Origin of the sequence: Bradyrhizobium centrosematis (assembly GCF_045571495.1) — a bacterium.
In the GTDB taxonomy this organism is placed as follows: Bacteria; Pseudomonadota; Alphaproteobacteria; order Rhizobiales; family Xanthobacteraceae; genus Bradyrhizobium; species Bradyrhizobium centrosematis.
This window is the reverse complement of record NZ_CP120703.1, coordinates 1,613,958-1,670,427: the sequence shown is the minus strand read 5'-3', so window position 1 is coordinate 1,670,427 and position 56,470 is coordinate 1,613,958. Positions and strand designations below refer to the sequence as shown.

General features: G+C 62.6%; 52 protein-coding genes and 4 pseudogenes (2 of these 56 only partly in view). 26 read left to right on the top strand and 30 right to left on the bottom strand.

Features of this window, described 5'->3' with window-relative positions; translation table 11 throughout:
* From P6U31_RS07980 to P6U31_RS07970, 3 genes are all read right to left on the bottom strand, one after another.
* On the bottom strand, positions 1 to 45 hold the start of the coding sequence (locus P6U31_RS07980) for a hypothetical protein (RefSeq protein WP_407187671.1). 78 nt of this gene lie to the left of the window's left edge; only the first 45 of its 123 coding nucleotides appear in the window; the start codon lies at positions 43 to 45; its stop codon lies beyond the left edge, outside the window.
* Between the two features lie 5 nt (positions 46 to 50).
* On the bottom strand, positions 51 to 260 hold the full coding sequence (locus tag P6U31_RS07975) for a hypothetical protein (RefSeq protein WP_407187670.1): 210 nt from the start codon (positions 258 to 260) through the stop codon (positions 51 to 53).
* Between the two features lie 100 nt (positions 261 to 360).
* Entirely contained in the window at positions 361 to 768 is a 408-nt protein-coding gene (locus P6U31_RS07970; RefSeq protein ID WP_407187669.1) for a hypothetical protein, read from the bottom strand.
* 479 nt (positions 769 to 1,247) lie between these two features.
* On the opposite strand from P6U31_RS07970, the gene P6U31_RS07965 reads away from it, so the two are divergent.
* Entirely contained in the window at positions 1,248 to 1,667 is a 420-nt protein-coding gene (locus P6U31_RS07965) for a hypothetical protein (RefSeq protein WP_407187668.1), read from the top strand.
* 76 nt (positions 1,668 to 1,743) lie between these two features.
* Here P6U31_RS07965 and P6U31_RS07960 read toward each other — a convergent pair whose 3' ends face one another.
* From P6U31_RS07960 to P6U31_RS07945, 4 genes are all read right to left on the bottom strand, one after another.
* Entirely contained in the window at positions 1,744 to 2,124 is a 381-nt protein-coding gene (locus P6U31_RS07960) for a hypothetical protein (RefSeq protein WP_407187667.1), read from the bottom strand.
* Positions 2,125 to 2,247: 123 nt separating this feature from the next.
* Positions 2,248 to 2,586, bottom strand: a complete 339-nt coding sequence (locus P6U31_RS07955; protein WP_407187666.1) for a DUF1236 domain-containing protein — start codon at positions 2,584 to 2,586, stop codon at positions 2,248 to 2,250.
* Positions 2,587 to 2,705: 119 nt separating this feature from the next.
* A complete protein-coding gene (mdoH, locus tag P6U31_RS07950; RefSeq protein WP_407187665.1) occupies positions 2,706 to 4,826 on the bottom strand; it encodes a glucans biosynthesis glucosyltransferase MdoH in 2,121 nt (706 codons plus the stop codon).
* Complete coding sequence (locus tag P6U31_RS07945) at positions 4,814 to 6,316, bottom strand: glucan biosynthesis protein G (RefSeq protein WP_407187664.1); 1,503 nt, start codon at positions 6,314 to 6,316, stop codon at positions 4,814 to 4,816. Before P6U31_RS07945 ends, mdoH begins: the two co-directional genes overlap by 13 nt.
* A gap of 339 nt (positions 6,317 to 6,655) precedes the next feature.
* Here P6U31_RS07945 and P6U31_RS07940 point away from each other — a divergent pair.
* Positions 6,656 to 7,072: pseudogene (locus tag P6U31_RS07940) on the top strand (DNA ligase); the annotation flags it as partial.
* A gap of 28 nt (positions 7,073 to 7,100) precedes the next feature.
* On the opposite strand, the pseudogene P6U31_RS07935 reads toward P6U31_RS07940, so the two are convergent.
* A pseudogene (locus P6U31_RS07935) lies at positions 7,101 to 7,355 on the bottom strand (ribonuclease HII); the annotation flags it as partial.
* Positions 7,356 to 7,399: 44 nt separating this feature from the next.
* Here P6U31_RS07935 and P6U31_RS07930 point away from each other — a divergent pair.
* From P6U31_RS07930 to P6U31_RS07920, 3 genes and pseudogenes are all read left to right on the top strand, one after another.
* A protein-coding gene (locus P6U31_RS07930; RefSeq protein WP_407187663.1) for an IS3 family transposase occupies positions 7,400 to 8,585 on the top strand; the annotation gives its coding sequence in 2 pieces (ribosomal slippage) (positions 7,400 to 7,653 and positions 7,652 to 8,585; 1,188 coding nt in all).
* Positions 8,586 to 8,984: 399 nt separating this feature from the next.
* Positions 8,985 to 10,809 (top strand): annotated as a pseudogene (locus tag P6U31_RS07925) (ATP-dependent nuclease).
* Positions 10,810 to 10,853: 44 nt separating this feature from the next.
* A complete protein-coding gene (locus P6U31_RS07920) occupies positions 10,854 to 12,671 on the top strand; it encodes a UvrD-helicase domain-containing protein (protein ID WP_407187662.1) in 1,818 nt (605 codons plus the stop codon).
* A gap of 93 nt (positions 12,672 to 12,764) precedes the next feature.
* On the opposite strand, the gene P6U31_RS07915 is transcribed toward P6U31_RS07920, so the two are convergent.
* Complete coding sequence (locus P6U31_RS07915) at positions 12,765 to 13,223, bottom strand: DUF3833 family protein (RefSeq protein ID WP_407187661.1); 459 nt, start codon at positions 13,221 to 13,223, stop codon at positions 12,765 to 12,767.
* Positions 13,224 to 13,787: 564 nt separating this feature from the next.
* Here P6U31_RS07915 and P6U31_RS07910 point away from each other — a divergent pair.
* Positions 13,788 to 14,483, top strand: coding sequence for a papain-like cysteine protease family protein (locus tag P6U31_RS07910; protein ID WP_407187660.1), 696 nt, complete (start codon positions 13,788 to 13,790; stop codon positions 14,481 to 14,483).
* A gap of 69 nt (positions 14,484 to 14,552) precedes the next feature.
* Here P6U31_RS07910 and P6U31_RS07905 read toward each other — a convergent pair whose 3' ends face one another.
* Positions 14,553 to 15,296 carry a methyltransferase gene (locus P6U31_RS07905; protein ID WP_407187659.1) on the bottom strand — a complete coding sequence of 248 codons (744 nt, stop codon included), beginning with the start codon at positions 15,294 to 15,296 and terminating at the stop codon, positions 14,553 to 14,555.
* Between the two features lie 192 nt (positions 15,297 to 15,488).
* Between P6U31_RS07905 and P6U31_RS07900 the strand changes: the two genes are divergently transcribed.
* Positions 15,489 to 17,297 (top strand): caspase family protein, encoded by a 1,809-nt coding sequence (locus tag P6U31_RS07900; protein WP_407187658.1) that lies wholly within the window; start codon positions 15,489 to 15,491, stop codon positions 17,295 to 17,297.
* A gap of 234 nt (positions 17,298 to 17,531) precedes the next feature.
* The gene (locus P6U31_RS07895; protein WP_407187657.1) at positions 17,532 to 17,801 is read left to right on the top strand and encodes a hypothetical protein; all 270 of its coding nucleotides are present in this window, start codon (positions 17,532 to 17,534) and stop codon (positions 17,799 to 17,801) included.
* Between the two features lie 161 nt (positions 17,802 to 17,962).
* Here P6U31_RS07895 and P6U31_RS07890 read toward each other — a convergent pair whose 3' ends face one another.
* Both P6U31_RS07890 and P6U31_RS07885 read right to left on the bottom strand, forming a co-directional pair.
* Complete coding sequence (locus tag P6U31_RS07890) at positions 17,963 to 18,259, bottom strand: hypothetical protein (protein ID WP_407187656.1); 297 nt, start codon at positions 18,257 to 18,259, stop codon at positions 17,963 to 17,965.
* A 118-nt stretch (positions 18,260 to 18,377) separates the two neighbouring features.
* Entirely contained in the window at positions 18,378 to 19,322 is a 945-nt protein-coding gene (locus P6U31_RS07885; protein WP_407187655.1) for a Ku protein, read from the bottom strand.
* Positions 19,323 to 19,597: 275 nt separating this feature from the next.
* Here P6U31_RS07885 and P6U31_RS07880 point away from each other — a divergent pair, with 275 nt between their 5' ends.
* Entirely contained in the window at positions 19,598 to 19,963 is a 366-nt protein-coding gene (locus P6U31_RS07880; RefSeq protein ID WP_407187654.1) for a hypothetical protein, read from the top strand.
* Between the two features lie 306 nt (positions 19,964 to 20,269).
* On the opposite strand, the pseudogene P6U31_RS07875 reads toward P6U31_RS07880, so the two are convergent.
* Together P6U31_RS07875 and P6U31_RS07870 are read right to left on the bottom strand one after the other, a co-directional pair.
* Positions 20,270 to 20,353 (bottom strand): annotated as a pseudogene (locus tag P6U31_RS07875) (hypothetical protein); the annotation flags it as partial.
* Positions 20,340 to 20,933: a hypothetical protein gene (locus tag P6U31_RS07870; RefSeq protein WP_407187653.1), complete on the bottom strand. Its 594-nt coding sequence runs from the start codon at positions 20,931 to 20,933 to the stop codon at positions 20,340 to 20,342. The pseudogene P6U31_RS07875 and the gene P6U31_RS07870, both read right to left, overlap by 14 nt.
* A 165-nt stretch (positions 20,934 to 21,098) precedes the next feature.
* On the opposite strand from P6U31_RS07870, the gene P6U31_RS07865 reads away from it, so the two are divergent.
* The gene (locus tag P6U31_RS07865; protein ID WP_407187652.1) at positions 21,099 to 23,918 is read left to right on the top strand and encodes a tetratricopeptide repeat protein; all 2,820 of its coding nucleotides are present in this window, start codon (positions 21,099 to 21,101) and stop codon (positions 23,916 to 23,918) included.
* A gap of 192 nt (positions 23,919 to 24,110) precedes the next feature.
* Here P6U31_RS07865 and P6U31_RS07860 read toward each other — a convergent pair whose 3' ends face one another.
* From P6U31_RS07860 to P6U31_RS07815, 10 genes are read right to left on the bottom strand one after another with little or no spacing between them, the layout of a single operon-like run.
* A complete protein-coding gene (locus P6U31_RS07860) occupies positions 24,111 to 25,424 on the bottom strand; it encodes an amidase family protein (RefSeq protein ID WP_407189785.1) in 1,314 nt (437 codons plus the stop codon).
* Positions 25,425 to 25,446: 22 nt separating this feature from the next.
* A complete protein-coding gene (locus P6U31_RS07855) occupies positions 25,447 to 26,130 on the bottom strand; it encodes a DUF2848 domain-containing protein (RefSeq protein ID WP_407187651.1) in 684 nt (227 codons plus the stop codon).
* Positions 26,114 to 26,806 (bottom strand): ABC transporter ATP-binding protein, encoded by a 693-nt coding sequence (locus P6U31_RS07850; protein ID WP_407187650.1) that lies wholly within the window; start codon positions 26,804 to 26,806, stop codon positions 26,114 to 26,116. Before P6U31_RS07850 ends, P6U31_RS07855 begins: the two co-directional genes overlap by 17 nt.
* Entirely contained in the window at positions 26,806 to 27,552 is a 747-nt protein-coding gene (locus tag P6U31_RS07845; protein WP_407187649.1) for an ABC transporter ATP-binding protein, read from the bottom strand. The genes P6U31_RS07850 and P6U31_RS07845 overlap by 1 nt, the downstream gene beginning before the upstream one ends.
* Entirely contained in the window at positions 27,549 to 28,472 is a 924-nt protein-coding gene (locus tag P6U31_RS07840) for a branched-chain amino acid ABC transporter permease (RefSeq protein ID WP_407187648.1), read from the bottom strand. The genes P6U31_RS07845 and P6U31_RS07840 overlap by 4 nt, the downstream gene beginning before the upstream one ends.
* Positions 28,472 to 29,371 carry a branched-chain amino acid ABC transporter permease gene (locus P6U31_RS07835; protein WP_407187647.1) on the bottom strand — a complete coding sequence of 300 codons (900 nt, stop codon included), beginning with the start codon at positions 29,369 to 29,371 and terminating at the stop codon, positions 28,472 to 28,474. Before P6U31_RS07835 ends, P6U31_RS07840 begins: the two co-directional genes overlap by 1 nt.
* Positions 29,372 to 29,417: 46 nt before the next feature.
* The gene (locus P6U31_RS07830; RefSeq protein ID WP_407187646.1) at positions 29,418 to 30,806 is read right to left on the bottom strand and encodes an ABC transporter substrate-binding protein; all 1,389 of its coding nucleotides are present in this window, start codon (positions 30,804 to 30,806) and stop codon (positions 29,418 to 29,420) included.
* A gap of 52 nt (positions 30,807 to 30,858) precedes the next feature.
* On the bottom strand, positions 30,859 to 31,239 hold the full coding sequence (locus P6U31_RS07825) for a cupin (protein WP_235540142.1): 381 nt from the start codon (positions 31,237 to 31,239) through the stop codon (positions 30,859 to 30,861).
* A gap of 16 nt (positions 31,240 to 31,255) precedes the next feature.
* Positions 31,256 to 32,725: a 4-hydroxyphenylacetate 3-hydroxylase family protein gene (locus tag P6U31_RS07820; RefSeq protein ID WP_407187645.1), complete on the bottom strand. Its 1,470-nt coding sequence runs from the start codon at positions 32,723 to 32,725 to the stop codon at positions 31,256 to 31,258.
* A 21-nt stretch (positions 32,726 to 32,746) separates the two neighbouring features.
* Positions 32,747 to 33,265 carry a flavin reductase family protein gene (locus P6U31_RS07815; protein ID WP_407187644.1) on the bottom strand — a complete coding sequence of 173 codons (519 nt, stop codon included), beginning with the start codon at positions 33,263 to 33,265 and terminating at the stop codon, positions 32,747 to 32,749.
* A 155-nt stretch (positions 33,266 to 33,420) separates the two neighbouring features.
* On the opposite strand from P6U31_RS07815, the gene P6U31_RS07810 reads away from it, so the two are divergent.
* The 7 genes from P6U31_RS07810 (at position 33,421) to P6U31_RS07780 (ending at position 38,263) form a co-directional block, all read left to right on the top strand.
* The gene (locus P6U31_RS07810) at positions 33,421 to 34,026 is read left to right on the top strand and encodes a MarR family winged helix-turn-helix transcriptional regulator (RefSeq protein ID WP_407187643.1); all 606 of its coding nucleotides are present in this window, start codon (positions 33,421 to 33,423) and stop codon (positions 34,024 to 34,026) included.
* Positions 34,027 to 34,135: 109 nt separating this feature from the next.
* Positions 34,136 to 34,504 (top strand): rhodanese-like domain-containing protein, encoded by a 369-nt coding sequence (locus P6U31_RS07805; protein ID WP_407187642.1) that lies wholly within the window; start codon positions 34,136 to 34,138, stop codon positions 34,502 to 34,504.
* A gap of 373 nt (positions 34,505 to 34,877) precedes the next feature.
* Positions 34,878 to 36,500, top strand: a complete 1,623-nt coding sequence (gene groL / locus P6U31_RS07800) for a chaperonin GroEL (RefSeq protein ID WP_407187641.1) — start codon at positions 34,878 to 34,880, stop codon at positions 36,498 to 36,500.
* An 86-nt stretch (positions 36,501 to 36,586) separates the two neighbouring features.
* Entirely contained in the window at positions 36,587 to 36,805 is a 219-nt protein-coding gene (locus P6U31_RS07795; protein ID WP_407187640.1) for a ChaB family protein, read from the top strand.
* Positions 36,806 to 36,997: 192 nt separating this feature from the next.
* Positions 36,998 to 37,519, top strand: a complete 522-nt coding sequence (locus tag P6U31_RS07790; RefSeq protein ID WP_407189784.1) for an Hsp20/alpha crystallin family protein — start codon at positions 36,998 to 37,000, stop codon at positions 37,517 to 37,519.
* Between the two features lie 348 nt (positions 37,520 to 37,867).
* Positions 37,868 to 38,068 (top strand): hypothetical protein, encoded by a 201-nt coding sequence (locus P6U31_RS07785; protein ID WP_407187639.1) that lies wholly within the window; start codon positions 37,868 to 37,870, stop codon positions 38,066 to 38,068.
* Between the two features lie 30 nt (positions 38,069 to 38,098).
* On the top strand, positions 38,099 to 38,263 hold the full coding sequence (locus tag P6U31_RS07780) for a hypothetical protein (RefSeq protein ID WP_407187638.1): 165 nt from the start codon (positions 38,099 to 38,101) through the stop codon (positions 38,261 to 38,263).
* A gap of 50 nt (positions 38,264 to 38,313) precedes the next feature.
* Here P6U31_RS07780 and P6U31_RS07775 read toward each other — a convergent pair whose 3' ends face one another.
* Positions 38,314 to 39,072, bottom strand: coding sequence for a CBS domain-containing protein (locus P6U31_RS07775; protein WP_407187637.1), 759 nt, complete (start codon positions 39,070 to 39,072; stop codon positions 38,314 to 38,316).
* 115 nt (positions 39,073 to 39,187) lie between these two features.
* Here P6U31_RS07775 and P6U31_RS07770 point away from each other — a divergent pair, with 115 nt between their 5' ends.
* The 3 genes from P6U31_RS07770 to P6U31_RS07760 all read left to right on the top strand — a co-directional run bounded on the left by P6U31_RS07770 (position 39,188) and on the right by P6U31_RS07760 (position 42,515).
* A complete protein-coding gene (locus P6U31_RS07770; protein ID WP_407187636.1) occupies positions 39,188 to 39,907 on the top strand; it encodes a c-type cytochrome in 720 nt (239 codons plus the stop codon).
* Between the two features lie 225 nt (positions 39,908 to 40,132).
* Positions 40,133 to 41,569: a GH1 family beta-glucosidase gene (locus tag P6U31_RS07765; protein ID WP_407187635.1), complete on the top strand. Its 1,437-nt coding sequence runs from the start codon at positions 40,133 to 40,135 to the stop codon at positions 41,567 to 41,569.
* 4 nt (positions 41,570 to 41,573) lie between these two features.
* On the top strand, positions 41,574 to 42,515 hold the full coding sequence (locus P6U31_RS07760; protein WP_407187634.1) for a 1-phosphofructokinase family hexose kinase: 942 nt from the start codon (positions 41,574 to 41,576) through the stop codon (positions 42,513 to 42,515).
* Here the strand turns inward: P6U31_RS07760 and P6U31_RS07755 are convergent.
* The gene (locus P6U31_RS07755; RefSeq protein ID WP_407189783.1) at positions 42,502 to 43,632 is read right to left on the bottom strand and encodes an SbmA/BacA-like family transporter; all 1,131 of its coding nucleotides are present in this window, start codon (positions 43,630 to 43,632) and stop codon (positions 42,502 to 42,504) included. The genes P6U31_RS07760 and P6U31_RS07755 overlap by 14 nt on opposite strands.
* Before the next feature lie 114 nt (positions 43,633 to 43,746).
* Here P6U31_RS07755 and ppsA point away from each other — a divergent pair, with 114 nt between their 5' ends.
* On the top strand, positions 43,747 to 46,173 hold the full coding sequence (ppsA, locus tag P6U31_RS07750; RefSeq protein WP_407187633.1) for a phosphoenolpyruvate synthase: 2,427 nt from the start codon (positions 43,747 to 43,749) through the stop codon (positions 46,171 to 46,173).
* Between the two features lie 85 nt (positions 46,174 to 46,258).
* Here the strand turns inward: ppsA and P6U31_RS07745 are convergent, their stop codons facing one another.
* Positions 46,259 to 46,450, bottom strand: a complete 192-nt coding sequence (locus P6U31_RS07745) for a hypothetical protein (RefSeq protein ID WP_407187632.1) — start codon at positions 46,448 to 46,450, stop codon at positions 46,259 to 46,261.
* A gap of 25 nt (positions 46,451 to 46,475) precedes the next feature.
* Complete coding sequence (locus P6U31_RS07740) at positions 46,476 to 47,297, bottom strand: universal stress protein (RefSeq protein WP_407187631.1); 822 nt, start codon at positions 47,295 to 47,297, stop codon at positions 46,476 to 46,478.
* A gap of 266 nt (positions 47,298 to 47,563) precedes the next feature.
* Here P6U31_RS07740 and P6U31_RS07735 point away from each other — a divergent pair, with 266 nt between their 5' ends.
* On the top strand, positions 47,564 to 48,250 hold the full coding sequence (locus P6U31_RS07735; RefSeq protein WP_407187630.1) for a CBS domain-containing protein: 687 nt from the start codon (positions 47,564 to 47,566) through the stop codon (positions 48,248 to 48,250).
* A 116-nt stretch (positions 48,251 to 48,366) separates the two neighbouring features.
* Here the strand turns inward: P6U31_RS07735 and P6U31_RS07730 are convergent, their stop codons facing one another.
* Both P6U31_RS07730 and P6U31_RS07725 read right to left on the bottom strand, forming a co-directional pair.
* Positions 48,367 to 49,947 carry a beta-(1-6) glucans synthase gene (locus tag P6U31_RS07730; RefSeq protein ID WP_407189782.1) on the bottom strand — a complete coding sequence of 527 codons (1,581 nt, stop codon included), beginning with the start codon at positions 49,945 to 49,947 and terminating at the stop codon, positions 48,367 to 48,369.
* A 408-nt stretch (positions 49,948 to 50,355) separates the two neighbouring features.
* Positions 50,356 to 51,318 (bottom strand): helix-turn-helix domain-containing protein, encoded by a 963-nt coding sequence (locus tag P6U31_RS07725; protein ID WP_407187629.1) that lies wholly within the window; start codon positions 51,316 to 51,318, stop codon positions 50,356 to 50,358.
* A 245-nt stretch (positions 51,319 to 51,563) separates the two neighbouring features.
* Here P6U31_RS07725 and P6U31_RS07720 point away from each other — a divergent pair, with 245 nt between their 5' ends.
* The 4 genes from P6U31_RS07720 to P6U31_RS07705 all read left to right on the top strand — a co-directional run.
* The gene (locus tag P6U31_RS07720) at positions 51,564 to 52,535 is read left to right on the top strand and encodes an ABC transporter permease (RefSeq protein WP_407187628.1); all 972 of its coding nucleotides are present in this window, start codon (positions 51,564 to 51,566) and stop codon (positions 52,533 to 52,535) included.
* A gap of 41 nt (positions 52,536 to 52,576) precedes the next feature.
* Entirely contained in the window at positions 52,577 to 53,593 is a 1,017-nt protein-coding gene (locus P6U31_RS07715; protein ID WP_128923868.1) for a sugar ABC transporter substrate-binding protein, read from the top strand.
* A gap of 75 nt (positions 53,594 to 53,668) precedes the next feature.
* A complete protein-coding gene (locus P6U31_RS07710; protein WP_407187627.1) occupies positions 53,669 to 55,786 on the top strand; it encodes an ABC transporter permease in 2,118 nt (705 codons plus the stop codon).
* On the top strand, positions 55,783 to 56,470 hold the 5' portion of the coding sequence (locus tag P6U31_RS07705; RefSeq protein ID WP_407187626.1) for a hypothetical protein. The gene runs 431 nt beyond the window's last position; the window shows 688 of its 1,119 coding nt (coding positions 1-688); its start codon is at positions 55,783 to 55,785; the stop codon falls past the right edge of the window. Before P6U31_RS07710 ends, P6U31_RS07705 begins: the two co-directional genes overlap by 4 nt.

The following is a 56,470-nucleotide window of genomic DNA, read 5'->3' as shown; positions in this document are numbered from 1 at the left end:
CGGCCTTGTGCTTCCGAGGGCTGCGCGTGCGACGAGCATTTTCATGCACGTCAACATTCGTCTCTGGGAAGCCGATGCAGGTAGGCTAAACCGAAGGTCGCGAGTTCTTCGGCATCGCTCTGTCGCTCTTTCCACCTCCGATGCAGGTGGCGCTCCATGAGACAGCGTCGGCCATCATGCGCGTCGACATCGGGATGTCGCGCCCGATACACAGTCCAGGCGGTCTCCGTGGCGTTCTTCAAGACGACGTTGCCGGCCATGCTCACTCTCCGGAGACGAACCCAGTCGCTGCCAACTCAAGGCGCTTCGGAAAGTTTCCAGTTTTTCCCGGTAAGCCGCGTCAACCGGACAATCGCGCGTTCAGCACGCTTTTGCGCGGGCTCGCTCGCGTGCCGCACGTCGGCGCTGCAGGCGCTGGCTTCGGCCAGAGCGCCTGGCCGCGAGAGGTGGGGTCGCCGCTGGACTTGAAGTCGGCGGATCAACGGCGGGCGCCGCGCTCTGCGTCCTCGGCTCGGCAGGCTTGGCTTCCATGAGCTCGAGCACGGATCGACCCTTCTCCGTGATCCGCCATCCGCCGTTCAGCCGCTCGACTAGTCCTTGCGAGAAGATGTCGAGCTCCGGCACGCGTGCGGCGAGACGCTTGGTCCGCTCGGCCCAGTCGCGCCCGCTCGTCGCCAGGATCGCCATGTCGCGCTTGAGATCGGCCATGACGGCGAACCCGTCGGGATAGCTCACCAGGATCTTGAGCACGGTGACCTGGAAGTTCACACCAGCCTTCCTCTGCCCTATCGCCACATGGTCGGAGCGTCGTGGAGGGCCGCGCGTCCGACCTGCTTCAGCCTCTCCGGCGAGCTGCCGCCGTTCGTCGCGCTTCCAGAAGCCTCGAGGCAACATGGGTGCGTGCCGCGGTTTCGTGGCGCGAGACGTCTTCGCAGACCTCGTCGAAGACGGCGCGCAAGAGCGCGGTCGTGGCCGGATCGAACATGGGAACCCCCAACGCAAGAAGAGTTAGTTTACTGCGGAACGCCGTGCGGTGAATTCAACAAAGTTAACGCCGTTACACCAAGCGAAGCTACCGCAACGCAACATGAAATGGACCGAACCTAGACTTTGCCGTTGTGGTCCAAGCTCGATGCTCTCGAGTGAAGCGGAGCATCCATTGCCCGCTCGCCGCCGGGGGAAGCGAAACCATTTGCCATTTTTTCCCGTTGTGGTCGGGGCGCTCGAACAACGTGAACGGATGCTCGATGAAGAAGGTTGCGATGTCGGCGCTGATGGTCGGCGCCCTTGGTCTTGCCTCGGTGGCCACCACGGCCCCTGCCGAAGCTCACTGGCGGGGCGGATGGGGACCAGGAATCGCCGGCGGCCTGGTTGCGGGTGCCGTGATCGGCGGCCTCGCCTCTTCGGCGTATGGCTGGGGACCGGGATACGGGTATTACGGCGGCCCGGGCTACTATAGCGCCGGCTATTATGGCGGCCCCTACGCCTACGATTATGGGTACGACGAGCCCTATCGCTGGGGCGGCGGCTACACCGCGTCCTACTACACTGCGCCCGTGTCCTACGGTTATCGTTATCGCCGCGTCGTCCGCCCTGCCTACGCCTACTATCGTGGGTCCTATCTCGTCGTTCGCCATCACTGGCATCGGCACCACCGCCACTGGTGAGAGGGGCGCATGTGAAGGTGACGAGGCCGCACCCGAGGGAGCGGCCTTTTTCTTTGAACCCCAGTCACGCTTCCGCTCACCACCATCTGCCGGCAAATGGATCGGTCCGCTCGAAGGCGAGACGCCGGTCTGGTGTTCGCTTCTGCAGCTTTGCCGATCGCTTCGGATGTGTGAGGACCGCCGCGGCGCGGGCCGGCGCTTCCTTTCGGGTCTCGCCGGAGGGTGCTGGAGGCACGGCGGCCATGGCTTCTCGCACTTCTCGCAGCGGCTCTTCCGGGATCGGATCGGCCTGGGCGACGATCGGCGCTTCGGCCCGCTGGCTGGTATCGAAGACGATCTTCTCCGGGATGCTCCTCGCCGATTTTATGCGGATGATGGTCCTGTCGGGGTCGGCCACGGCGGCGGCTTCGACGGGAGCGGGCAGGTATCGATCCGCAGCGAAGAGCAGCGCCAGCAAGAACCCGCCGACGAAAACGAAATAACGAATGATCGGCATGGACGGCCGCTCGCAAATGGGAAATCAAGGTACGGCGGGGCCGGATGGGTGGCGGGCCGCTGTGATCAGCGACCCGCCGGGAGCTCAGTCGATCTCCTGGACGACCGTGCGGGTCGACGGATCGACCAGCATCACGCGCTCGCCCGAGTAGACATAGCGGTACTTGGTGAGCGAAGGACCCCAGTCGGCGGGCACCGCCTCGAGTTCTAGTTCGCGCGGCACGGGCTGGCCGACCACGATCTTCTGCTGCACCGGACGAACCTTGTGCTCGGTCACGTAGGTGCGGATCTTGGTGCGGTATTCCGGCTCGATCTGCACGGCGGCCGCGTGACCGGTGCCGGTGGTGGTGACAACCGTCGACTGCGCCATCGCGCCCGTCGAGATCAGCGCGGCCATGGCAGTCGTCAGTAGAAGCTTGTTCATGTTGTTCTCCTCGCCGCCAGATGCGGCATGCGAGAACCCGCGAATGATGGCAAGGTTCCGGACGGGGCAGGATAATTGCCAAATCTTCCCGAATCTCAGAGGCGAGAGCGCCTATGCGCTCATCGCTTCTGCAACACGGTCGAGAGCGCCGAACCGTCGTTCAAGATCGAGAAGACCTCCCGCGAAGATAGATGCGCGGCTGCCTCCTCGAATGTTTCGCTCACATCCACCTTGGCACGGCCGACCGCCAGGTTGGCGTCCACCGTGTCGGGCCGGGCGGCGCGAGGAGGCGGTAGCTGGGCGACGTGAAAGGCCAGCAGCTCGGGGTCCTCGCGCAGGGCCACCAGAGCGGGTTTGATGTGTATCTCCGCCGCCGCGCTCAATTCGTTGGCCCGGCGCAGGACCGCCGGCGGCTCCCGGTCTTCAGGGGTGGCGAACAGTTTGCTGGGCGCGGGCCTGGCCGTCAGCGCCCCGATGGGGACAGCGAACAGCAGCCCAACGATCACCGGCGACATCCAGAGCAGAAGAGGAATCGAAACGGCGTATGCGCTCGCGGCCATCGCAACGCCGCACAAGGTCGGGATGCCGTACTTCCGATAGAGCTCGCGGCGCTCCACCGTGCCGTCGTCCCGCCTTTGCGTCTGCCAGCCGGCATCGCGGCCGGCCAGGATCTCGATCACCGCGATAGACTGAAAGATCATCATCACGGGCGCCATCAACGCGGAGACGACGATCTCCGCGAGAACTCCGGCCGAGGTCCGCAACGCGCCGCCGAATTGGCGCCTCACCGGGCCTCGCATCCAAACGAGGACGAGGCTGAGCAGCTTCGGCAACAGCAGCAGTCCCATCGTGGCGACGAACACCCAAATGGCGAGCACGGGATCCTGGGCCGGCCAGGTCGGAAAGAGCGAAAAACCCTTCGGAAAGTATTCCGGGCGCACGAAGCGGGCCTGCAGCGAGATTAGCATCCCCAGCAGCAGGAACAGCAGCCATAGCGGTGCCGTCACATAGGCCCCTATGCCGACCATGAAATGCAGCCGTGAGACCCAGTGCAGCCCCCGCGCAGGGACCACGGCGAGATGCTGAAGATTGCCCTGGCACCAGCGTCGGTCGCGCGCCGCAAAATCGAGCAGCGAGGGCGGCACCTCTTCATAGCTTCCGCCGAGCGTCGGCAACATGTAGATGCCCCACCCGGCCCGCCGCATCAGCGCAGCCTCGACGAAATCGTGGCTCAGGATGTGCCCGCCGAATGGCTTGCGCCCGCGCAGCTGCGGCAGCGCGGCCGATTCCGCGAACGCCTTCACGCGGATAATCGCATTGTGGCCCCAGTAATTGCCTTCCGAGCCGTGCCACCAGGCGACGCCGGCCGCGATCACCGGTCCGTACAGGCGGCCTGCGAATTGCTGGACCCGGCTGAACAGATTTCGTGCATTGACGACCATGGGGAGCGTTTGGACGAGCCCGGCGGTGGGATTGGTCTCGATGGAATGGACCAATTGGACGATGGTCTGCCCGCTCATGAGACTGTCGGCGTCGAGCACGATCATGAAGTCGTAGACGGCGCCGAACCGCGTGATCCATTCGGAGATGTTGCCGGCTTTCCGGGCCGTGTTTTCGGCCCGATGACGATAATACAGCCGAGGCGTTCCGACGGCCTGCCGCAGCGCGAGAAGCGCTCTCTCCTCGGCGACCCAGATGTCCGGATCGGTGCTGTCGCTCAGGACGTACCAGTCGAACAGCTCGCCGTGGTTCGTCGCTTCCAAGGACTCGATGATCGCCCGCAACCGGGCCGTCAGTCGGTGGGGGTCCTCGTTGTAGGTGGGAAGCAGCATGGCGGTGCGGCTTGCGAGCGAAGGTAGCTCCGCATCTGGCGCGAAGGCGTCTGGATGATGGGACAGCAACACGAAGAAGCCGGCCAGCGCGGAGGCAAACGAAAAGGCGACCCAGGCGAGCAGAACGAGGAACAGCGCCAGCACCATGGCTTCGAGGACGGTAACGCCGCCGACCTCCAGCACGCGATACATTTCATAACCGCCCGCCCCCGTGAGCGCCGCCGTCGCGAGCAGAACGAGTCCGCGTCGCCAAGCCATCGCCGGGCCCGCCGCCGCAGGAACGCGGTCGGGTACCCGGCTCTTTGCGAGGTCGCCAGGAGCCATCGGAAGGGGCATCTCGCGCGGCAGCAGCCGCTGCGTCGCCAGATCGCCGGCGAGCGGCCGGGGCGCCGTGTTCAGGGAGCCCATCGGTAGACCCAGACTTCCGAAAGCGGCTTGTCGCCCTCGGTCAGAAACGCCCGCAGCTCGACCGGCTCCCCTTTCACCTGGCACTGAAAGCTGAGACGCCAGCCACCGGTGTACGGATTGGGCTGCGTGACGATGTTCTTCACTTCGGACTTCTCCGCGGTAACAACGCCTTTGACGCCCGCAGGATCGATGCCCTTCAGGTTCTCACCGACCAAATCGAGGACGAAGAGGCGGGCATCCTCGCCCCGCGCCCCTATTCCGCTTCGCGTGAAGCGGGCCAGCGAATGCGGCTTCGGACTATCCGGGCCCCAGTGCAGCCGATAGGTATAGATGTGTTCACCCTTGGCCTGCAGCGGATTCTTCGGCCGCCAGAATGCGGCGATGTTGTCGTGGACCTCCTCCTTGGTCGGAATCTCGAACAGCACGACGCCGCCCTCGCCCCAATCGCCGATCGGCTCCATCCAGAGGCTTGGGCGTTTCTCGAAGCTGGATTCGATGTCCTGGTAGGCAAAGAAGTTTCTTTCCCGCTGCATCAGCCCGAAGCCACGCGGATTGAGATCCTGAAAGGTGCTGATCTGGAGATCGCGCGGATTGCTGAGCGGCCGCCACAGGCTCTCGCCCTTGCCGTTGAAGATCCCAAGGCCATCGGAATCGTGGACTGAGGGGCGGAAATCGTCGATATCGTTGCGGTCGTTCGGACCGTAGAAGAACATGCTGGTCATGGGCGCGAGACCGGCGCGCGGCATCTCGACACGCGGGTAGACCGACATTTCGACGTCGAAGACCGTCGTCTCCCCAGGACGCACGGTGAACCGGTAGCTCGCGGCGCAGCTCTTGCTATCGAGCAAGGCATGGATCACCAACGAGGTCGCACCCGCCGCCGGCCGCTCGAGCCAGAACGTCTTGAACAGCGGGAATTCCTCGCCCTTGGCTTCGCCCGTATCGATCGCGAGCCCACGCGCGGAAAGCCCGTATGTCTGCCCCTTGGCTACGGCGCGGAAATAGCTCGCGCCCAGGAAGACGCAGACCTCATCGTAGTAGTCGGGACGGTTCATCGGCGCATGGATGCGGAAGCCCGCGAACCCGAGATCGCTGTCCTCGAACGCTGGGACCTTCTCGCCGAAGGAGAAGTCCGCCTTGCGGTACTTGAGCTCGGTGGCCTTTCCGTCCGCGACCTCGAAGATGTTCACCCGGTTCTTGTAGAAGAAGCCGCGATGGAAGAACTGCGCCTCGAAGGGAAGATTCTTGCCGCGCCAGAGCGTCCGCTCGGGCAAAAAGCGGATCGAACGATACTGATCGTAGTCCAGGTCCTTCAATCCGCTCGGGAGCTTCTCGTCTGGCGCCTCGTACGGCTTGCTCGCCAGCATCCGCGCCAAGTCCCTCACGGTGGATGGCCCGAACGCATCTGGTGGGGCGGCCAAGCTGCGTCGGGAAGCAAGCAGCAAAGCTGGCAGCAACGCCGACCCTTGAACAAGCTGGCGTCGGTTCACGTGCTCTCCTCGCTACTGCTGCCGCGGCCATGCAACGACCGCCGCGCCCGCGAGTTCCATCACAGCCACAATCCTCCAGTGAGGACAATGAACCATGAACCGACGACCACCCCAGTTTTCGCAGGCCGAATTCGTGATCGCGTTTTCGTCACTGCGGAACAGGTTTAATATCCGCTCCCGTCATATGGAGGGCGGTGCGACGAGAGACGCACTCTGCCGCTTGCTCGTCCCACGCCCCGTCGCTGCCAGCCAGCGACCTAGTCCTTCAAGCTCGATGTTCAGTAGGGGCAACATTGTTCCGCCACCGGGAACAGCGGGCAAACCGCGGCCGTTCTCTGCGCGTCCGGACGCCGGACCGCCGACTGGCTGAAGGTGAAGACCGCGCAGCGGCAGGAGGTTGTGATAGCCGGCTTCACGGCGCCGAGGAGAACCCGGCTCTTCTTCGGCGCTCTCGTGCTAGCGGTACGCGAAGACGATGCATGGCGGTACATAGGCCACGTCGGCACCGGCTTCAGCCACCAGGCTCTCGAAGAGCTTCACGCCAAGCTCATGAAGCTCAAAACGGCAAAGTCGCCGTTCCCTGCCAAGGTAAAGGATGAGCAAGTCACGACTTGGGTGCGTCCTGCATTGGTCGCAGAGGTGAAGTTCGCGGAGTGGACCAGCAAGGGCGAGCTGCGCCAGCCGGTCTATCTCGGACTGCGGTCTGACAAAAAGGCCGCGGACGTCGTTCGCGAAAAGAAGTGGTCGCGAAAATAGCGCCACCAAAACGAAGCGTACGACCTGTTCAGCCGGGTTCGCGCTCGGCTGCCGAAGGCCACGGCGGCAGGGCCGGCAGCCCGAGAGCCTTGCGGACCGGTGCGAACGACCGCCGGTGAGCAGCGCATGCGCCAAGCTTGGCGAGCGCCTCATAATGAGCCGGCACCGGATAGCCCTTGTGATCCGCAAATCCGTAGCCGGGGTGACGCACGTCGAGCGTCCGCATAACTGCGTCGCGCTCGACTTTCGCGAGAATGGAGGCGGCGGCGATGCTGGCGGACTTTCCTCCAGAAGGAGTTAGAGTCCGGCCCGAAGAAGGACGGACAGATGAAGCGAGCACGGTTCACGGAAGAGCAGATTATTGCGGTGCTGAAGGAGCATGAGGCGGGGGCGAAGACGGCCGATCTGGCTCGCAAGCACGGGATCTCCGAGGCGACGATCTACAATTGGAAGGCCAAATTCGGCGGCATGGACGTTTCCGAGGCGAAGCGGTTGAGGGCCCTGGAGGAGGAGAACGGGAAGCTGAAGAAGCTTCTGGCCGAGCAGATGCTCGATGCAGCCGCACTTCGCGAGCTCCTTTCAAAAAATGGTAGGGCCCGCCGCCAAGCGCGCTGCTGTCGCGCATCTGCAGGCCGTCATGAGCCTGTCGGAACGGCGGGCCTGCTCGATCGTGGGTGCGGATCGGAAGATGATCCGCTATCGCTCCAGCCGCCCACCGGACGCAGTTCTGCGTGGCCGATTGCGCGATCTCGCCAACGAGCGGCGGCGTTTCGGCTATCGCCGCCTGTTCGTCCTGCTGCGGCGGGAGGGCGAGCCATCGGGGATCAACCGGATCTACCGGCTTTATCGCGAGGAAGGGCTCACCGTCCGCAAGCGGCGGGCTCGCCGCAAGGCCGTCGGGACCCGGGCCCCGATCCTGGTCGAGCCCAAGCCCAATGCTCGCTGGTCGCTGGACTTCGTCCACGACCAGTTCGCCAATGGCCGACGCTTCCGCATCCTCAACATCGTCGACGACGTCACCAAGGAATGCCTGGGCGCTATTCCGGACACGTCGATCTCGGGGCGGCGCGTGGCCCGCGAACTCACGGCAATCGTCGAGCGACGCCGCAAGCCAGGAATGATCGTGTCCGACCATGGCACCGAGTTCACCTGCAACGCCATGCTGGCTTGGTGCAAGGACGCAGCCATCGATTGGCACTTCATCGCACCGGGAAAGCCCATGCAGAATGGCTTCGTCGAGAGCTTCAACGGCCGGATGCGCGACGAGCTACTCAACGAGACTCTGTTCTTCGATCTCGACGACGCCCGCACCAAGATCACCAATTGGATCGCCGACTACAATCACCAACGTCCCCACTCGTCGCTGAAATACCTGACCCCCGCGGCCTACGCCGCCCACCTCACCGCAACGGACGATCGGCTGCGCAACCCCGACCAGCTCCGCCGATCGTCCGTTGCTCCACCCGCGCCACTTGGCGTACAAAACTCCGAGACTCTAACCGCCGCTGGATGAAAATTCAGTGGCAGGTCACTGCTCTTGGCGAGATGTGGCGGTCCGATCCATCTCCGGAGACTGTGTCGCTAATGGCGTAAAGTGCTTACAGAAGTTCGCTGACCGCACCAGTTTCGCACCAGAAAAGACGTGAACAAACCATTACGAACGCAATCAAATTCAAACGAAAATGCAGCAAAATCAACGAAGCTTACTGATGGTCTGCCGCTCATAACGGTCTGGTTGCAGGTTCGAGTCCTGCCGGGCCCACCAACCGAAGTCGGCAAATTACCACGCCTCGTTTTGTTTGATCGGAATCCTGCATCCGAGCGCAGAGGCACCTCCGTAAGATGACGGATACCGAACGACTACTTCAATGATATTCTCTTAGATCATTCTCTTATAGATTGATCCCAACTCATGAAGATTCATTCTGTTGCTATCGAGAATTTCAGGGGTATCCGCGCAGCGAACCTCGTTCTCCCAGACCACGCGATCCTCATTGGCGATAACAACGCCGGCAAATCATCCGTGCTCGAAGCAATTGATCTCGTGCTTGGTCCCGATCGGCTTAATCGACGCCCACCGGTGGACGAACACGATTTTTATCAGGGCAAATATCGCGCGGAAACTCCCGGTGCTACCGATGAAGGCAACGGCGAGGACGATGCAGTCCCCTTGGTGGAGGTGCCGAAAATCAAGATCGAAGTCACCATTACCAACCTTTCGCTGGAACAACAGGCGCGGTTTGGGGGCCAGGTGGAATGGCTAAAGAGCAGCGGTGGCGTCTTTTACGATGAGCCAGATCCCGCCGGTATCGACTCGGCCGACGTCGTTGCGGCTCTCAGGGTGACATTCATCGGTGAATATGATGCAGAAGAAGACGACTTCATCGGGAACACTTACTTTTCCCGAACTCTCTCAGAGGAAGATGCGCCGACCTCATTCTCAAAGAAAGACAAGCAACACTGCGGCTTCCTGTTCTTACGATCGCTACGAACTGGCTCACGAGCACTGAGCCTCGAACATGGCAGCTTGCTCGACATCATCCTGCGCCTCAAGGAAATCCGCCCTCAGATGTGGGAGGACACCCTCAAAACCCTCGCAGGTTTTGATGTGGCAAGCGATCCGGAGATTGGCATTTCGGGTGTCCTTGAGAGCATAAACAAGTCATTGAAGAAATACGTTCCCCGCGAATGGGGCGTTAGCCCGCATCTCAAGGTGTCCAGCCTGACTCGAGAGCACTTGCGGAAGGTGGTGACCGCTTTTATCGCGACCGGCAGCGGCGACCATGCCGCACCTTTCTATGGCCAGGGAACTGGCACGATCAATATGCTGGTGCTCGCGCTGCTTTCCCAGATAGCCGAGGACAAGCAGAACGTGATCTTCGCGATGGAAGAGGTCGAGACGGCTATTCCGCCCTATGCTCAGAAACGAATTGTTCATGAGCTAAGGAAGCTGTCGGCGCAATCGATCTTCACTTCGCACTCGCCCTACGTTTTTGGAGGAATTTGCCCTCGAACACACAATAATTCTATCGCGTGCCGATGATGGCATTCTGACCACCGCTAAGATCGAGCTACCGGAAAGTGTGAAGCACAAGCGCTATCGTCAGGAGTTCCGGACACGATTCTGCGAGGATCTGCTGGCCCGTCGAGTGCTTATCGCCGAGGGCGCCACGGAAGCGACGTCGCTACCGGTTGCAGCGCGTCGACTAGCCGAACTGAATCCCACGACCTACGCTTCGATAGAAGCTCTTGGTATTTGCGTGATCGATGCCGGAACCGAAAGCCAAATCGCAGATTTGGCGAAGCTCTATAAGGCGCTTGGCAAGCGCACCTTCGCACTCTGCGATAAACAAACAGATCACGCAAAGGCAGCAATCGAGGCCCAGGTCGAGCGCGTCTTCATGCACAGTGAGAAAGGGATCGAGGATCTCATCTTGAAGAACACGACGCAGGCGGCGCTGGAGCGGTTCGCCGACACTCTCCAGTGGCCCCCTCACCTGCTGACGAAATACTCAAACCCGAAGGCACAGGCTCTCGCCGCACTGAAGGAATATTTCGGGTGGGCAAAGGGAAATTGGGGCATTGCGGATTTTCTTGCTCAGTGCAACGAGAGCGAGATGCCGCAGTGGCTTCGGGATACCTGCTCAGCACTCAAGTTTGCATGCGACCCGCCGGCATTTCCATTTCCACCCTCCTCTCCTCCTCCCTTCCCACCCGCGCCACCGAAGGCGGGGTGAAGATTCGGTGCTCGTCGACCCCACTTTGCTGAGCGAGTACAAATATGGTCAACCTGACCGACGGACAAAAGGACGTTCTGCGAGCCGATGGTCATCAGCTCGTGACCGGCGGGCCCGGATCCGGCAAGACGACGGTATCCATCCTTAAGGCAGCGAAGATCGCGCGCGAGGCGCTTCGGCAAGGCCAGAGAATCTTATTCTTGAGTTTTGCGCGTGCGACGGTCTCGCGTGTATTGGAAGCGATAGACGAAGAAAATCAGATCACGCGGGAAGAAAAGCGGTGCATCGAGGTCGACACCTATCACGCCTTCTTCTGGCGTATCCTGAAGACACATGGGTATCTTGTCGGACTTCCTCGTCGATTGACCATCGTGACGCCCGCGGACGAGGCAATTGCGCTATCCAACGTTCGCCGCGATTATAAAAAGGACTCGAAGCTTTCTAACGAGGAGAAGGCTGAGAAATGGCAACGTGAGCAAGCCGAACGCAATCGGCTGGCGATACAGGAAGGTAAGGTTTGTTTCGATCTTTTCGCGAGCCGAGTGGGCACATTACTGCACGGGTCGCAAAAGCTTCGGACCTTGATCTCAACCATGTATCCCTTCATCATCCTCGACGAGTTTCAGGATACGAGTGCCGATCAGTGGCGGGTGGTAAACGCCCTCGGCAGCGGAAGCACCTTAATCGCATTGGCCGATCCAGAGCAGCGGATATTCGACTTTATCGGCGCCGATCCAGAGCGGCTCAACCACTTCAAGGCCTCGTTCAAACCATCGGTCCACGATCTTGCCGGTGACAACCATCGAAGCAAGGGCACTGAGATTACGCTGTTCGGCAACGATATCCTGACGGGCAGATTTCGGCAGTCCAACTACCAGGGAATCGATTTCGGCGTGTTCGCCTCTAACCCAAACCAAGCTTTCGCAACGTTAGTGAGTCAGGTGCTGCAGGCGCGAAAGCGACTGCTCGCGAACGGGAAGCGCGACTGGTCACTCGCAATCCTGGTGCCGACGAAGAGAATGACCCGAATTGTGTCTGACATCCTTCGCGAGCCTTTTGGGGCGGTCCCGCCTATCAACCATTCTGCAGCGGTCGATATGGAGGGCCCAATCCTCGCCGCCGAGATCATAGCCTTCCTGTTGCAGCAGGATAGGGATGGGGCATCCTTCAATCAATTTGTGCAATTGCTGTGTGGCTATTTTCACGGGCGTGGAGGAGCTGCCCCGACGAAGGGCGACTTGGAAGAAGCGGCACGCTTTCGGGCCGCGCTGGCAAAATGGAATGAACGTCTTGCAAAAGGAAGATCGGCACCCGCGAAGAGCATTTTGAAAGCCACTGATGAGATCTTTAGGTCGGCAAGCTCGCTGCCACTGACGGGAGATCCGGATAGGGATTGGGTCGTGGTTCGCTCGATCCTCGACGCTGGCGGTTGTTCACGTCTCATAGACGTCGCCAAGGAGGTTCGAAATGTACGACTGCTCGAACGAGGAACTCAACTCCGCCAGGCACTCTTGCAAGATTGGCTTGAGTTTGGCCGATATCGCAATGCGTTTGAAATAACGCGGCAGGCCTTCGTACAAGAACATTTCGCCACAGCGCATAAACCAGAATCAGGCATCGTCGTGATGAACATGCACAAAGCAAAGGGCAAGCAATTCGACGAAGTCATCATCTTCGAAGGGTGGCCCAAGCGCATCAGGGGCGAGGTCGTGGCCAACCCCGACCGAATTGTCGGAGGCAATGTCCGAGACGGAGCGATGATCCAGGCGCGCCAGAACTTTCGAGTCAGCGTCACACGCGCAAAGGTCCGTACCACAATCCTGACGCCGAAAGATGATATCTGCGTATTATTGACCCGCTAATTCCGCGAGCGTGGACGATAAAATCTGCGATGCATTGCTGGTCGAAGAATGAGCCCACTTTCACGGTAGTGCCAACCTAAACCTTCCGATAAGTCACATGCGCCGTCGCGAACGGAATGCCCGCACGCCCGGCGCTGCCGCGCACGATGCAAGCGCAATCGTCGATCGCATAGACCAGTCATCGAAGTTCAGCTTGAACGATTTGCCATCGCCCTGGGGCGTGTCGCGCGTGTATTTCGAATGGAAGGCACAACCGGCCTGCTCGCCGGAGGCTTCGCCTTCCAGGCGGTTTTCATGGCCAGTGTACTGACCTTCGCTGAGCTTGTGGATCGTCCAGCGCAGCGTGTCGCTGTGGCCGTCATCGAAGGTGTAGGTTTCGGTCAGGACGACGGTGTCGGTGTCCGCGTCTAGCTCGCCATGAGCAGCAATCGTCGCGCGCTTCAAGAGCCCGCCGACGAGGCTCTCGACCACCGCCCATCCTTCAAGGCGGCCAACGAAGAACTGCTCGGGGAGAAACACCGGCGTGGTGCCGGCGAACGCATCGATGGCCATGGCGGGTCCTCCGAAACAGATGACGACATAAGTCGCCTCTCGGACCCAGGGCTCCTGAGGGGAAACCTTGAGCTCCGCTGAGTGCTTGCGCCGCATGTCAGACCGCCCACCTGCTTCCTGCTAACGCTCGGACGGTTTGGCGGCGGCGCGGATTCGTCCCGCAGGAGGGATCATGGGCCGATCCGAGCCTCTCCTTTGTCGAGATTGACGCCTCCTATGTTTTGAGGAAGCCACATCTACCAGTTGTATTGCCTTGCCAACTAGACTGATGCAGGATGACCATCATTACACGCCGTTTCCCGCATTTGCCTTGCGCGTTGATTTTTTCGATGTTGAAGGGGCTCGCAATGATGAGCGATCAACTGCAGCCGGGATTCCCGCTCTGGCACCATTCCATCGAACGATGTCCGAGCAACAGGCGGCAGCTTCAGGCTGAGCGGCCACGGACCTTGAACGCTTCGCTCGCGCTTGCACCGCCGAGTTGGAGCGAGATCAAATTCCGCGCGGGGGCGCTTCCAGGTTGAACGCGTATCATTGAGCATTGCAAAATCAGGAGGACCGATCATGCCCTTGGATGGCCCGGTTCCGTTTTTCTCCCAAAACGCCGGTCCAAGCGGACCTGAGATCGATGATCCCACCGGTTGTTGGTACGCATGCGCGCGAATGGTCAGCGTGTACTACGGGGGCCCCTATTCCGCACGCAAGGCCGTGCCTGAGCTCGACAACCCGGACGGCACGCACAAGGGGCTGCCGATGGCGGGGCCGGAGTTAAACACGTTCCTGAGAAATGAAAGATTGGTTCCTGTGACGACACGATTGACTGCACCCCACGATTTCGATGCGGCGCTGACCAGCAGCGGGCCGATCATGGTCAATTGGTGGGTTCCTGGTCGCGGGCTTCACGTGTCGGTCATCATCGGTATCATGGAGAAGGACGTCGTCTATCATGATCCCGCCGTCGGCCCCAATCAGTCGATGCTGGTGACAATGTTGAACCTTCGGCGCACCGGTCCGATGGGCGGCATAAGCCCAATGTATGTGCGCGACCCAAAGACCATAGGAAGGCGGCCGGTATCGGCTGCGAACGAGCTCGTTCTCGCATCGGATGGAGTGACCAAGAAATACCCGCTGCCATGGCCGACGGGCTGGTGGCGCGTGTGGGACGGCGGCACATGGTATTACTACCTCGGCAACAACCGGATCGCGATGTCGAGCAAGACGCCGCCGTCCAACACCGAGCCGCCCGCCAAGACTCCATGAAATGGTTCGCCGCTGCGCCGCGGCTGCACGTCGATCGGTGTGACGCGTGGTGTCAGGCGTGCGGATCGATCATCTCGGCAGGGAGCTTGGTCCCGGCCTGGTTGGCCAACGGGCCAACACGCGTGGGATCAGAAAAGGGGTTGTCGTGCTGTAGGCGGCATATTCGGGAAAAGCCTGTCTCAGGATCCGCTCTTCGTTGATCATCCGTCGGCACTGGATCATCACGATCACGACGGCGACGAGGACGGCAGGCGGTGAAAGGACCTGGAGGGTCATGCCGACGAGGGCTATTGCCTCGCAGAGATAGAGAGGATGGCGGACGATCCGATAAGGCCCCTTGGTCACAAGGCGCCTGGCCTCTGCTTGAATGCTGAAGGATCTGCCCAACCAGCGGAGCACCACGATCGAAAGCGAGGTCCCCACCAGGATCAACGTCGTGGACAAAGCCAACCAGATCGGGCCGAGCTCTGCCTTCGGGAGAAATGCGAGGACGAGGCTCAAAAAGGTGCCCAGCAAAGCTGAGACCCGCGTCTCGATGCCCTGCGATTTCATGATCGGCGCCAGCCGGATGATGGTTGTCAGCGCGACGAGGCCGAGGAACAGGATGTTGGCAATTCTGGCGGCAACGACAAGCCAGCCGTGGAGATCGTCCGGCGGAAGCAGATGAGGGACGCTCGCCGCAGCCATCAGAGCAGATCCGCCATACACGATCACAACAACTGCCCTGGCGGTCCAATCCAGCCAGGAATTGACGCCGCGCCCGGCAATCTCCTTCCGGGCCATGATCGCCGGGTCGAGTTTGGCGTCAGTCACGGGGTCATCTCGCCTGTCCGAAACCTGCCTCATCAAAGGGCAGGCTGGCGGGCAGGTCAATTGGCCGGCCAGCCACGCGGCCGTGATGCGGCTCCCTGTTGGTTCCACAGCCTGATCATGGCATCGCATTGAACCCGCTGCTGTCGTGGCAAGACAAACGATGGAAGAAGACCATCGAGAAGTGGTGCTGGCATGCATTTGCACCGATCTGGGACATTGCGCCGTATTCTGTTTCTTGTCGCTGCGCTGATCATCTGTCACCCGGCATGGGCTGCGAATCGTGTCGCGCTCGTCATCGGAAACTCGGCCTACAAGAACGCCGCCCTGCTTGCCAACCCGGCCAATGATGCTGCGATCGTCGAGGAGACGCTGAAGAAAGCGGGCTTCGACGTTGTCCAGACCCGCACGGATCTTCCGGCTACCGAGATGCGGCGTGCGCTGCGCGATTTTGCCGACACGGCGCGCGACTCGGATGTCGCTGTCGTCTACTACGCGGGCCACGGCATCGAGCTGGAAGGCACCAACTACCTGATCCCGACGGACGCGACGCTCGAGCGCGATACAGACGTCTACGACGAAGCCTTTTCGCTCGAGCGAGTGCTGCTGGCGATCGAGCCGGCACGGCAGCTGCGGCTGGTGATCCTCGATGCCTGCCGCAACAATCCATTCGCCGACAAGATGAAGCGCACGGTCGGCTCGCGGGCTGTCAGCAGGGGACTCGCCAGAATCGAACCGGCGACCTCGAATACGCTGGTTGCCTTTGCCGCCAAGGCGGGCTCGACGGCGTCCGACGGTGGCGGCAAGAACAGTCCTTATGCCTCGGCACTGGTGAAATATATCGCCACTCCCGGTATGGACCTGCGCAGGGTGTTCGGCTTCGTTCGTGACGACGTCATGAAGGCGACCGGCAACAAGCAGGAGCCCTATGTCTACGGCACGCTTGGTGGCGACGACGTGCCGCTCGTGCCGGCGCCGGCCAAGGAAGCGGGCAAGGAAGCGAAGGAAGCGGTCGCCGCGGCGCCGCAACCGGCTCCACCACCGCTGCCTGCAACTCCACCGGTCCCGGCGCGTGCCGAGATTCGGCAGGACTACGAGCTGGCGCTGCAGATCGGCAACAAGGATGCGCTGAACTACTTCCTCGCCCAGTATCCTGACGGCTACTACGCAAATCTGGCCAAGCTGCAGCTCGCCAAGATCGATGCGGAGGACAAGCGCGCCGCAGCAGCCGAAAAGGCGCGGCAGGCCGAGCAGGAGCAGGCGCGGCTCCTGAACCAGGGTGCCCAGCAGACGCAGCTGGCCAAAGCTGCCTCGGACTTGAAAGCGGCGCAGGACGCCCGTGTGGAGGCGGAGAAGGCCAAAGAGGCCGCGCAGCAATTGGCCGCGCAGGCCGAGCAGCGTCGCCGGGAAGCTGAAATAGCCGTCGCGAAAATCGGCGCTCAGCCCCCGTCGCAAGACGCCAACCCGAACCCTGACGCAAAGCTGGCGGCGCGGTCGGCGCCACAGACACCCGCGCAGACACCGCCGCCCACGCCAGCGTCCAAAGCCGAGATTGCAAAATCTGTGCAAGCCGAGTTGCGTAGAGTCGGTTGCTTTAGCGGACCGGCCGATGGCGACTGGGATGCGGCTTCGCGGCGTGCGATCGAATTATACAACAAGAATGCCGGCAGCACGCTTGATGCCAAGGCCGCGAGCACCGATGCGCTCGAGGCGATCAGGCTCAAAACGGGGCGGGTTTGCCCGCTGACTTGCAAATCCGGTCAGAGGCGCGACGGAGATCAGTGCGTCAAGATCACCTGCGCCGCGGGCTATGTCCTGAATGACGACAATGAGTGCGAGAAGCGCAAGGCCCGTCCGACACCATCTGCAAAGCTCGAGCGCCGGAACAGGGACCGCGAAGAGGCGCCGGAACGGCCTGCGAGGCCGCCGAAAGCCGAGGCGAGCGCTGGCGCGGGCGGTGGTGGTGGTGGTGGCATAGGCTTCATTCCGTTCTTCCTGCCGTGAGGATGCACGCTGCCGGTCGCAGACGTCATACACCCGGTTGGACCGATGCCAGATCGGGCTAACGCAAGCCGACAATCGGGTGCATTGCACCGTGAGCGCTCAAGTTAACGATTGAGCGCTCATCATCCCCCTTGTGGACAAGCCCAGCCCCGCCGTTTGCGAATCCCTGCCCCGTGCTAACCGCCCGGAACGATCTGGCGGCCGCACGGATTCATCCCGCAGGAGCGATCTCGCATGCTGATGACCAGGGAAAGACGGCCGCCGATCCGGACGCTGAGGGGATGGGCGATCAATCTTCTGCAGGAAGCCGGCGCCATCTGCGAATGCGAGGAGCATGGCTGGGCCAGGGATCGGGCCGACCCGCACGCTCGGCAGCGCGCAGTCGAACTTGCGCGCGAGGATCCGCCGAACGGCTTCTCCGCCGACCAAGCTGTGGCGGAGATCAACGACGTCCTCAATTCGATCGGCGATGCTTGTCCGGAGTGCCCGCCGCAAACCGACTAGCCCGCCTCCGGGAGCGCGCCCCGGCGACAGCTTCCGATTCCCCTATTGAGTTGTCGCACCGGCTCTCATTCCACCGCGACGAGACCGCTCGGATCGTGAGGAAGCCCGGCGATGGAAAGAGAAGGCATGTGCATCACCTCTCCATCGCCGAGCTAACGACATCACTGCTGATCCGGCTTCTTGGCCGGAGGGCCGCTCTTATTTCCGGGCAGCCCTTTGATGTTGGACGTGTCCTGCTGCTGGACCGTTGGATTCTGCTGGTTGAGCGTCGAGCTGGAGCCGACCGTCTCGCCGGGCTTCGCCGCCGGGCCATTCTTGTTGCCGGGCTGGCCGGCGATGCCGGTGCCCGAGTTCTGCGCGCTCGGCGCGGCCGAGGCGTCGGGCTTCGCGGTCTGGGCAAAAGCGGCCGGCGCTGAAAGCGCCAGTGCGAAAACAAGTGCGCTCGAGATGGTCCTCATGATGAACCCTCCTGAAAATTCGGATGCGCGGGTTGCGCCTCCCTGGACCGCGAACGCTCGGTTGTCTCAGGCGTTCCTTTCCAGGCCCGCGGGGTGTCGCAATTCTTTCAGCGACCGCCTAGGCCGATTTCCGCCGCGCCCCGGCCGCCGGCTTCTTCGCGGACGCCTCCTTGGCAGCCGCCGCCTTCCTGCCCGCGATCGGCATCAGCATCTCCTTCTGGCCAGCCGCCGCCTTCCTCGGCTTCTTCGCGGGCTTGTCCGCCTTCGCGGGTGCGGCCTGCTTCCCGGCCTCCTTGCCGACGCTGCGCCGCAGCGCCTCCATGAGGTCGACGACGTTCTCGCCTTTCGGCCGCTCCTTCGGCCGGATGACCTTCCCGGCGCGCTTTTCGTTGATCAGTTCGATCAGCGCAGTCTCGTAATGATCCTCGAACTTGTCGGGCTCAAAGCGCCCGGCCTTCTGGTTGACGATGTGCCTGGCGAGATCGAGCATGTCCTTGGTGACCTTCACGTCCTGGATCTCGTCGAAGTATTCCTGCTCGCTGCGCACCTCGTAGGGGTAGCGCAGGAGCGTGCCGACGAGGCCCTTGTCCATCGGCTCCAGCGCGATGATGTGCTCGCGGTTGGTCAGCACCACCCGCCCGATCGCGACCTTGTTCATCTCGCGGATGGTCTCGCGGATCACCGCGAAGGCGTCGTGGCCGACCTTGCCGTCGGGCCGGATGTAATAGGGGCGGATCAGATAGCGCGGGTCGATGTCCGACCTGTCGACGAACTCGTCGATCTCGATGGTGCGCGTGGACTCCAGTGCGATCTCCTCGAGCTCTTCCTTGGACACCTCGATATACTGGCCCTTGTCGAGCTCGTAGCCCTTGACGATGTCCTCGTTCGGCACCTCGTCGCCAGTGTCCGCGTCCACCTTCACGTACTTGATGCGGTGGCCGGTCTGGCGGTTGAGCTGGTTGAACGAGATCTTCTCACTCTCGGACGTGGCCGGATAGAGCGCCACCGGGCAGGTGACGAGGGACAGTCTCAGAAAACCTTTCCAATTGGCACGCGGGGCCATTGACGCAGAACTCCGGTTCGAGGCGGCTCGGATTCAAGACGAACGGCCGGCCTGGGTTCCGACATGACCTGTGCAGAAAACGGCGGCGCATCCGCGATCCCCGCGCATCGGGACCCCCCAGACCCGGTTGGGCCGACAACCATTCCGCGCATGACGCTGTCAGCGCACGAACCTCGCCGTTCCGACACCGGCCCCCCGCCCGCGCACAGAGCGCTTGAACCTTCGCTCGGCTTGTGCAGACAAATGACGGCAGGGTTTGTAAGGGCGTGTGTGCGATGTCTGATCGTCCCGATACCCGACTTGCAAAGGCGTTGGACGCGGTGCAGCGCGAGCAAGCCAGCCAATTGGCAGAAGCGCGGCGTCGGCGGGAAGAGCGTCAGCGCGCCTTTGAGCTGTGGGTCACAGGATCGCCGGTGCGCGATACCTCCGGGACCGAAGCGCGGCTGCTGAATACCTTGCAAACCACCAAGCGCGATATCGAAAGCTTGCGCGTGGAAATCGAGCAGTCCAAGGATGCTCTCCAGTCTCTTCTCCACGGCTCGGACGCAGCTTCCGATGATTCAAAGGCCGCGGCTCGGAGTGGGAGTTCTCGTCGCCTCACCAGACAGAGGCGCGCGACGACAGCTGGAAACAGGGCCTGACTGCATGAGCCTCACCGCCATTCTTCCTGCTGCTCGCAGCCAAACTCGGAAAAGGCGCACCGCGCGATAGCTAAAGCTGATGTTTTCTGTGACGCCGTTCGATGCAATCGAAATCACGATCGGCTTTGCGGCCGGGTTCGTGGCTGGCTTCCTGACCAGGCACCTGATTTCATGGCGCAGAAGGCGCAGAGAACGCCTGCGAAGGGGCCTACGATAAGGCTCGCCATTGGATCGTCAGGGCGAACGCAAAGGCCATCCAGACACAAATGATCGCGCTCGCGCCGTCGTGCTGGGCGAGTCAAATCTTCAAACGGCCATCGAGGCAAGCTCCGCTGCCCTCATCGAGGGCAGCGAAGTGATGCTTTGTCGATTTAAATCAGGCGATGGCTTCTTTGCGGCGCATGCGGCGCCAACCGAGCAGGCCGCTCACCAGCATCACGAGTCCTGGCAGACCTGCCCCAACGACCGGGCCGGGAACAGGGTTTACCACGATGGGTCCGGTGAAGCTCGCCGCGCTGACCCTCTCCTCAAGGGAGAAATAGGCTGAAGCGAGATTGGCCAAGCCGCCCGTGAACAGGACGTCGCCGCTCTGGTAGGGGAATGAGTAGTTGGCGAAACTGGTGCCTGGCCCCTCGTAGCCGGTGGGCCCACTGGCGGCGGGAAGGTAGTTGACGATACCGTCACCGTCGAAACCGAAGATGTCGGTGTTGGCGGTCAGGTGAATCGAACTAACAGTGCTGCCACTTTGGTTCGTCACGTTGATCAGAGTATCTTCAATTCCATCGTATATTGGACTTCCCCCCGAACTCGTTACCGTCGCGGTATTGCCGGGGAGCAGCGTGATCTCGATACATCCGGTTGCCGAGCCGACTGGCGTTCCCGGCGTTGCTGGACACGTTGCATTCGCGGCCCCTGCAAGAGCAGTAAAGCTCCCACCAACCATGAGGCCCAATAAATATTTCAATTTCATTTGGCCATCTCCATTAAAAATAAATGGGGATCTGGATTTCGTTACTCATTTCCAATAATGTCAAGTTTCATTTTCAGGACCACCAGTCCTCGCGGCTTTTCTAATGCGCCGCAAAAGTTATTTGCAGTTGGACTTTGACAGAATGTACTCCGTTGGAGTCACGAGATGTTTTCCAATTCTGCTGCGAAATTTCTCGCAATAGTTGCAGCTCTTGCGATGGGCGCGTTAACAGCGCCCGGCGGCGCAAATGCCGCCGACAATCAACTCCTTCTCAATGCCGACGAGGCCTATCGCAAGGATGATCTCGCCCTTGCCGAAAAGCTCTACAGGCAAATCCTTCAGGCCAAGCCCGAAGACGTCACGGCCACGCGTCAACTGGCCTACATCAACTATGCTCAAGGTCGCTTCGCGTTGGCTTACATCGGATTGAAGGATGCGCTTGCACGAGAGCCTTCCAATCTGGATGTGAAAACAAAATTCGCACAAATGGTGCTGGCGAGCGGAGACCGGATCGAAGCGCGCAAGCTTGCTTCACAAATCCTGCAAGCCGACCAGAAAAATGACGAGGCGATGATCCTGCTCGCGCGGACCACGCGAGACTCTAACGATGCCCAAGCCGTCGAAGATGAACTTCGTTCGCTCGCTCCGCGGTCAAATCGCTCCTACGGATATTATATCGCCCTCAGCGAACTTGCAGTGCGCAAGAACGATCTCGCCTCGGCCGAAGATCATCTTCTCGTCGCCAGGGATCTCGCTCCAAAATCCGCCGAGCCATACGCGGCGCTGGGGAACATCTATCTGAAGCGCCAAGAGCTGCAAAAGGCCCGCGATAATTTTGCAACCGCTTCCCAACTCGCATCGTCCCGCTCTAATCTGCTCTTGAGCTTGGCCGAGTTTGCGATCGCGACAAAGCAATACTCGGAAGCCGAAGCCGAACTGAAGAGAATCGCACAAAAGATTCCCGATCACCTTCCGTCTCGCGTCCTGATCATGAAGCTCGCCTGCGCGCGCGGTGAAGGCGACGCATGTGCCGAGAACATCAAGCTCGTCCTGTCTCAGGACGCAACGAGCTACGACGGCCTTGTCGCCGACGGCATCCAGAATATGAGGATTAATCCAGAAAAAGCGGTTCGCGAGTTCGAGGCCCTGAGTTCGGTGTACGTCGGTGATGCCGATGTGCAATACAAGGCGGCGCTTGCACATCTGGCCTATGCCAAGACCTCCGACGCCGTTAAGAGCGGAGAAGCGCGCGGGCAAGCCGAAAAGCGTCTCGTTCAGGCACTCAAGATCAATCCCAATCTGAAGGACGCGACTCTGTTGCTCGCGCAACTGTACCTCGACCGCGGCGCGGCCAAATCGGCGATCACATTGCTGGAAGGTTATACGGCTGAGAATCCCGACTCACCCGACGCATTTCGCCTGCTTGCAAACGCCTATTCGAAGAACGACGAAACATCGAAGGCCGTCCAAACATATCAAAAGCTGGCCACTGACCATCCTACCGACCCGCAGCCATTGTTCCTGCTGGGGCTCGCGGTCGAGAAGCAGGACATTGACCGCGCCTACACGTCCTATCAACGATCTCACGAAATATCGCCTGGCTACGTTCCAGCGCTCGAAAAGCTCACGAACCTCGACCTGGCGAAGCATGACACGTCAAAAGCGCTGGACCGTGTGAAAGGCGCGATCGAAAAGAGCCAGGAGACTCCCGAATTGCTGGCCCTGTTGGGCAAGGCCTATCTCGCTCAACGGGATTATCCGTCCGCACAGGCTGCGTTGAAAAGATCCGTCGATGCAGCTCCGGATCTCGGTCCGGCCCATCTCCTGCTGGCACGCGCTTTCAGCGAAAGCGGCGACAGCGCCTCCGCGATCGCCACCCTTCGAATTGCAACGAGCAAAGCCGATGTCAAGCTTCCTGCCCTGATGCAGCTTGCGCGCGTCTACGAGACGACGTCGGATTTCGACGCAGCACGTCTCACATATGAAAGCGCGTTGCGCGAAGCTGCTGAATACCCGGCGGCGCTGGTGCGCCTTGCGAATTTGCAGCTCGATGTCTTTCACCAGACGGACGCTGCCTACGCCTATGCCAAACGTGCGTACGAAAGGGCGCCAAAAGATCCTCAGGTCTTGAGAAGCTATGGCCGCGCATCGGTCGGGCGCGGAGATTATGGTTCCGGGATAAAGCTGCTCGAAGAAGCTCTCGCTCTTAGTCCCGACGACACCGAGACTCTGTATCACCTGGCTCAGGCCCGCTACGATATCGGCGACCGCAAGAGGGCGGAAGATGCGTACGCCAGGCTCGTCCGTTCCGATATCCCCCAGGCCATCTTAAGCGTAGCCCGGGAGAGGCGGGAAGTCCTGTCCTCGAATTCGGCCAGTTTCTTTGCCGACTATTTGAAAGATCATCCTGACGATGCTTTCGCGCTGATGGAAATCGCCAGCATTCAAGAACGAGCGAATGATCGAACAGCCGCCCGCGGCAATTTTGAGAAACTGATCGCAGCGCACCCGCAGTTTCGCCCGGCCTATCGTGCCTTGGCTCTGAACATCGGGGACGAACCTGCCGATCTCAATCGAGCCAAGTCGATAGCTGCAAAAGCCTCGGAGTTCTTCCCCGACGACGAGGACCTGATCAGGCTGAACGGAATTTTGTCTTATCGCAAGGGCGCCTACGTCGAGGCTGCCCGGCTGCTTCAACCTTTGGCGGCGAAGTCATCAGAGCCTGAACTGCTCTATTATTATGGCCAGTCCCTGCTGGCCACCAAACAATGGGCGGCCTGCAAGGCAACGTTCGAGGCGGCAGGTCGAGTCGATTCGAAGTTTTCGGGCCGGATCAAATCGGCAGCTGCCGAATGCTCACGCGCGCTGGATAGATTGGCGGATGAAAAAACCAGCTCGGAACCAACGGGAGCGAAGTGTTCGGAGCCGACATTTACCTTGAGCGTTGGTAGCGGCGGATTATCTGCCCCCGGCTGCTCACAATAGTTTGGCGGCTGGTCGCTATCGTCAATCCCGAGATTGCCTCGTTGGGGGCCGGGCAGGTACCGGATTTGACTGCTGGGCTTCGTGCGCAGCGCGAAGACGCTGCCGGCGATGCGTATCGGCCTTGGCCGCATCAACGCGTCATGTTTTTCAACCGCCCTGCAGGGCAAATGCGGTTCACCCGCAAAGGAAAGGCTATGCAGTCGGCAAATGTCCTCGCAGCAGCGTTTCCACGCTGGCCGCGATCTCCAGCAACCGCCGGTCGGCATTCCTGCGGCCAATCAGCATGAGACCGACGGGAAGACCGTCGAGCGGCAATGGCAGCGAAATCGACGGGCAGTCCAGCAAGTTGGCGATGCGTGGATTGCGCAGGACGAGACCGTTGAGTTCGTGAAATGTCGCATCCTCCGCAACGGAGGAGAGAAGCGGCGCCCGGACAGGCGTCGTCGGCAGGACGAACACCTCATTGTTGCCGAAACACTGTTCGAACGACCGGATCGCCGCCTGCCGCAGCCGCGTCATGCACACATAGTCGGTGGCGAGAATGCCGGCGCCGGCCTCGATGCGGACGCGTGTTCGAGGATCGACGCCGTCCAGCTCCGAGAACCCCAAACTGCGCAAGGTTGCGCCGACCTCGATCGACGGGAAGGTGCCGATCTTGTCGATCTGTGCGACATCATCGAGCGCGGCCTCGATGGATCCATCCTTGATCTGCAAGCCGCCTGATCGAAGCCGATCCATGGCGTTCTCGAACGCAGCCAGCACCTCGGATTCACAAAGGTCAAACAAGCGTCCGCGGGCGATATTCAGGCGGAACGTGCCGGGGGATGCAGGTCGCAGCCGCGAGGGCGCCCCTTCACCTGAAAGCACCTGATCAGCCACGAAGCAGTCTTCGACGCTGGCGGCGATCGGGCCGATCGTATCAAGGCTTGATGACAGCGAGAACGCGCCGGTGGTCGGCACGAAGCCGCTGGTGGGCTTGAAGCCGACAGCGCCCGACAGCGCGGCCGGGATTCGGATCGACCCGCCGGTATCGCTGCCGATGGCGATGTCCGCCATGCCATCGATCACCGACACCACCGCGCCTGATGACGAGCCTCCCGGCACGCGCGCGCGGTCCCGCGGATTGCCCGGCGTTCCATCATGCGGGTTCGTGCCCAGCGCGGAGAAAGCAAACTCGGTCATCTGCGTCTTGCCGATGACGATCGCGCCGGCAGCCCGGAGCCGTTTCACCACCTCGGCGTCCTCACCCGCCGGCGGAAGACGGCGCAACACGGCCGATCCGGAGCTCGTGACCGTGCCCGCGACATCGAACAACGCCTTCACCGAAACGATGCGACCATCGAGCGGACCACGGGGCGCTCCGGCAGCGGCGCGCCGGTCGGCGGCCTCGGCCTCCCACCGGGCGCTGTCTGCAAAGACGGCCGTGAAGACGTTCGTTGCTTCCGGCGAATGAGTCCGCGCAAGTGCCGCCTCCAGCCGTGCAACGGCCGACTTTGTTGCTGTCATGACACGCGCCCGAGGAGAACGATCAGGAGACGACCGGCAGGACGTCAATGTCGTAGCTATGGGTCAGGGTCCTGTTGAGGACCGGATCCCCCAGCTCCATCTCGAAACGCGTTCCCGGCCGAATGCCGCCGATCGCGCCCGGCGTACCGCAGAACATCAGCGTGCCGCCAGGCAGCGTGTCCGTTCCGTTGTAGCGACGAATGAGATCGCGCGGCGTCCTGAGGGAGGAAACAGGACTTTCCTGGTAGAGAACCCGCTTTCCATCGATCGTCGCCCACGAACGAAGGACCAACTTGTCCCAATGCCTCTCAACATCTGCATAAGACCAGAGCTGGGGGCCGACCGGCTTCCCGCAGAGTTGCTTCGAAAGAGCGATGCCCGAAGCTTCGGCCTTGCGGTCGGTATGGTCGGATCCGATGCCGACCCAGAGCCCGTCAGCCATCGCGACAATGACCGGCTCGACCTCGCCGGAACTATCCGGGCCGAGGACGGTCAGCCGGTTTTCCTGGGTCAAGGTTTGTGCGGCGACTCGATAGTAGAGCGGCGTCGTCGAGGGACGCGGAATGCCGAGCGCGGCGAGCTCCTCGATATGGTGCTCGATCGCCGCGGCATCCCTGCCCGCCCAGCCGGCAATAACGAGCGAGTCGATCTCGATGCTCACCCGGTCGGTCCGGTCGTTTGCGAGGCGGTCAAATTGCAGCAGCATGGGAGATCCTACTCTTGGTCGACGTGGTCAGGATTTCGCCGCGCTCGATCTGCAACGTCGTATCGGCGATACGATCGAGCAGCGCCGGCGAGGACTCGGTGATCAGCATGGAGAGGTCCGGACGATGCCTGCGCAGCTCGCCAAGCGTGCGCGCATAGTCGAGCGCGAGGGCCGGCGCCAGGCCCTGGAAGGGCTCATCGAGCAGCAGAACCTTGCGCGCCACCATCAGCGCACGCCCCAGCGCGACCATCTTCCCCTGCCCTCCGGACACGCCGCCGGCCGGCCTGGCGCGCATCACGTGCAATTCGGGCAGCAGCTGATGGATTTCGTCGAGCCTGCGCGCGATCTCCACGCGGTCGAGCCTCAGCGCCAGCGCCGGCAGACGAATGTTCTCCTCGACGCTCAACTCCGGAATCAGGCGCCGGTCCTCCGGCGCATAGCCGATCCCGGCGCGAGCGCGCGTGTGGGCGGGCCTGCGGCCGAGATCGTCGCCATCGAGCCGGATCGAACCCTCGTCAAGCGCGATCAGGCCCATGATGGCGCGGAGCGTCGTGGTCTTGCCGGCACCGTTGCGGCCGATCAACACGGTCGTCTTGCGCGCGACGATCTCGCAACTGACCGCGCGCAGCACGCGGACGCCTTCGATTGAGACGCTGACCTTGTCGAGGCTGAGCATCAGGCGACTCCCACGACACGTTGGCGGACTTGCGCATTGCTGAACACTTCGTCCGGCCGCCCCTCAGCCATGATGTTTCCGGCGTTCCACACCAGGACCCGGCTTGCGTAACGCGCGACCACGTCCATGTCGTGCTCGACGAACAGTGCGGTGATGCGGCGCTGGCGCAGGGCCGCCATCAGCGCCTCCATGAGCGGGAAGCGTTCGAGAGCGCTTACGCCACTGGTCGGCTCGTCGAGCAGCAGGAGACGCGGCCTCAGCGCCAGCGCAACGGCAATATCGAGCAGCTTGCGGTGCCCTTCGGGAAGCGTACTGCTGATCCGGTCGGCGTCCCCAGCGAGACCGACGAGGTCGAGCAACGCCGCGGCCTCGTCGCGTCGCTTCGCGGTCTCGAGCGGGCGGATCGCGCTCCACAGGCCGTCCGTTGCCGCCAGCGCCAGCATCATGTTGTCGATCACGCGCTGTGCCGAGAAGAGCTGCGGGATCTGGAATGCGCGGGCGACACCACGGCGCGCGATGGCGCGTGGCGACAGGCGCGTGATGTCGTGACCGTCAAGCGCCACGGTGCCCGAACTCGGGCGGATATAGCCCGTGCAGATGTTGAGCAGCGTCGTCTTGCCCGACCCGTTCGGGCCGATGATCGCGAGGAACTCGCCATCATGAACCGCGATGCTGACGTCGTCGGCGGCCTTGACGCCGTTGAATGAGACGTGAAGACCCTTGGCTTCCAGGATGGGACGCGTCATAGGCTCGCCGCCTCCTTGCGCGCGAACAGTCCATAGACTCCTTGCGGCATGAACATGATCACGACGATCAGCGTCACACCGACGATCAAGTTCCAGGAATCGGTCACGGTCACCGCTGCACTGTGCAGCAACTCCAGGAACAGGGCCCCGATGAACGCGCCCGGAACGCCGCCGATGCCGCCGAGCACGGCGATCAGCACGAGGTGACCGGACGCGGTCCAGAACGCGAAATCCGGGACCACGCGACCGATCGCAAAACCGGCGATCGCGCCGCCAAGGCCGGCGAGCGCCGCCGAGACGACATAGGCGATCAGCAGAACCGCCCAGACCGGAATGCCCAGATATTCGAGCCTGATCTCGTTGGTGTGGACGGCCGAAAGCGCATGACCGAGCGGGCTGTTCAGGTAACGCTGCACGGCAAGGCCGACCAGCACCATCAGCCCCAGGCTGAGATAGAACAGCACGCGCTTGAAGTCCGGCTCGCCAAGCAAGACGCCGAAGATCGCCGGGACCGGCACAGGCATGCCGTCAGTCCCGCCGGTGACGCCGTACAGTTTTGCGCACAGCGCGTAAAACACCATGGAGACCGCAAGATTCAACATCGCGAAGAAGATGGCGCGATAGCGGACGAGAAACGCCCCGGCGATGGCGCCCACGAGCGCACCGCCCAGCACCGACAGAATGAGCAGCAGCCCAAGATCGTTGACGCCGGCGCGCGCCAGGAACGCAACCCCGTAGGCGCTCGCGGCAAAGAACATCGCATGACCGATCGAGATCAGCCCGGCGCGGAGCAGCACGGCGACGCCGAGGGCCGCAAACCCCTTGGCGATCGCCAGGGTCAGGACGAATTGAAGCCAGGGCGCGGCCACAGGCAACAGCGCGAGGACGAGGACCGCCGCGGCGGCAGTGACCGTTCGCATCATATCCTCCGCGCCGCCACCGACCCGAACAGCCCGTAGGGACGGATCAGGAGAACGACAAGCATCGCCGCATAGGGTGCGACGGCATCCAGCGACGGCGCGAGATAGATCGCGAGCACGCGCGCCAGGCCGACGATCAGCGAGGCCAAGGCCGCCCCCTCGATCTGCCCGAGACCTCCGATCGCCGCCACGGCAAAGGCAAGCACCATCGTATCCGCTCCGAGCCCCGGGGCGATGCCTGACGTTGGCGTCGCCAGCGCGCCGCCCAATGCGGCCAGGAACACGCCGAGCGAGAACGCCAGAATGAAGATGCGGTTGGTGTCGATGCCAATCGACTGCGCCATCTCGCGATCAGTAACCACGGCCGTGATCAGGCGCCCAAGCCGGGTGTGATTGATCAGAAGCCGCAGGCCGATGACGACGAGGAACGCCATCCCGATCAGCAGGATCTGGTAGTTGAGATAGACGACGCCACCGATAGAGGTGGTCCCGAGCAATCGCATCGGCGCGTCTTCGTAGAAAGATTGCACGCCGAAGATCACGCGCTGGAGATCCTCCAGGATGAGGAACAGCCCGAACGTGATCAGGATCTGCACGGCCTCCGACTTGCCATAGGTCCAGCGGATGAGGCTCCGTTCGATCAACGGACCGAATATCGCCGCGACGCATACGGCACTGAACACGAGTGCCAGGAACGACCAATACGGGTTGAGCTGCCGGCTGGCGATGAACAGGCAGATCGAGGCCGCGACATAGCCGCCGATCGAATAGAGGCTGCCATGGGCAACATTGAGGACTCGCAGCACGCTGAAGACGAGCGTCAGGCCGACCGCCGCGAAGAAGATCAACGCGGCGCTCGCCAGGCTGTCCAGCAGCAGGGGGATGACTGCATTCAACATCGGCCTATGCCTTCCGTGATCGAAATCAGGTGCGCTTCATCGCGGTCTATTTGTAGCTTCCCGGCTTCGGCAGGCCTTTGGCGAACTCGGGCTTGAGCGTCGCGATCCAGGCCAGCGGATCTTGACCCGCCTGCGGCATCAGAGTGTCGCCCTTGTAGCGGACCATGTCGCCGATCACGGGAAACTGCTGCGCCGGGGTCTTCACGGTGACGCCGACGATCTGGTCGACCAAGCCGTCATTGTCGGAGCGCGTCTGCGCGATGCCAGTCAGGGTCTCGACCTTGCTGCCCTTCATGGCGTCGGCGAGCTCGGCACGCGTCGGCCATTTGCCGCCGTTCTTCCGCATCGCGGCATCGTAGGCGGCTTTCACGTAGATCAGCGCGTTGGCCATCTTGATCGACGGAAATACCGGATACTCTCCGAAGCGCGCCTTATAGGATTCGGCAAACTTCACGGTCTCCGGCTTGGTCTTGGCGTCCGGCGACATCCACCAGCCGTCGCCGAGAACGCCGACGATCACGCCGTCGGGCAACGGCACGCGTTGCAGTACGGTCTCGCCGAGCGCCAGGATCACCTGACTGGAGGTGAAGATCCCGCGCGGTGCGGCCTGGCGAACGAAATTCTCGAGATCAGCGCCCCAAAGGTTGGAGAAAACGACATCGGGCCGCGCGGTGGTGAGGCGCGAGATTTCGGTCTGGTAATTCGGCGACCCTAGCTTCGGATAGAGTTCGGCGACGATCTCGACGTCCGGCTTCAGCGCTTTCAGCGCCGCGGTGAATATCTTTGCTGCGTCGTGGCCGAACGCATAGTCCGGGTTGATGATCGCGACCGTCTTCACGTCAGGCTTGCGATCCAGCAGATAGATCGCGTAGGCGATGAATTCGGGTACGGTGTTTCCGTTGGGGCGGAACACATATTTGCTCTTGCCGTCCATGAGCAGCTGATGGGTATCGCAGTTCCAGCCTACGGTGGGAACCTCGAGTTGCTCCGCGAGCGGCGCAAGCGCCAGGCAATTGGCGCTCGACAAGGCGGCGACCATGACCTGGTTCTTCGCATCCCCGGCGAGCCGCCGATACTCCGCGATCACACCCTGCGCGCCCTGCGCCTCGTCGACATAGGTCGCGCTGACCGGCACGCCTCCGATGCCGCCCTTTGCATTGATCTGGTCGATCATGAGGTCCGCCGCGTTCTTGCCCGGCATGCCGTAGGCCGCGGCAGGACCGGATGTGAACGTGAAGATGCCCAGCCCCAATGCGCTCGGCTTCTCCTGCGCAGCGGCCGGTGCCGCCGCGACGACACCTAGTGCGAGCGCCCCCGCAAGCCCATCCACCATCCATCGGACTTTGCCCTGCGGCACGCCGCGATCCAGCCTGAAGAGCCGTTCGAGTGACGACAGGCAACGCGCAGCTACGATAGAGATACCTCTAGACGTCATGACTTCTCTTCCCCCTGGTCGGTCGAATGATGTTGAGCAGCAGCGATCCGGATCACACCGGATCGAAGTAATGCATCTCCAGAAGCAGGCAGCCGTTCACGGACTTGAACGGGCCATGCGGCGCGTGCGGTGGCCGGCAGGCATAGGTGTTCGGGGGGAAGCTCTTGCCGCCCTCGCCGTTCGCATCGTTGCCGACGATCAAATCGCCCGAGACGAGATAGACCTCTTCCCAATATTCGTGGGAGAACGGCGCTGTCGTATAGACGCCCGGCGCGAAGCGAAGCAGCCGGGTCCGCGTCCCGCGCCGGTTCTCCTCATCCAGTCCGCCCGCAATGATCTTCTGCTGTATGCCGGCCGGATAGCCCGCCGGCACTTCCCAGCCGGTGGTCATGTCGAGCGTGTGAAATTCGTCGTGCTTCTTGTTGACGGGCATGAGCGGTCTCCTGGTTTCAGGCGGCTTTGCTGGCGGTCGAGACGCCGTTGAGGTCGTAGGAATCGAGCATGGTCTGGACCAGCCGGTCGGCGCCGGCCCAGTCGTAGGTGCGGTATGAGTGGCCCTTGGTGACGAAGGTCGCGCCGGCGTAGAACATCTCGTATTGCTGATGGCGAGAGCCGAACTCCGAGCCGACCGCGTCCCAGGCGAGCTTGTAGAACTTCACGCGATCATGCGAATTGGCCTTCGGCGACTGCTGGGTCTTGCCGATCAAGGCCGCGATCTCGGGGTTGTCGAAGTCCGCGACCGACGAAGGCAACATGATCATGCCGCCGCCGGCGAGCTCGCGAAGCGTATTGATGACGTGCGCGTAGAGCTGCTGCGTGAGCACCTGCGCCGAATAGAGCGTGTGCCGGTCGGGGATGAAATAGGGACCGACCTGCCTACCCTTGGCCTCCATCGCAGCCACCAGGGCGTCGACCATGCCGGTCTCGGCCGCGAGCTGGCCGAGCATTTCGCGCACCTGCGGGAATTGGGTGACTCCGTTCATGTCGGCGGTGCGATGCGCGAGGCCGGTCAGGAACTTGAGCTTGACGCTCAAGCGCACCATCGCCTGGTAGTTCTGATAGACGTGGCAGGGCGTGGCGTGAAACTGCTTTTGGCACATTTCGACGTTGCCTTCGATGAAGACGCGGTCCCACGGCACCTTCACGTCGTCGAAATAGAGCACCGAGTCGTTCTCGTCGAAGCGGCTCGACAGCGGATTGTCGAACACGGCGCCGGCAGCGTCCTCGTAGGATTTGCGCGACAGCATCTTGAGGCCCTTCGTGTTCATCGGGATCGCAAAGGACATCGCGTAGCGCTCCTCGCCCGGCCGCATCGGCTGGATGGTCGTGACGAAGACCTCGTCGGCAACCACGCCGCCGGTGGCGAGCATCTTGGCGCCGCGGATCGTGATCCCTTCGGCGTCGCGATCGACGACACCGGCGGTGAGGAACGGATCAGCCTGTTCGGCCGCACCCTTCGAACGATCGGCCTGCGGATTGATGATGACGTAGGTGAGGTAGAGGTCCTTGTCGCGGGCGTAGCGATAGTAGCTCTCGAGCGCGCCGGCGCGCGCGGGATCATAGGCCTTGAAGACGTCGAGCCCCATGTAGAGCCCCGAGATGCAGGAAGCGACATGGTCCGGAGCCCGGCCCATGAAGCCGGCATGCAGCGAGGCCCACGCCTCGAGCGCCTTTCGCCGCGTCACGAGCTCGGCGTAGGAGGCCGGAAGCTGCCAGATGCGGTTGGCACGACCCTCGCCGGTATCGAAGGTCATCAGCTCCACATTCTCGGGCGCGCTCGCGAAATCGAACAAGCCGGCCATGGAGCCGGCGAGATTGCGAAAGGCGCGGTGCGTCGTGACATCGCCAACCGAGCCGCCGTTGATGTAGATGGTGCGGCCGTCCTTCAGGCCCGACAGATATTCCTTTGCGCTGCGCATGGCAGTTTCTCCGGTTCGAAACTAATAGTGAATGGGAAGCGGCCAGCTCGGCTCGCGCTCGGTTTCATCGACGAGATCGCGGTATCGACCACGAAAGAAGATCAGGGGAGCAGCAGACTCGGAGCGGCTTGCGTGGCGGACGACCTGGACGACGAAGATGACATGGTCGCCGCCGTCATAATTGGCGTAAGGCTCACACTCGAAATGCGCCATCGCGCCCGAGATCAGCGGCGCTTCGGCATGGCCGACCGACGTCTTCACCTGGTCCCATTTGTTCGAGAGAGCCCGCGCGAACTGGTTGGAGATGGCTTCCTGGTCGCGCGCCAGGATGTTCACGGCAAAGCCCTTGGCATCCAGCATCGCGGGCAGGCTGCGCGCCTTGCGATCGACACTGAAGAGAACGAGCGGCGGATCGAGCGAAACAGAATTGAACGAGCTCATGGTCATGCCGATGAGCTCATTGCCCTTGCCGCGCGCGGTCACCACCGCAACGCCGGTGGCGAATTCGCCGAGGGCACGCCTGAATGCACGATCCTCCATGGAATACCCGCCTCGTCGCCTGGCACATGATTTATAATTCTCAGGTAGCTTTCTGACAAAGCTATTTGACGATGTCAAGCCTACTTGCTGGGCGGGCGCATGCGTGCTTTTTAAGCAAGCTCGCAATGCCATGATTTGGCGAGGAGATTGACCGCGTGACCGATGCACTCTTGACGGCGTCGAAACCAGAGCTGCTCGACAAGGAAGGAGACCGCACGCTTCGCGGACTGCTTCACGACTATTTCGCGTTTGGCCGCAGCCTGGAAGCCTGCCGGGAAATATTCGCCGGCTTCGTCGACCTGTCGCCGACCCAATATCTGATCCTGATCGCGATCAAGAATTCGACCGCGGAAGAACCGATGGGCGTGAACCAGGTCGCCGAACGGCTGTATCTGAGCGGCGCCTTCGTCACCAACGAGATCAACAAGCTGGTTTCCGACGGCCTGCTCGAGAAAACCCCTCATCCCGAGGACGGACGGCGGGTGCAACTTGCCCTCACCCAGCGCGGCATGAGCCTGTTGATCCGCCTCGCCGCCTTGCAGCGACCGGTCAACGACGCGCTATTTGGAATGCTGACGCGCGAGGAGTTCAAAATGCTGGCCCAGCTGCTGTCCCGCCTCGCGTCAAACGCTGACAGCGCCTTGAAGCTGGCTGTACACATGCAGGCTACGCTCAAATCGCAGGAGGGGCAGCGGGCCTCCGCAGCGAGCTCGCCGGAGTCTCGCAAGAAGCGGCGTGCAACGCGCCGCACCGGTCGATAACGCCCTCGGCAAAGATCAAAGGGCGGACGGCGACATTCCTCCGATGGGATGAGGCAGGGCGCGATCAATATGCTATCCTGGCCTCGCGGGGCGATAACGGAGACGACTCATGCCGACCAGTGTCAAGCAAATGCTCGAAGCCGCCAACGCGGCAGTCCCCAAGATCACGTCGGACGAGGCGGCCGAGATGATCAAAAGCGGCAACGCGCTGGTCGTTGACGTTCGCGATGCACCGGAGGTCGCCGCCAGCGGCAAGATCGCAGGAGCCGTGCATGTCTCGCGCGGGATGCTGGAGTTTCGCGCGGACCCGGAGTCGCCCTATCACGACGAGGCGTTCGACAAGAGCAAGACCGTGATCCTCTATTGCGCCTCCGGCGGCCGGTCGGCACTGGCCGGCAAGGTGCTGAAGGATATGGGCTACGAGAAAGTCTACAACGTCGGCGGTTTCAAGGACTGGACGGGGGCCGTCGAGAAGTAGGAAGACCAGGCGTCCGGGTCCAGCTTGCCGGAGCTTGCGCATTGCGGATGACGATCGGGAGATCGATCCTGAGTGACGAGCAGGACGCTCGCACCGCACTCCCGATTGACGCGTCGCGTCTGATCAAAGACGGCATCGATCGACTTGGTGACGAGCTTGCCGGTCAGCTCGTCCGCCAAGGCGAGAGCCTGACTCATGGCAAGGGCCCTGCTTATCGCGCCCTCCGGATTTCAGATTGCGACAAGTCAACGCCCAGCCTTGAAAAATCCGCGCTGCGCGCTCGCGTTGACGAAGATCAAGCCGGTTCCGGCTCGCTCGTACAGACTGACCGGCAGATCGCGCCGGCGACGGCAGCAACACGGAGGGCATGGAAATGGCACACAAACAGGTCCTGTTTCACGCGGCGGCTCGTGAAAAAGTCTTGCGCGGCGCGTCCCTCCTCGCCGATGCCGTGCGCGTCACACTCGGGCCGAAGTCGAAATCGGTCCTGATCCAGAAGTCGTGGGGCGCACCGATCGTCTGCAACGATGGTGTCACCATTGCCAAGGAGTTCGATCTGAAGGACGCCGAGGAGAACCTCGGCGCTCAGGTCCTGCGGCAGGCCGCCGAGAAGACCGGCGATGTCGTCGGCGACGGCACCAGCACGTCGACCATCCTTGCCCATGCCATCCTTTCGGACGGGGTTCGGAACGTGGTCGCCGGAGCAAGCGCGATCGACCTCAAACGCGGTCTGGACCGTGGGACACAGGCCGCCGTCGCCGCCTTGCACGCCATGGCGAGGCCGGTCAACTCCAGGGCAGAGAAGGTTCAGGTCGCCACGATTTCAGCCCACAACGACGTCTCCATCGGCGAGCTGGTGGCGGATGCAATCGAGAAGGTCGGCGGCGACGGCGTCATCTCGGTGGAGGAATCCAAGACGACCGAGACTCTCCTGGACGTCGTCGAAGGCATGAAGTTCGACCGCGGCTTTCTCTCGCCCTACTTCGTCACGGATGCCGACCGGATGGAAGCCGTGCTGCAAGACCCCTATGTGTTGCTGTGCGATCACAAGATCGGCGCCCTGCGCGATCTGGTTCCCCTGCTCGAGCAGGTCGCCAAGAGCGGCCGGTCGCTTCTGATCATCGCCGAGGACATCGAGGGCGAAGCGCTGGCGACGCTCATCGTCAATCAGCTTCGCGGCGTGCTCAAGGCCTGCGCTGTCAAGGCGCCCGGCTTTGGCGAGCGCCGCAAGGCGATGCTGGAGGACATTGCCATCCTCACAGGCGCGCAGGTGATCTCGCAGGAGATCGGCCTGAAACTGGAAAGTGCCACCTTGCAACAGCTCGGTCGCGCCGCGCGCGTCGTTGCCGACAAGGAGAACACCACCCTGATCGGAAGTGGCGGCGATCGAGCCCGTATCGATGCACGGTTGGCCCAGATCCGCACCGAGATCGAGAAGACGACCAGCGATTACGACCGTGAGAAGCTCGAGGAGCGCCTCGCAAAGCTGTCGGGCGGGGTTGCCGTGATCCGGGTGGGAGCACCGACCGAGGCCGAGATGAAAGCGAAGAAGGAAGCGCTCGATGACGCCATCAGCTCGACGAAGGCGGCGGTGGCCGAGGGCATCGTCCCGGGCGGCGGGCTTGCCCTGCTCCGCACGGTCGCGGCCGTGGCCAAGGAGGAGGCTGCCTGCGAGGGCGATGAGCGAACGGGCCTGCAGATCCTGAGGCGGGCGCTGGAGGCACCCGCGCGTCAGATCGCCGAGAATTCCGCAACCGATGGCGGCGTCGTGGTTGCACGGATGCTCGGCAGCGAGGGCAATTTCGGCTTCGATGCCGCGCGGAAGGCCTATGTCGACCTCGTCGAGGCTGGCATCGTCGACCCCGTGAAGGTCGTACGGACGGCGCTTGAGAACGCGGTTTCCGTCGCGAGCGTGCTTCTTCTGACGGAGGCCACGATGACGGAAATTCCGGAACCGAAGCGAGAGCGGCTGCCCGAGCCCGACATGGCGATGTAGCCGCGGCGCCTCCACCCGCAGGCGCGGGCATCTGCCGGCCGGCGAGCAACCCTGCGCCGGCGGATGATCCCGCACAGGATGCAACAATGCCCTACCGCTCGAACAGAGATCTCCCCGCAGGCGTACGCCACCATTTGCCGCCTCATGCCCTCGATATCTATCGGGAAGCATTCAACCACGCCTTTGCGTCCCATGCCGGAGACCTCCGACAGGAGGAGATCGCACACCGCACGGCCTGGGCCGCCGTCAAACGTTCATATGTGAAGCTTGGCGACCAATGGGAGCCGAGACGACCACATTCATAAGCGCCCATATGCTCGTGCGGATCCCGCGTGCGGCGGCCGGCAAACGTCTATGAGACTGCCCCAATTTTGGTCAATGCAGTCATTCGGATTTTGCACGCGCTGCTCCTGGATTTGAGCGAAATCAACCAGCGCGCGACGGCCATGACTATCCTTTCCGGCGACCAGATGGTCACCTCGAAGGAGACAACGATCATGGCAACCGAAACCAAATTACCTGTCACCAAAACGTCCACTGCACCTGCCGCAGTTAACGAGACATGGCAACCGTTCCAGGCGCTGAGGAACGAGATCGACCAGATCTTCGACGACTTTGGCAACGGCTTCTGGAAGCGGCCGTTCCGCTCGCTCGCACGGCTGGAGCGCGATCTGTCCAAGAACTTCAACGCGCCGGCGGTCGACGTCGCCGAAGGCGACAAGGCCTACGAGATCACGGCGGAGCTTCCCGGCCTCGACGAGAAGAACATCGAGGTCAAGCTCGTCAACGGTGGCCTCTCCATCCGAGGCGAGAAGAAGGAGGAGAGCGAAGAGAAGAAGAAAGACTATTACGTTTCAGAACGCCGCTACGGCTCCTTCGAGCGCTATTTCGCGCTGCCGGACGGGGTCAATGCCGACAAGATCGAGGCGACGTTCAAGAACGGCGTGCTCAAGGTCGTGCTGCCGAAAACCGAAGAAGCTCAGAAGCCGGCCAAGACCATCGATGTGAAGGCCGCCTGAAGGCCCATCGAGGCGAGGCTGCGGCAGACGCAGCCTCACCTTGCTCGCGCCGCTCGCCAAGACGGCGCACGATCATCTCCGCTTCGTCGTGGAATTGCCCAAGCACATGCATACCGCTGGCTGAACGCCCGCCGCTCGAGCTCGTGGCTCGAATGGCTGGTTTCCGTTCCCATTGCCATGGCAGCGCCGATCACCGCGCTATTCGCGCCAAGGCGGTATTTGAGGGTGCGGGGCTCGTCCTTCTCCCGTCGGGCTACGGACATCTCCTTACGTGATGCCCCCAAATTTCGGTCCGGCAATTTATCCGTTAGTAAGGTTTTGCAAGCACGCGCCGGCAAGGGGCCTGCAATGAACCACTCGATCTACACCGCGGATAAGGCAACACACCTGAAGGTGGTGGTCAGCGGATTGCTTGCCGGCATCGCCATCGTCGCAATCTCGCTGACCGTCCACCTCGCCCAACCCGAAATGACTGCGCGGAAGGCGGCGACCCTGGCGGTTCACCAGCCTCATCCAGTTCACACGCTGATCAGGATGGCGCAGCGTTAGGCGAGAAAAGGCTGTTGGGAGGGTATCCAGATGACAAGCGAAGCAATCAAGGCGCTGATGATATTCGCGATGTATGGCATCCTCGAGCTCGCGCTTTATTTTTCGGCGAGCGCAAGGCCGGCCAAGCAACCGGTCCGCTCGAGCGCCGGCCGGACCGCCAATCCCGATCTGACCGGCCGCGGGCCGGAAGATTAGGTCGGCCCGTTCGGCCGCCTGCCGGACGCTGCGTCCTCAAGAGGCCGGCGTCACAACGGTTCGTCATCCAGCGTCGACGGCTCCGCCTGCAGCGACACGAAATCACCGCCGCCATAATCGTCCTCCGGATCAGGACGGGCCGACTGAACGCAGAGGCGGTCATCGACACCCCGGACGCCTGATGCGTTCTCGCAAGCCACGATAGCCGCCTGATGCGCGTTGTCGCCCTTGACGACGCCACGCAGCGTGACCACCCCGTCCCTGACGCTGACGTTGAGGCCGATGGGCTGCCAGGGCATCCGCGCCATCGCCGCGAGCACCGAACGACGGATCTGATTGTCGTCATCCGAATAACCAGGGGCGCCGGTCAGCGGCCTGGCAACCGCGGACAAGAAGTCGGATCGGGTGATGATGCCGACCATGCGATCATTGCGCATGACCGGAACGTGGTTGAGGTGTCGGCGCTCCATGAGGTCGGCAATCTCCTCCAGCGGCGTATCCTCCCTGACCGTCGCCGGATCAGGCGTCATCACCTGCTCCACCTTGCGCCCATGCTCCTTCACGAACTCACGCGCAATCCGGTCCGTGCCGAGCAGGACCGCCAGCAGCCGGTTGCGGGTATGCTCCGTTTCGAGCTCGGCGCGTCTCAGGAAGTCACTTTCGCAGATGATGCCGACCAGCTTTCCCGCCGAATCCGTGACCGGCAGCCCGCTGATGTGGTGAGCCAGCATCACCTTGATGGCATCGGCGATCGGGGCCTCGGGCCGAATGCCTATCACCCGCCGGGACATGATCTGGTGCGCGCGCATGTGTTGGACTCCAAAGAGAGTTCACGGGTAATTGCCGCCCCAGATCGGGTCTTGATCGAGATCAACGCCCGGCCGGGATCCGGTGCCATGCTGCAATCAAATTTAGGACACCGGCATGCGCCTGCCAGCGCCGTTCATCGCCGCGATCTTCGCGGCAGTCGCAGCATCCAGCGGTGCGCCCGCTCAGCCCGCACCTGTCGACGTCTCCGCCGCGCTCTCCGATCTGATGACGCGGGTGCAGCTCCAGCATGCCAAGCTGTGGTTTGCAGGCAAGCTCAGCAATTGGAGTCTGGCGACTTACGAGATCCAACACATCGACGATGCCCTTGAACGGACGAGCAAGCTCGTGCCCGATCCCGCGCGGATCGTTGCGGCCAAGGTACAGCTCCAGGCCGTGCGGCAAGCGGTGCAGCAAAAAGACGTGCCCGCGTTCACCAAAGCGTATTCGGCGCTGACAAACGAGTGCAATAGTTGCCATCGGGCCAGCGGGTTCGCCTCAATCACAATCCAGGTACCTGTCCGGCCGCCGGTCACCAACCAATTGTTCGTCGATCAGCTCACCGAAGGCCGGGCACAGGCCCATGCGTCATGTGGACCATGCCATGTGGTGGAGGATGCCTCCAGGGAATCGCCGGCGTCCCGTCCGCCGGCGCCGAGCTTCCTGGAGATCATCGATCGCCCCTCGTTCTCCGCCGACGACATCAGGCAGTTCCTGACGTCAAGCCACCGCAGGCTCGGCCCCGGCCAGGCCATGCCCAATCCGCGGCTCGCGGAGTACCAGATCGACGCCATCGTGGCGTATCTCGAAACGTTGAAGGCCCATCCGCCGCGCTGAGGCGCGATGAGGTTTGGACGAATCGTCTTCGCGCTTCAAGCTATTGTTTGCGCATGATCTTTCCGGAAAACCGCTTCGCACTTGTCCGGATCATGCTTTGGGACGCGGCCTGCTCCAGCACCCGGCTGTCAGACGGTTGATCTCGGTCAAGCCGCGATCGGCAAAGCGCAGCATTGTGGACCTATCACAATCCGAACTGCGCCATCGTCATCCCAAGGCAGGCACATGAGAACCACAGACGGATCCGCTCCCCCACCTCACACGCACGCGCCGGCAGCGAAGACGTTTCTGTGGGGCGTCTCGACCTCGAGCTTCCAGATCGAGGGCGGCGCCCATTTGGACGGCCGCGGCGACAGCATCTGGGACGATTACTGCCGGCAGCAGGGCCGCATCAAGAACGGCGATACGGGCGATGTCGCCTGCGATCACTATCATCTCTTCCGCGAAGACATCGCGTTGATGCGCGAGATCGGCGTCGACGCGTACCGCTTCTCCATCTCCTGGCCGCGCGTCCTGCCGCAAGGACGCGGCGCCGCGAACGAGGCGGGCCTTGATTTCTACGACCGGCTCGTCGATGCATTGCTGGCTGCCGGCATAGAGCCCTGGATCTGCCTCTATCACTGGGATCTGCCGCAGGGGCTGCAGGATCTTGGAGGCTGGCAAAACCGCGACATTGCAGGCTGGTTTGCCGACTATGCCGCGCTCATGGCCCGACGGCTCGGCAACCGCGTCAAGCGGTTCGCGACGTTCAACGAACCATGCGTCTTCACGCTGTTCGGATATGGTCTCGGCTGGAATGCGCCTGGCATTGCCGACAGGGGCGCTCTGCACCGGGCCATCCATCACGTCAACCTCAGCCATGGCCGCGCCATCGACGTGCTGCGCCAATCGGTGCCGGGGGCATCGCTCGGCGCCATTCACAACCGCCAGCCTTGCTATCCCGCCACGCCTAGTGAGGAAGATGCGGCGGCGACACGACGCTTCGCGCCATACTGGAACGACGCGTTCCCTTATCCGCAACACTTTGCCTGCTATCCGCCGGAACTGGCCGCGGCGATCGAGCCATATGTCAAGCCCGGCGACATGGCGCAGATCGCGCGGCCGGTCGACTGGTTCGGGCTCAACCATTACTCACCGCACTACATCAGGGCTGACAGCAATGCGATCGGCGCCGGCTTCGGCGCACCGCCAGCCGAGGTACGACGGACCGCGATCGGCTGGCCCATCATTCCCGGCGCGTTCCGCGACACGCTGCTGGACATCGACCGCCGCTTCCGCCTGCCGATCTATGTACTGGAGAACGGCACCGCCGCGGACGACAAGCCCGACGAGACCGGCCGCGTCCAGGACACCGCCCGAATTGCCTATCTCGATGCCTATACAAGGGCGTTGCAGGACGCGATCCGGGCCGGGGCCAACGTCAAGGGCTATTTCGTATGGTCGCTGCTCGACAATTTCGAATGGGCGTCGGGCTATTCGCAGCGCTTCGGTCTCGTTCATGTCGACTTTGCCACGCAGAAGCGAACGCCGAAGGCATCGGCACATTGGTATTCAGATCTCATTCGAGCCGCGCGCAGGACGGAGGCTAGGACAGACGGTGCGGAGTCCGAGCACTCGACGAAACGGCCTGACGCGGTGACCGCGCCCATGGCCGCCGGCTAGGCTGATGACGACGATCCTCACGATCACGGCCAACCCGGCGGTCGACGTGTCGACATCGGTGGATAGGATCGTTCCCGTCGCCAAGCTGCGCGGCATCGGACAGCGTCGCGACCCCGGCGGCGGCGGCATCAACGTTGCGCGCGTCGTCAAGCGCCTCGGCGGCCATGCCATCGCGCTGTTTCCGGTGGGCGGCCTGACCGGCGACCTGCTGCAGCAATTGCTCGATCGTGAGGGCGTCGAAAGCCTGACCTTTCCGATCGCAGGAGAGACCCGCCAGGACTTCTTCGTCAGCGAGATCAGCACGGGCCAGCCCTATCGCTTCATCCTGCCGGGGCCACCTCTCGCCGAAAGCGAATGGCAGAGATGCCTTGCAATGCTGTCGGCGCTCGAGCCGTTTCCCCGGTTCGTGGTTGCGAGCGGAAGCCTGCCGGGCGGCGTGCCCGACGATTTCTATGCGAGGGTCGCAAGCATCGTTAGACAGCGCGGAGCCAGGATGATCCTCGACACGTCCGGTCCGGCCCTCGTGGCCGCGGTGGCGGAAGGGGTCGAACTGGTCAAGCCGAACCTGCGGGAGATGCGGGAGCTGGTCGGCCGCGAGCCGTCCGACGCCGCCGAATGGGAAGCTGCGGCCCGAACACTGGTGCGCAGCGGCAAGGCGGCGACGGTCGCCCTCACGATGGGGCATCTCGGCGCCGCGCTGGTGACGAGCGACCGGGTGCTGCGTGCGAGGCCTCTTGCGATCACGCCGGTCAGCGCCGTCGGCGCCGGCGACAGCTTTCTCGGCGCGCTGGTTCACGGGCTGGCATCCGGAGCCGATCTGGAGCACTGCTTCCGACAGGCCGTCGCCGCCGGCGCCGCGGCACTGCTCAATCCGGGCACCGAACTGTGCCGGCCGGACGACGTCAAACGTCTCGCCGCGCAGGTCACCCTCGCTACGGCAATTTGACCGGGTCAACCTGAAGCGGCTGGAGCTCCGGCTGCAGCGGCGAGGCCTGCCGGTTGAGGCGGTCGAGCGACAGCAGGAGGCCGCCGACACGTTCCAGCGATGACACCCAATCGGCGATGCGCGCGTAATTGTCGACAACCCAGTTGAACGAGGCCTGCACCAGCGTGAACGCCGCCGCCGCTTGCGTAAGCTCGCCCAGCGTCATGGCCCCTGAGAGAAATTTCGGCGCGCAGAGCACCAGGCCGATGATGGGAGCCAGCAGCGAGTTGCCATGCGACACGATGGTCGTTCGCATCAATTGCCAGCACAGGCGGCGCCACTGATGGATGGTCGCCCGGAGAGCGCTGCGAAGATCACGGCAGACTTCCGGCCGTTGCCCTTGGGGTGCGACCCCCTCCCCGATGTCGCGGAGCTGGTGCGCCGCCGTGATCAATTCCGCCTCGGCCTGGTTCTTGATCTGGACCAGCCGGGTCAGGGGCGCCCCGACCAGCGTCATTGCCGTCGTGACGATGCCGGAATAGACCGCCACACCGATGACGAGGTAGCCCGGAAGCCGGACCGAATGGCTTCCCACGGGCAACGCGATGTCGCCGCCAACGGTCCAGAGGACCTGAATGAAGATGATGGCGCTGAGCAGCGAGGAAACCAGTCCAAGCGCAAGGTCGATCGGCGCGTCCGTTGCGATCCTGACGTCCTCGGCGATTCTGTATTCGGGTATCTGCCGCTCGCTCTGCACGGCCGCAAGGCGGGCGTAGCGGTCATCTTCGATCCAATAGTCTATCACCTTGCCGGTCAGCCATTCCCGCCATTGTCTCTGCGCGGTCATGCGGCCCCAGACCGAGGTGACGGCGAGTGCAATGCTTCCGATGCACAATGGGACGAGCAGGAATGCCTGCCCTTTCAGCCGCGCGGGGTCGCGGCTCTCCAGCGCATCGAAGAAATCGCGATTCCAATAGTTGAAGCGAAATTGCACGTAGAGCTGCAGGACGACGACGAGGACCAACAATGCGCATAGCGCCCATACGGGCCAGGCCCGCGCGCCCCGCCAGAAGCCGGAGGCGGCCTGCCAAAATCGCGCCCTCTCCCGCAAGGAGGTGTTCTGCTCTGGTTCGGTCATCATCGACGTTCATTGCTAAGGCGACCATGTGCTGCACACTTGATCTTCCGCAAACCAATGGTGCGAAGATGCCGGAAGATGCTCGCGCTCAGGCTGGTTTTGCAGTGCGGGAGAATGCACGTGGACACGTCAACCTACATTCGCTGGTTCAGGGACATAGGTCTTGCCGACGTGCCGCTGGTCGGAGGCAAGACAGCTTCGCTGGGCGAACTTTATTCAGCGCTGACACCGCAGGGCGTCAAGGTCCCGAACGGCTTTGCGCTGACCGCAGCGACGTATCGGGACGCCCTGACCGAGGCTGGCGCGTGGGACAAGCTCAAGCCGCTTCTCGCCGGCATCGACAAGCGGCGGATCGCCGATCTTGCGCGGCGTGCCGCCGCGGCCCGCGCGATCGTCTACGCGGCGACCGACCGCGAAGATCTCCGTCGTCAGGCCGTGCAGGCGTATCGGCAGTTGGAGCAGGAATACGGACGCAATGTCGCGGTCGCGGTCCGTAGCTCGGCCACGGCCGAAGACCTGCCGACCGCAAGTTTTGCCGGACAGCACGACAGCTTCCTCAACATCCGCGGCGCCGACGGGCTGATGGAAGCCTGCCGCCGCTGCTTTGCCTCCCTGTTCACCGATCGTGCGATCTCCTATCGGATCGACAACGGTTTCGATCATTTCAAGGTCGCGCTGTCGGTTGCCGTCATGAAGATGGTCCGCTCGGATCTTGCGGCCAGCGGCGTCACCTTCACGCTCGACACCGAGACCGGTTTCCGAGACGTCGTATTCGTGACCGGAGCGTACGGGCTGGGAGACAATGTCGTACAGGGCGTCGCGGACCCCGACGAGTTCTACGTCCACAAGCCGACCTTCGACGCCGGCTTCCGGGCGGTTCTGTCGCGCCGTCTTGGATCGAAGGCCAAGCGAATGGTCTATGGCCGCGGCCACAACGCCACCCGGAACGTGGCAACGCAGCCGAACGAGCGCCGCCGCTTCTGCATCGACGACACCGAAGTCTTGACGCTGGCCGAATGCGCGCTTCTCGTCGAGAAGCACTATTCGCAGAAGTCGGGCAAGCCGACCCCGATGGACGTGGAATGGGCCAAGGACGGCAGAGACGGCTCGCTCTACATCATCCAGGCCCGCCCCGAGACGGTCGCCTCCCGCCGCAAACCGGAGGCGTTGGAACGCTACACGTTGAAGTCGTCCGGAAAGGCATTGGCCGAAGGCCGCGCCGTCGGCGAAAAGATCGCGGCAGGACGCATCCGGCTGATCAGAAACGAGCGGGAGCTCCGGAAATTCCGTCCAGGCGAGGTGCTGGTCGCGACGGCGACGAGCCCGGACTGGGAGCCGGTCATGAAGCTCGCCGCGGCGATCGTGACCGATCACGGCGGCCGGACCTGCCATGCCGCCATCATCGCACGCGAGCTCGGAGTGCCCGCGGTGGTCGGAACCGGCAGCTTCAGCAAAAGAGCGAAGACCGGCACGGCGGTGACGGTGTCCTGCGCCGAAGGCGATATCGGCCACGTGCTCGAGGGGGCGCTGCCTTACGAAGTCGAGCAGATTTCAACCGAACACCTTCGAAAGCCCCGCACCGAGATCATGGTGAACCTCGGTAATCCCGAGATCGCATTCAAGAGCGCGTCCCTGCCGAGCGACGGCGTCGGTCTTGCCCGCATGGAGTTCATCATCAACCAGCATGTCGGTATCCACCCCATGGCGCTTGCCTGCCCCGACAAGGTGTCTTCGGCGCACGACCGGCAAAAGATCAAGCTGCTGACCGCGCGCTACAAGCAACCTTCCGAGTTCTTTGTCGAGCGGCTTTCGGAGGGTGTGGGCACCATCGCCGCGGCGTTCTATCCCCGGCCCGTGATCGTGCGCCTGTCCGATTTCAAGACCAATGAATATGCCAATTTGCTCGGCGGCGCTGGTTTCGAACCCCGCGAGGAAAATCCGATGCTCGGCTTCCGCGGCGCCGCGCGCTACGCGCACCCCGCCTATGCGAAGGGCTTTGCGCTGGAATGCGCGGCCCTGAAGCGGGTGCGCGAGGCAATGGGACTTACCAATCTCAAGATCATGATTCCATTCTGCCGGCGCGTCGAGGAAGCGCGCAAGGTCATTGAGACCATGGCCACTCATGGGCTGAAACGAGGCGACAACGGCCTGCAGATCTTCATGATGTGCGAGATACCGAACAACGTTATCCTGATCGACCAGTTCGCGCAATTGTTCGACGGCTTCTCCATCGGCTCCAACGATCTCACCCAGCTCACGCTCGGCGTCGACCGGGACTCCGAGATCGTCGCATTCGACTTCGACGAGCGCGACCCCGGCATGCTGCAAATGCTGTCGATGGCCGTGCTGGGCGCCAAGCGAAACCGCCGCCATGTCGGGATCTGCGGCGAGGCGCCGGCAAATTATCCGGAGATCGCGAAGTTCCTGGCTGAACTCGGCATCGACTCGATCAGCGTCAATCCGTCGAGTGTGTTGCGGACCATCGAGATCGTCCGCACTGCCGAGCGCGCCAGCACTGGAGCCCGACGGGCCGCGGGCTAAAGCATGATCCGGAAAAGTGCGAAGCGGTTTTCCGGAACGATGATGCGGACAACAACCTAAAACGCGATGACGATTGACCCAAATCTCATCGCGCTTTAGGGCGCGTGGTCCGGCGATGCAGATCGAGCGCCTCTCGCACCTCATCGTCCTCGAGGGCATCCCTGAGGGCGCGATCGGCCTGCCTGGCGTCCGCGACCGGCTCGCCGCGTTCAGGTGCGGGGATCTCGCTTGTTTGCTTCGTCACGCCCGCCTGCGCCGGCTGACCATTCCCGGCCATTGCACATCCTCCCGTCGCGTCGGCGTCAATGTGACATCAGAAGGCAGACCGGAGCCTGCTGCAGCAGGCTCTGCGTCATGCCGCCGAAAATCCATTCCCCCAGCCGGCTATGCCCATATCCGCCGGTGACGATGAGGTCGGCGCCGACGTCGGCGGCCAGACGAACGAGATAGCCCGCGTCGGACTCCGCCGTATGCACGCGCACCTCGTTCTGGCAATTGACGCCGTGGCGCTGAAGATATCTGGCCACGTCCCGCACCCGATCATGCGCCGCATCCTGTTCGGTTGCCGGACAGATCTCGGCGATCGTGACTTGCGAAGCTCGCGTCAGAAATGGCAGTGCGTCGCGAACGGCCAGTCGCGCCTCGCGGGCATCCTTCCAGCCGACCACGATCCGGTCGCCCGACAATCTGGTGACGCCGACCGGCACCGAAAGAAGCGGACGGCCCAGCCGCAACATGGCTCCGGCCGCATCGAGGTAATGAGAGGACTTGGCCTTCAGCTGGCTGCGCCGCACCACGACGAGGTCTGCCGCCCTGGACTGCTCGACCAGAAACTCGGTCGGAAAGCCGATCGCCCAATGCCATTCGACCTTCTCGCGCGGCAGGCGAACGATGCGCCTGAACCACGCCTCCTTGGCCACGAGAGTTGCGCGGATGCGTTCGAGATCCTCCGCGGTGGTCTGCTCGATGATCACGCCTTCGGCGACGAACGGAGGCTCTACCGCGATCGCCGAGACGCCGAGCAGAGCTGCCCCAAAACCCTCCGCGATGCCTTCGGCGACGGCAATTTGCCCTTCGTCCTGCTGCTGGGAATCGACATAGACCATGACGCTGGCAAGAGACATTGCTTCGCTCCTTGGCTCGGATGGCCGTTTATCGCGCGTTTCCGAGCCACGCCGTTGACGCAAATCAAGCGCCCCACGGCCATCCCTTGTCGCCTTCGCTACCGCGGAAGAGTGCCATCCGGTCCATCGCCAACCAAGGCGTGATCGGGGGTCATGTCATTCGGGCGTGAGGGAAAAATTGTCCTCGCAGCTGGGGCTCCCTTTGATCCCGATCAAACCGATCGGCGGGAACGAGTGCACGATTTTGATCATCATGGAGGTTTGTCATGCAAGCACAGGACGTGATGATTGCACCGGTGGTGACCGTGGGCGCAGATGCGACCGTTCGCCAAGTCGCCAAGATCCTGCTCGAGCGCCATATCAGCGCAGTGCCCGTCGTCGATGCGGACAACAACATTCTCGGGATCGTAACCGAAAGCGACCTCATGCATCGAAGCGAAGCCGGAACCGAGCGCCGATATGCCTGGTGGCTTCGCCTCCTGGCCGGCGACGCGCAAATGGCGAACGACTACGTCAGAGAGCATGCGGTCAAGGTCAAGGATATCATGACGCGCGAGGTCGTCACTGCCAGTCCCGAGACGCCGCTGAGCGACATCGCGATGCTGCTTGAGAACCGCCAGATCAAAACTGTACCCATCGTCAACAGGCAGGGGCAACTCGTCGGGATCGTCAGCCGGGCCAATCTGCTGCAGGCTGTCGCAAGCGCCAGGCCCAAGCTCGAGATTTCACTTCCCGACGCGACAATCAGGAAGAAATTCCTCGATGAGATCAAGAGTCAACCCTGGGCCCACACGTTCAACCTGAACGCGACCGTCAAAGACGGCGTCATCGACCTCTGGGGCTTCGCGCCATCCGTGGCAGAACGCACGGCCATCCGCGTAGCGGCCGAGGCGATCCCGGGCGTCGTTCTGGTGAACGATCATTTGCTCGAAACGCCGACTTTCATTTACTGACGCGGCCTGGATTGCGAGCTCGTGCGTAGCAGGGATTTTGCGAATTTTGCACCATCCAGCATGTGTCGCTGCATGCCGCCCACGTGACCTTGGCCTGAGAGGCATCCGTGCGGTTCTCAGGCACGCGCCCGCCACAGCGTCGCGGCAAGCAACAGGTAGGCCGCGCAGGTCCACAGCGCCTGCCAGTTCGCCGGCCCTTCGTTGAAGCTCACATAGATCGCCGCTCCGACAAACAGACCGGCAAACAGCGACTCCGCCATGGGACGGCTTCCCTTGTCCGCCGGATTGAGCAGCGCCACGGTCGCGAAAGGCACCGCCGCCATGGTGAGCGCGGCAAAGGGAAAGTCGATATTACGGGGATCAAATACGAGCGCGACCGCGGTCGCCGCACCGATGACGGCAGTCGCCGACAAGGCCAGTCCGTAAAGGCTCACCCATATCGACTCGGTCCGGTAGCCCTTCGGGCCGAACAATTGCTGGAAACTTGGCGGGGGGCGGCCCGACATCACGGCCTGGGCGCCGAGCAGCGCAGACATGGTCGCTGCCGCCAGCAGGGCGCTCCACAGCAGCCAACCGCCCACGCCGACGCTTTCAAAGAACACCTTTTGGGCAGCCACTCCAAACAGGATTCCAGCGGTGGTTGCCATTATTCCGACCGCGAACCAGGAAGCCAGGCTGGATGCCCTGGGTCGACGACGCAAGGTCGGCCAAGCCGCACCGAAGGTAAATGCGGACAGCGCAATTCCACTCCACATTTGCAGCTTCCAGAGCGGATGATTGCTGACGGCGAGGCCCGGAGGATATTTCAGCGTGCGCCGCTCGCCTCCGAACAGGCCCCATGACCCGCCCACGGTGCCCTCGATGTCTCGTTTCCAGGGTTCGTCGTAGGCCTCAAACAGGTTGACGCGGAAATTCTCGCGCCGGGCAAGACTGAGAACCTCCGAGACCACGCGAGCCTGATTGATAGGTGAAGGCAGTGCCGATTCCCGCATCCGTCCCTGGCTTGGCCAACCTATCTCTCCGATCAGGATTTCCTTGCCCGGAAATGCCGACGCGATCTCTCGACGAATTTTGTCGGCATGCGCAGCGGCGGATTCCGCCGGGATTGGTACATTCTCCCAATATGGCAGGATATGGATCGTGACGAAATCGACGGCGTCATGGAGTTCACGATTAGCCAGCCAGAACTCCCAGACGTCGGCATAGGTGACTGGGACGCTGACCTGCGCCTTGACCGAGCGGATCGTCGCTATCAGATCGGATACCGTTATGTCCTTACGCAACAATGTCTCGTTGCCGACGACCAGTGCGATGATGGTCCCGGGATAGTCCCTGGCGAGGCGTATCGCGGTCTTAATCTGTGTCTGATTCTTCTGCTGATCCTTGTCGAGAAAGATTCCCTGAATCACTTTCAGCCCCGCCCTCGATGCAAGCTCGGGGATCTGATCGAGGCCGAGATCGGTGGCATAGGTGCGGATGCAGTTGGATATTTCGGCAAGCTGCGCAAGGTCTTCCGCGATCTGCTCACGCGATACCTGAGTGGCGGGCGAAAGCGACGTCTGGTGGTTGCGGAACGGGGCGTATGAGATGCATTGGACCTTGTCGCTTGGATCAATCGGCGCGCGCGCCAGATTGATTGGCGTTCCCAACCAGCTCCAGACGGCAGTGATGACGCCGAGCGATATCAGCAGAAGCATCAGCGGAACGTAGAGCGAATTGACTCGCCTCCGTGCGGGCGGAAGCGGCTGCTTGGTGAACCAGCTTATCTTATGGACCTCCTGTTCACCTGCAGAGGGCGGCTCCTCGAGCGCAGCGATGTGGCGGGTGCGTAGCATCGCTCACACCTGCGCCTGCAGGGAAAGCATGAGAATCATGCAACTGGGTTCGTTCATTGGCTCTCCCGAACCGAGCCCGGAATTGGTTACGCTTCTACAAACTCGTGGATCAAGATCAACTCCTCAGCCATCCATGGATGGGCGAGCATCGATCGTCAACTGCCCACAGCGCCTGCTATGCTCAGCGAACCTGCCCGGCTTCGAGCTCGCCGTCTTGACTTGCGTCAAGTGATGGGCTCAAGGCACGTCACGTCTGCGCGCCGGCCCGTCCTACTCGATCGACGTCATCTGCCGCCGGCGCAGCTCGGACGGGCTGTGCCCGAATTTCCTGCGAAACACCGTGCTGAAATGCGACGAGCTGCTGAAGCCCAGCCGAAAGGCGATTTCGGTCACTGACAGCGCGCGCAGCTCCGGGCGCATCAGCGCGTCGTAGCAACGCTGTAGGCGGCGGTTCAAGATCCACTCGGACACCGACATCTCGGTCGAGCGAAACAGATAATGCAGATGCCGGAGCGAGACGCCGTTGCTCCTGGCAATCTTCTCCAGCGACAGGTCAGGTTCGGTCAGGTGCTCCTCGATCCAGGCCTTGACGGAGCGCAGGCGTGCCTTCCGCGCCGTCGCATCCTCCGAGAATTCGTCCTTGTCGCCCATGTCCAGCGCGAGCGCCAGAACGTCCATCAGCTCATGACCGAGCCGAGCTCGCGCAGTCTCCTCCAGGCTTGATGCCTCCGAGGCCAGCAGCGCGCAGAATTCGGCGGCGATCCGTCCCAAGCCCCGCCCGGTCGCGATCGTCGCCGCGAACGGCATCTTTCCTTCGGCGAAGCGCGACGAAAACTCCTTGCGCGGGATCTCCAAATACAACGACCGGAAGCGGTCCGAGCACTCCAGATCGTAGGCCTCGGAGGCCGAGAAAATCGCGCCGGTGCCGGGGCTGGTCGCCAGGGTCTGGCCGGCCTGGAGCACGTCCATGCTGCCCTGTTGCAGAAACTGGACGTAGTAACAGTCCTTGTCGAGCCTGGCGATGTGCCGCTCGCGCCGCGATATCCGCTGCTTCGACAGGAAGACGTCGCTCATCGTGACCGGGCCAAATTGCGCCTCGCGGATAAAGCCTTGATAGTCGGCCGGCTTCACCGCGTTCACGTCGACATGGACGTAGTGGTCGCAGATGGCATCTTGCCAGGCAGCAAAGCGCTTGGCTGGGTCCAGCTCCTCGGTCGTAAACACCAGATCCATCGGCGGCCCGTTGCGGCGGGGTTCGGCTGTGCAGCGCACAAAAATCCGTTGGTCTCAATCTTAGGTTCCTGTCAGCTTCGCGCAAGGCACTTTGCGCGCCAGCGCAAAAGGTTTGCGCGTTGACGCAAGCCACGTTGAGGCCTCTCGCCTATCAAGCGCAAAACAACTCATGGACGGGGGAGGCAAGCGCGCGTCGAGACGGCGATCCCGAGACGCGCGATGCCGATCCCTGGGGATGGCAAACGATGAAGCGCGTTCGGGTCAGCCAGCAGGAAATCGTGTTTGCGGTCTTCGCTGCACTCTTCCTGAGCTTCTCGATCTTCCTGCAGGACTTCCTCTCCGCCGACAACATGCTGACATTGCTGCAGAACGTGGCGGTGCTGGGCATTCTTGGCCTGGGAATGGCGATCGTCGTGATCGGCCGCGGCATCGATCTGTCGCTGATCGCTGCCCTCGCGGTCCCCGGCGGCCTCGTGCTGCAGATGGTGCAAAACGGACACTCGCTGCCGGCCCCGCTGCTTTCGGCCGGCCTGCTGGCGATCGCGATCGGTCTCGTCAACGGCTGGCTCATCGCCTATGCGGAAGTGCCGCCCTTGTTCGCGACGCTGGCGACCGGCCTGTTCGTCGCCGGTCTCGGCCAGGCCGCCCTCTTTCAGCTCGACGTCGTGCAATGGAGCGACGGCATGGCCGGCTTCGAGCGGCTCGGCCAGGGCAGCATCCTCGGCATTCCCACCTCGATCGTCATGTTCGCAATCGCCTGCGTCGTGGTTTTCGTGCTGCTGCGCAAGACGCGCTGGGGCGCCTACATCTACGCGATCGGCGACAACCCGTTCGCCGCGCGCGTCACCGGCATCCCGTCGCGGCCCATCATCGTGCTGCAATATGTCCTTGCGGCGCTGATCGGCTGCTTTGCCGGGCTCGTGATGGCGGCGTCCGTCAACTCCATGCCGACCCGCATCTTCAACTCGACGCTGATCTACGACGTCATCCTCGTCGTCGTGCTCGGCGGGATCGGGCTGTCCGGCGGACGCGGCGGGGTCGTCAACGTCATCATCGGCACGCTGCTGATCGGAACGATGCTGAACGGAATGACGATCCTCAACATCCCCTATGCCGGCCAGAACCTCATCAAGGGCCTCGTGCTCCTGGTCGCGGTCATCACCGACACGTTCCTCAATCCACGCAACGAAGAAACGGCCCAACAGGGCGACATCTGATCTGCCCGAGAGAATACGCCTGTCCAACAAGGAGGAAGACAATGGCCTGTATCCATAAGTTCGCGCTCGGAAGTATCGCCGCATTGGCGCTTTCGGCCGGCGCGGTTCCGGCCCTCGCCCAACAGGGCCTCGATGAGCCGTTTCAAAAGACCTTCCGGGAAGCACTTGCCGGCAAGACCGTCGCCTATGTGCCGGTCGCGATGAACTTCGACCTGACCGAAGGCTGGTACGCCGGCCTCAAGAAGGAGCTCGAGCCGTTCGGCGTCAAGTTCGTCATTCGTGACCCCAATTGGAATACCAATGCGGGCGCGCAGGCGGTCACCTCGCTGATCTCCGAGAAACCGGCGGTCATGGTGATTCACAATCCGGACGTCCAGACCTACGCCAAGCTGCTGCAGCGCGCCGAGAACGAAGGGATCTACGTCATCCAGATCAACATGGGCTCCGCCTATCGCAGCTCGGCCTTCGTCGGCGCCAACTGGATCGAGATCGGCGAGCGCCAGACCGAGGGCGTGGTGAAGGCCTGCCAAGGCAAGTCGAACAAGATCGCCATCATCCAGGGCGCGCTCTCCGCGGCCGCCAGCGCCTATACGCTCAAGGGCGTCGAGAACGTTCTCGCCAAGCATCCCGAGATCAAGGTCGTCTCCAGCCAGGCCGCCGATTGGGACGCCGCCAAGGCCAAGGCGATCACCCAGACGGTGCTGAAGCAGAACCCTGATCTCTGCGGCATCGTCGGGTTCTGGGACGGCATGGACATCGGCACCGCCGCCGCGATCAAGGAGGCCGGCCTGACCGGCAAAGTGTTCCTGGCCACCTCAGGCGGCGGCGAGCGCAAGGGCGCGTGCGAGCTCGTGAAGAACGGCTCGTTCGACCTCAACATGAGCTACGACGTGCCGACACAGGCGGCGCAGATGGCCGGCACGATCAAATGGCTGCTGTCGTCGGGTGCCAAGCCGGGCTCGGTCAAGGGCTCCGAATACACCACGCTGATTCCGATCACCAAGGAGAACGCCGACAGCCAGATGGCGTGCTGGAATCTCTCCGATCTCAAGAAGTGATCGCATTCGACGACGCGCGTTCCGCCCTTCGGGGGCGGAGCGCGCAACTTTGCTCATGGAATCAGCGGAAGGCAGATGCGCGAGACACTGACCAGGCTACGATATCGCTACTGGCCGGACCATCTTCTCGGCGAGATCCTGTCCAAACGATGGACCGAAACCGCCATCCCGGTGATCCTGCTGCTGATCGTCGGTTTCGCGCTCAGCCGCTCGCTCGAGCACTTCCTCTCCCCCGCGAGCCTCGCCGACACCGCCCGGCAGGCCGGCGAGATCGGCTTCATCGGCCTCGGCATGGCGCTGGTCGTCATCGTCGGCGGCATCGATCTGTCAGTCGGATCGATCTTCGCGCTGACGGATTTCTGCGCGCTCTACCTGCTCGACGTGCTCAATTGGCCGGTCCCCGCCGTGGTGGTGGTCACCATGATGGTCGGCGGGCTGCTCGGCGCGGTGAACGGCGTGCTGATCGGGTATCTCCGGCTGCGCGCCTTCATCACCACGCTGATCACGCTGATCATCTACCGCTCAGCCTATGATCTGCTGATCCAGCGCTATTCCAATGCCATCGCGTCGGCCTTCCCCGACATCCCATCATGGGACTTCATCGGTGGGGGAACCGTGCTCGGCATCCCCAGCGTCGCGCTCGTCTACATCGCCGTCGCGATCTTCGGTCACGTCTTCCTGACGCGGCTGCGGCCCGGCTGGCACATCACCGCGATCGGCGGATCGCGGCGCTCGGCCTACAATTCCGGCATTCCCGTCCGCCGCACCATCGCGCTGTGCTATGTCGCGAGCGGCGTGCTGACCAGCATCGGGGCGCTGTTCTTCGCGGCGCGGCTCGGCACCGTCGGCGGCGATATCGGCGTCGGGCTCGAGGTGATCGTGCTGACGGCGACGGTGCTCGGCGGCATCACGCTCGGCGGCGGCAAGGGCTCAGTCGTCAAGTCCATGGTCGGCGTTCTCATCGTTCTTCTCGTCACCAACGGCCTGACCGCCATGAATGCGCGCGGCGGCGTCAACCGCATGGCGCTGGCGTCGATCCTGCTGGTGGCTGCGATGGTCGACATCCGCTGGCAGAAGAACCGCACCCGCATCATCAGCAAGGTCTATGTCGCCCCGACCTATCATGCACTGCCGCCACCGCCGCCTACCGAGATCGGCAAGGGCGGGCCGCTCGAGCAGAACGACAAGCTGCGTGACGTCACGCTGATCGGGCTCGGCCGTATCGAGGCGCCCGAGGACGTCATTCTCGACCGCAACGACGTGCTCTACGCGGGATCCCGGCACGGCGACATCATCCGCTTCTTCCCGCCCGATTACGAACGGATGGAGGTGTTCGCGCATATCGGCGGCCAGCCGCTCGGCATGGCCTTCGACCGGCAGGACAATCTATACGTCTGCATCGGCGGCATGGGCCTCTATCGCATCAAGCCGGACGGCACCGTGGAGAAGGCCACCGACGAGACCAACCGCAGCATCTATTCCGTGAACGACGACAGCCGCCTGCGGCTTGCCGACGACTTGGACATCACCGACGACGGGCTGATCTTCTTCTCCGAGGCCACCGTCCGTTACGAGATGGACGAGTGGCCGGTCGACGGGCTGGAAGCGCGCGGCAACGGCCGCATCATCTGCTACGACACCAAGACCGGCACGACCCATACCGCGCTGCGCGGCCTGAAATTCCCGAACGGCGTCGCGGTCGCCAGCGACGGACAATCCATCCTGTTCGCGGAGACGTTCGGCTGCTCGATCAAGCGCTATTGGTTCGCAGGCCCGAAGAAGGGCGCCGTCGAAACCGTCATGGACAATCTGCCGGGCTACCCCGACAACATCAACCTCGCCTCGGATGGCAATTACTGGCTGGCGCTGGTCGGCATGCGCAGCCCCTCGCTCGACCTCGCCTGGAAGATGCCGGGCTTCCGCCGGCGCATGGCCAAGCGGGTGCCGGTCGACGAATGGCTGTTCCCGAACATCAACACCGGCTGCGTCGTCAAGTTCAACGAGCAGGGCAAGATCCTGGAATCGTTTTGGGACCTTAGGGGTCTCAACCATCCCATGATCACCTCGATGCGCGAGCACCGCGGCTATCTCTATCTCGGCGGCATCGCCAACAACCGGATCGGCCGCTTCAAGCTCGACAATGCCGATCCGAACTTCGTGCAGTACGACAAGCGCTGGGGGAGGTCGTCGTGATCGCAGCGATCAGCGAATTCGCCAACCGTTTCCTCGGCCGCGGCGAGGCGGCCATCACCGTTCCGTCGTTCGATGGGGCGCTAAAGCCCAACCAGGCGCTCGAGCAGGCGGAAATCCTGCTCGCATGCGAAGCGCCGGAGGATCTCGCCACCGACGGCACCTCGCTGCTGCTTGCCGACGGCGTGCGGCTGACCCGCCTGAGCGGACATTCGGCGACGACGCTGCGCAGCTTCGAGCGGCCGATCTCCGCTCTAGCGTCCCTGCCTGGCGGGGGCCTCGCCGTCGCGCTCGGCGGCACGGAGGTTCGGCTCTACGACGACGTCGCGGCCGAGACGCCCGCGCGCGTATTTGCGCAAGGACTGCACGCCGTCGACGCGCTCGCTGCCGCGGCCGACGGGACGTTGATCGCAACGGACGGATCGTCTTTGCGCGGAGTCGACGACTGGGCGCGCGATCTGATGGAGCTCGGCAAGAGCGGCCGCGTGCTGCGGCTCGATCCGAAGACCGGCGCGGTCACGCAGCTCGCCGGCGGATTGGGCTACGCCTTCGGCGCCGTCGCGCGCAACGGCAGCGTCCTCGTCAGTGAGAGCTGGCGGCATCGTGTGATCTCGATCTCCGCGGACAGAATCCGCAGCGACGTGCTGCGGCACCTGCCCGTCTACCCGTCCCGGCTTTCGCCGGCGC

Coding starts and splice junctions, on each gene's coding strand:
- P6U31_RS07975 (WP_407187670.1), bottom strand. CDS start 260: ATGGCCGGCAACGTCGTCTTGAAGAACGCCACGGAGACCGCCTGGACT.
- P6U31_RS07965 (WP_407187668.1), top strand. CDS start 1,248: ATGAAGAAGGTTGCGATGTCGGCGCTGATGGTCGGCGCCCTTGGTCTT.
- P6U31_RS07955 (WP_407187666.1), bottom strand. CDS start 2,586: ATGAACAAGCTTCTACTGACGACTGCCATGGCCGCGCTGATCTCGACG.
- mdoH (WP_407187665.1), bottom strand. CDS start 4,826: ATGGGCTCCCTGAACACGGCGCCCCGGCCGCTCGCCGGCGATCTGGCG.
- P6U31_RS07920 (WP_407187662.1), top strand. CDS start 10,854: ATGGTCAACCTGACCGACGGACAAAAGGACGTTCTGCGAGCCGATGGT.
- P6U31_RS07915 (WP_407187661.1), bottom strand. CDS start 13,223: ATGGCCATCGATGCGTTCGCCGGCACCACGCCGGTGTTTCTCCCCGAG.
- P6U31_RS07910 (WP_407187660.1), top strand. CDS start 13,788: ATGCCCTTGGATGGCCCGGTTCCGTTTTTCTCCCAAAACGCCGGTCCA.
- P6U31_RS07900 (WP_407187658.1), top strand. CDS start 15,489: ATGCATTTGCACCGATCTGGGACATTGCGCCGTATTCTGTTTCTTGTC.
- P6U31_RS07895 (WP_407187657.1), top strand. CDS start 17,532: ATGCTGATGACCAGGGAAAGACGGCCGCCGATCCGGACGCTGAGGGGA.
- P6U31_RS07890 (WP_407187656.1), bottom strand. CDS start 18,259: ATGAGGACCATCTCGAGCGCACTTGTTTTCGCACTGGCGCTTTCAGCG.
- P6U31_RS07885 (WP_407187655.1), bottom strand. CDS start 19,322: ATGGCCCCGCGTGCCAATTGGAAAGGTTTTCTGAGACTGTCCCTCGTC.
- P6U31_RS07880 (WP_407187654.1), top strand. CDS start 19,598: ATGTCTGATCGTCCCGATACCCGACTTGCAAAGGCGTTGGACGCGGTG.
- P6U31_RS07870 (WP_407187653.1), bottom strand. CDS start 20,933: ATGAAATTGAAATATTTATTGGGCCTCATGGTTGGTGGGAGCTTTACT.
- P6U31_RS07865 (WP_407187652.1), top strand. CDS start 21,099: ATGTTTTCCAATTCTGCTGCGAAATTTCTCGCAATAGTTGCAGCTCTT.
- P6U31_RS07860 (WP_407189785.1), bottom strand. CDS start 25,424: ATGACAGCAACAAAGTCGGCCGTTGCACGGCTGGAGGCGGCACTTGCG.
- P6U31_RS07855 (WP_407187651.1), bottom strand. CDS start 26,130: ATGCTGCTGCAATTTGACCGCCTCGCAAACGACCGGACCGACCGGGTG.
- P6U31_RS07850 (WP_407187650.1), bottom strand. CDS start 26,806: ATGCTCAGCCTCGACAAGGTCAGCGTCTCAATCGAAGGCGTCCGCGTG.
- P6U31_RS07845 (WP_407187649.1), bottom strand. CDS start 27,552: ATGACGCGTCCCATCCTGGAAGCCAAGGGTCTTCACGTCTCATTCAAC.
- P6U31_RS07840 (WP_407187648.1), bottom strand. CDS start 28,472: ATGCGAACGGTCACTGCCGCCGCGGCGGTCCTCGTCCTCGCGCTGTTG.
- P6U31_RS07835 (WP_407187647.1), bottom strand. CDS start 29,371: ATGTTGAATGCAGTCATCCCCCTGCTGCTGGACAGCCTGGCGAGCGCC.
- P6U31_RS07830 (WP_407187646.1), bottom strand. CDS start 30,806: ATGACGTCTAGAGGTATCTCTATCGTAGCTGCGCGTTGCCTGTCGTCA.
- P6U31_RS07825 (WP_235540142.1), bottom strand. CDS start 31,239: ATGCCCGTCAACAAGAAGCACGACGAATTTCACACGCTCGACATGACC.
- P6U31_RS07820 (WP_407187645.1), bottom strand. CDS start 32,725: ATGCGCAGCGCAAAGGAATATCTGTCGGGCCTGAAGGACGGCCGCACC.
- P6U31_RS07815 (WP_407187644.1), bottom strand. CDS start 33,265: ATGGAGGATCGTGCATTCAGGCGTGCCCTCGGCGAATTCGCCACCGGC.
- P6U31_RS07805 (WP_407187642.1), top strand. CDS start 34,136: ATGCCGACCAGTGTCAAGCAAATGCTCGAAGCCGCCAACGCGGCAGTC.
- groL (WP_407187641.1), top strand. CDS start 34,878: ATGGCACACAAACAGGTCCTGTTTCACGCGGCGGCTCGTGAAAAAGTC.
- P6U31_RS07795 (WP_407187640.1), top strand. CDS start 36,587: ATGCCCTACCGCTCGAACAGAGATCTCCCCGCAGGCGTACGCCACCAT.
- P6U31_RS07790 (WP_407189784.1), top strand. CDS start 36,998: ATGGCAACCGAAACCAAATTACCTGTCACCAAAACGTCCACTGCACCT.
- P6U31_RS07785 (WP_407187639.1), top strand. CDS start 37,868: ATGAACCACTCGATCTACACCGCGGATAAGGCAACACACCTGAAGGTG.
- P6U31_RS07780 (WP_407187638.1), top strand. CDS start 38,099: ATGACAAGCGAAGCAATCAAGGCGCTGATGATATTCGCGATGTATGGC.
- P6U31_RS07775 (WP_407187637.1), bottom strand. CDS start 39,072: ATGCGCGCGCACCAGATCATGTCCCGGCGGGTGATAGGCATTCGGCCC.
- P6U31_RS07770 (WP_407187636.1), top strand. CDS start 39,188: ATGCGCCTGCCAGCGCCGTTCATCGCCGCGATCTTCGCGGCAGTCGCA.
- P6U31_RS07765 (WP_407187635.1), top strand. CDS start 40,133: ATGAGAACCACAGACGGATCCGCTCCCCCACCTCACACGCACGCGCCG.
- P6U31_RS07760 (WP_407187634.1), top strand. CDS start 41,574: ATGACGACGATCCTCACGATCACGGCCAACCCGGCGGTCGACGTGTCG.
- P6U31_RS07755 (WP_407189783.1), bottom strand. CDS start 43,632: ATGACCGAACCAGAGCAGAACACCTCCTTGCGGGAGAGGGCGCGATTT.
- ppsA (WP_407187633.1), top strand. CDS start 43,747: ATGCACGTGGACACGTCAACCTACATTCGCTGGTTCAGGGACATAGGT.
- P6U31_RS07745 (WP_407187632.1), bottom strand. CDS start 46,450: ATGGCCGGGAATGGTCAGCCGGCGCAGGCGGGCGTGACGAAGCAAACA.
- P6U31_RS07740 (WP_407187631.1), bottom strand. CDS start 47,297: ATGTCTCTTGCCAGCGTCATGGTCTATGTCGATTCCCAGCAGCAGGAC.
- P6U31_RS07735 (WP_407187630.1), top strand. CDS start 47,564: ATGCAAGCACAGGACGTGATGATTGCACCGGTGGTGACCGTGGGCGCA.
- P6U31_RS07730 (WP_407189782.1), bottom strand. CDS start 49,947: ATGCTTCTGCTGATATCGCTCGGCGTCATCACTGCCGTCTGGAGCTGG.
- P6U31_RS07725 (WP_407187629.1), bottom strand. CDS start 51,318: ATGGATCTGGTGTTTACGACCGAGGAGCTGGACCCAGCCAAGCGCTTT.
- P6U31_RS07720 (WP_407187628.1), top strand. CDS start 51,564: ATGAAGCGCGTTCGGGTCAGCCAGCAGGAAATCGTGTTTGCGGTCTTC.
- P6U31_RS07715 (WP_128923868.1), top strand. CDS start 52,577: ATGGCCTGTATCCATAAGTTCGCGCTCGGAAGTATCGCCGCATTGGCG.
- P6U31_RS07710 (WP_407187627.1), top strand. CDS start 53,669: ATGCGCGAGACACTGACCAGGCTACGATATCGCTACTGGCCGGACCAT.